The 57671-nt window shown below is 41.7% G+C and carries 50 protein-coding genes, 1 tRNA gene and 2 pseudogenes; 28 read left to right on the top strand and 25 right to left on the bottom strand.

Translation table 11 applies throughout. From position 1 onward, the window contains the following. Positions 1-78: 78 nt before the first annotated feature. The 5 genes from ccmA (at position 79) to ccmE (ending at position 3501) form a co-directional block, all read left to right on the top strand. Positions 79-708: a heme ABC exporter ATP-binding protein CcmA gene (gene ccmA, locus DFP82_RS12460; protein WP_110924044.1), complete on the top strand. Its 630-nt coding sequence runs from the start codon at positions 79-81 to the stop codon at positions 706-708. Between the two features lie 150 nt (positions 709-858). Beyond that, positions 859-1515, top strand: a complete 657-nt coding sequence (locus DFP82_RS12455; protein ID WP_110924123.1) for a heme exporter protein CcmB — start codon at positions 859-861, stop codon at positions 1513-1515. 214 nt (positions 1516-1729) lie between these two features. Continuing rightward, complete coding sequence (gene ccmC, locus DFP82_RS12450; protein ID WP_110924043.1) at positions 1730-2518, top strand: heme ABC transporter permease CcmC; 789 nt, start codon at positions 1730-1732, stop codon at positions 2516-2518. A 16-nt stretch (positions 2519-2534) separates the two neighbouring features. Next, complete coding sequence (gene ccmD / locus DFP82_RS12445; protein WP_110924042.1) at positions 2535-2756, top strand: heme exporter protein CcmD; 222 nt, start codon at positions 2535-2537, stop codon at positions 2754-2756. A 244-nt stretch (positions 2757-3000) separates the two neighbouring features. Next, positions 3001-3501 (top strand): cytochrome c maturation protein CcmE, encoded by a 501-nt coding sequence (gene ccmE, locus DFP82_RS12440; RefSeq protein ID WP_110924041.1) that lies wholly within the window; start codon positions 3001-3003, stop codon positions 3499-3501. Between the two features lie 240 nt (positions 3502-3741). On the opposite strand, the gene DFP82_RS12435 is transcribed toward ccmE, so the two are convergent. From DFP82_RS12435 to DFP82_RS12405, 7 genes are all read right to left on the bottom strand, one after another. Then, on the bottom strand, positions 3742-4590 hold the full coding sequence (locus DFP82_RS12435) for an aldo/keto reductase (RefSeq protein ID WP_110924040.1): 849 nt from the start codon (positions 4588-4590) through the stop codon (positions 3742-3744). Positions 4591-4987: 397 nt separating this feature from the next. Next, complete coding sequence (locus tag DFP82_RS12430; protein ID WP_110924039.1) at positions 4988-5944, bottom strand: MetQ/NlpA family ABC transporter substrate-binding protein; 957 nt, start codon at positions 5942-5944, stop codon at positions 4988-4990. Positions 5945-6173: 229 nt separating this feature from the next. After that, a complete protein-coding gene (locus DFP82_RS12425) occupies positions 6174-6860 on the bottom strand; it encodes a methionine ABC transporter permease (RefSeq protein ID WP_110924038.1) in 687 nt (228 codons plus the stop codon). A gap of 18 nt (positions 6861-6878) precedes the next feature. Then, positions 6879-7649: a methionine ABC transporter ATP-binding protein gene (locus DFP82_RS12420; RefSeq protein WP_181416320.1), complete on the bottom strand. Its 771-nt coding sequence runs from the start codon at positions 7647-7649 to the stop codon at positions 6879-6881. 256 nt (positions 7650-7905) lie between these two features. Then, positions 7906-9993, bottom strand: a complete 2088-nt coding sequence (locus DFP82_RS12415) for a sensor histidine kinase (protein ID WP_110924037.1) — start codon at positions 9991-9993, stop codon at positions 7906-7908. A gap of 106 nt (positions 9994-10099) precedes the next feature. Continuing rightward, positions 10100-10822, bottom strand: a complete 723-nt coding sequence (locus DFP82_RS12410) for a response regulator transcription factor (RefSeq protein WP_110924036.1) — start codon at positions 10820-10822, stop codon at positions 10100-10102. A 278-nt stretch (positions 10823-11100) separates the two neighbouring features. Then, entirely contained in the window at positions 11101-12375 is a 1275-nt protein-coding gene (locus tag DFP82_RS12405; protein ID WP_110924121.1) for an efflux RND transporter periplasmic adaptor subunit, read from the bottom strand. 691 nt (positions 12376-13066) lie between these two features. On the opposite strand from DFP82_RS12405, the gene pilG reads away from it, so the two are divergent. The 9 genes and pseudogenes from pilG (at position 13067) to DFP82_RS12360 (ending at position 26335) form a co-directional block, all read left to right on the top strand. Then, positions 13067-13444: a twitching motility response regulator PilG gene (pilG, locus tag DFP82_RS12400; RefSeq protein ID WP_110924035.1), complete on the top strand. Its 378-nt coding sequence runs from the start codon at positions 13067-13069 to the stop codon at positions 13442-13444. A gap of 281 nt (positions 13445-13725) precedes the next feature. After that, the gene (locus DFP82_RS12395) at positions 13726-14088 is read left to right on the top strand and encodes a response regulator (RefSeq protein ID WP_110924034.1); all 363 of its coding nucleotides are present in this window, start codon (positions 13726-13728) and stop codon (positions 14086-14088) included. Positions 14089-14091: 3 nt separating this feature from the next. Further along, complete coding sequence (locus DFP82_RS12390) at positions 14092-14622, top strand: chemotaxis protein CheW (RefSeq protein ID WP_110924033.1); 531 nt, start codon at positions 14092-14094, stop codon at positions 14620-14622. A gap of 525 nt (positions 14623-15147) precedes the next feature. After that, a pseudogene (locus tag DFP82_RS12385) lies at positions 15148-16194 on the top strand (methyl-accepting chemotaxis protein); the annotation flags it as partial. Between the two features lie 117 nt (positions 16195-16311). Then, a complete protein-coding gene (locus DFP82_RS12380) occupies positions 16312-17286 on the top strand; it encodes a CheR family methyltransferase (RefSeq protein WP_110924031.1) in 975 nt (324 codons plus the stop codon). A gap of 30 nt (positions 17287-17316) precedes the next feature. Then, positions 17317-24168, top strand: a complete 6852-nt coding sequence (locus tag DFP82_RS12375) for an Hpt domain-containing protein (protein WP_110924030.1) — start codon at positions 17317-17319, stop codon at positions 24166-24168. Then, positions 24158-25162 (top strand): chemotaxis protein CheB, encoded by a 1005-nt coding sequence (locus tag DFP82_RS12370; protein WP_110924029.1) that lies wholly within the window; start codon positions 24158-24160, stop codon positions 25160-25162. The genes DFP82_RS12375 and DFP82_RS12370 overlap by 11 nt, the downstream gene beginning before the upstream one ends. A 17-nt stretch (positions 25163-25179) precedes the next feature. Next, a complete protein-coding gene (locus tag DFP82_RS12365; RefSeq protein ID WP_110924028.1) occupies positions 25180-25677 on the top strand; it encodes a hypothetical protein in 498 nt (165 codons plus the stop codon). A gap of 139 nt (positions 25678-25816) precedes the next feature. Continuing rightward, positions 25817-26335, top strand: coding sequence for a cytochrome b (locus DFP82_RS12360; RefSeq protein ID WP_110924027.1), 519 nt, complete (start codon positions 25817-25819; stop codon positions 26333-26335). A 258-nt stretch (positions 26336-26593) separates the two neighbouring features. Here the strand turns inward: DFP82_RS12360 and minE are convergent, their stop codons facing one another. The 5 genes from minE to DFP82_RS12335 form a co-directional block, all read right to left on the bottom strand. Next, the gene (minE, locus tag DFP82_RS12355; RefSeq protein ID WP_110924026.1) at positions 26594-26887 is read right to left on the bottom strand and encodes a cell division topological specificity factor MinE; all 294 of its coding nucleotides are present in this window, start codon (positions 26885-26887) and stop codon (positions 26594-26596) included. A 2-nt stretch (positions 26888-26889) separates the two neighbouring features. Next, the gene (gene minD, locus DFP82_RS12350) at positions 26890-27702 is read right to left on the bottom strand and encodes a septum site-determining protein MinD (RefSeq protein ID WP_110924025.1); all 813 of its coding nucleotides are present in this window, start codon (positions 27700-27702) and stop codon (positions 26890-26892) included. A gap of 332 nt (positions 27703-28034) precedes the next feature. Beyond that, the gene (minC, locus tag DFP82_RS12345) at positions 28035-28865 is read right to left on the bottom strand and encodes a septum site-determining protein MinC (RefSeq protein ID WP_110924024.1); all 831 of its coding nucleotides are present in this window, start codon (positions 28863-28865) and stop codon (positions 28035-28037) included. Between the two features lie 146 nt (positions 28866-29011). Further along, positions 29012-30106 (bottom strand): hypothetical protein, encoded by a 1095-nt coding sequence (locus DFP82_RS12340; RefSeq protein WP_110924023.1) that lies wholly within the window; start codon positions 30104-30106, stop codon positions 29012-29014. A gap of 443 nt (positions 30107-30549) precedes the next feature. Continuing rightward, positions 30550-31512, bottom strand: a complete 963-nt coding sequence (locus DFP82_RS12335; protein WP_110924022.1) for an acyltransferase — start codon at positions 31510-31512, stop codon at positions 30550-30552. Between the two features lie 603 nt (positions 31513-32115). Between DFP82_RS12335 and DFP82_RS12330 the strand changes: the two genes are divergently transcribed. The 7 genes from DFP82_RS12330 to DFP82_RS12300 all read left to right on the top strand — a co-directional run bounded on the left by DFP82_RS12330 (position 32116) and on the right by DFP82_RS12300 (position 41135). Then, a complete protein-coding gene (locus DFP82_RS12330) occupies positions 32116-32772 on the top strand; it encodes a YiaD family glycine zipper/OmpA-like lipoprotein (protein ID WP_110924021.1) in 657 nt (218 codons plus the stop codon). Positions 32773-33195: 423 nt separating this feature from the next. Further along, positions 33196-34656: an imelysin family protein gene (locus tag DFP82_RS12325; protein ID WP_110924020.1), complete on the top strand. Its 1461-nt coding sequence runs from the start codon at positions 33196-33198 to the stop codon at positions 34654-34656. A 442-nt stretch (positions 34657-35098) separates the two neighbouring features. Next, entirely contained in the window at positions 35099-36772 is a 1674-nt protein-coding gene (locus DFP82_RS12320; protein WP_245905719.1) for a di-heme oxidoreductase family protein, read from the top strand. Positions 36773-36888: 116 nt separating this feature from the next. Beyond that, positions 36889-38040: an imelysin family protein gene (locus DFP82_RS12315; protein ID WP_110924019.1), complete on the top strand. Its 1152-nt coding sequence runs from the start codon at positions 36889-36891 to the stop codon at positions 38038-38040. 3 nt (positions 38041-38043) lie between these two features. Further along, complete coding sequence (locus DFP82_RS12310) at positions 38044-39732, top strand: DUF1513 domain-containing protein (RefSeq protein WP_110924018.1); 1689 nt, start codon at positions 38044-38046, stop codon at positions 39730-39732. Between the two features lie 25 nt (positions 39733-39757). Continuing rightward, positions 39758-40420: a M48 family metallopeptidase gene (locus tag DFP82_RS12305; RefSeq protein ID WP_110924017.1), complete on the top strand. Its 663-nt coding sequence runs from the start codon at positions 39758-39760 to the stop codon at positions 40418-40420. A gap of 112 nt (positions 40421-40532) precedes the next feature. Next, positions 40533-41135 carry a methyltransferase domain-containing protein gene (locus tag DFP82_RS12300; protein WP_110924016.1) on the top strand — a complete coding sequence of 201 codons (603 nt, stop codon included), beginning with the start codon at positions 40533-40535 and terminating at the stop codon, positions 41133-41135. On the opposite strand, the gene DFP82_RS12295 is transcribed toward DFP82_RS12300, so the two are convergent. Together DFP82_RS12295 and DFP82_RS12290 are read right to left on the bottom strand one after the other, a co-directional pair. Continuing rightward, positions 41109-41819: an HD domain-containing protein gene (locus DFP82_RS12295; protein WP_245905718.1), complete on the bottom strand. Its 711-nt coding sequence runs from the start codon at positions 41817-41819 to the stop codon at positions 41109-41111. The genes DFP82_RS12300 and DFP82_RS12295 overlap by 27 nt on opposite strands. Before the next feature lie 17 nt (positions 41820-41836). Continuing rightward, entirely contained in the window at positions 41837-42745 is a 909-nt protein-coding gene (locus tag DFP82_RS12290; RefSeq protein WP_110924015.1) for a hydrogen peroxide-inducible genes activator, read from the bottom strand. A 316-nt stretch (positions 42746-43061) separates the two neighbouring features. On the opposite strand from DFP82_RS12290, the gene ahpC reads away from it, so the two are divergent. Continuing rightward, entirely contained in the window at positions 43062-43628 is a 567-nt protein-coding gene (gene ahpC / locus DFP82_RS12285) for an alkyl hydroperoxide reductase subunit C (protein WP_110924014.1), read from the top strand. A gap of 163 nt (positions 43629-43791) precedes the next feature. Here ahpC and DFP82_RS12280 read toward each other — a convergent pair whose 3' ends face one another. Continuing rightward, positions 43792-44040: an HP1242/YdcH family protein gene (locus DFP82_RS12280; RefSeq protein ID WP_110924013.1), complete on the bottom strand. Its 249-nt coding sequence runs from the start codon at positions 44038-44040 to the stop codon at positions 43792-43794. Positions 44041-44519: 479 nt separating this feature from the next. Between DFP82_RS12280 and ahpF the strand changes: the two genes are divergently transcribed. After that, on the top strand, positions 44520-46097 hold the full coding sequence (gene ahpF / locus DFP82_RS12275) for an alkyl hydroperoxide reductase subunit F (RefSeq protein WP_110924012.1): 1578 nt from the start codon (positions 44520-44522) through the stop codon (positions 46095-46097). Between the two features lie 83 nt (positions 46098-46180). Here ahpF and DFP82_RS12270 read toward each other — a convergent pair whose 3' ends face one another. From DFP82_RS12270 to DFP82_RS12245, 6 genes are all read right to left on the bottom strand, one after another. After that, entirely contained in the window at positions 46181-47041 is an 861-nt protein-coding gene (locus tag DFP82_RS12270; protein ID WP_110924011.1) for a bile acid:sodium symporter family protein, read from the bottom strand. A 140-nt stretch (positions 47042-47181) separates the two neighbouring features. Beyond that, entirely contained in the window at positions 47182-47937 is a 756-nt protein-coding gene (locus DFP82_RS12265; RefSeq protein ID WP_110924010.1) for a glutathione S-transferase family protein, read from the bottom strand. Positions 47938-48139: 202 nt separating this feature from the next. Next, on the bottom strand, positions 48140-48472 hold the full coding sequence (locus DFP82_RS12260) for a protein tyrosine phosphatase family protein (RefSeq protein ID WP_110924009.1): 333 nt from the start codon (positions 48470-48472) through the stop codon (positions 48140-48142). A 155-nt stretch (positions 48473-48627) separates the two neighbouring features. After that, positions 48628-48954 (bottom strand): protein tyrosine phosphatase family protein, encoded by a 327-nt coding sequence (locus DFP82_RS12255; protein WP_110924008.1) that lies wholly within the window; start codon positions 48952-48954, stop codon positions 48628-48630. Positions 48955-49116: 162 nt separating this feature from the next. After that, positions 49117-50826 (bottom strand): SulP family inorganic anion transporter, encoded by a 1710-nt coding sequence (locus tag DFP82_RS12250; RefSeq protein WP_110924007.1) that lies wholly within the window; start codon positions 50824-50826, stop codon positions 49117-49119. A 72-nt stretch (positions 50827-50898) separates the two neighbouring features. Beyond that, entirely contained in the window at positions 50899-51270 is a 372-nt protein-coding gene (locus DFP82_RS12245) for an ArsR/SmtB family transcription factor (RefSeq protein WP_425450612.1), read from the bottom strand. Positions 51271-51538: 268 nt separating this feature from the next. Here DFP82_RS12245 and DFP82_RS12240 point away from each other — a divergent pair, with 268 nt between their 5' ends. The 3 genes from DFP82_RS12240 to DFP82_RS12230 all read left to right on the top strand — a co-directional run bounded on the left by DFP82_RS12240 (position 51539) and on the right by DFP82_RS12230 (position 53725). Continuing rightward, positions 51539-52411 carry an MBL fold metallo-hydrolase gene (locus tag DFP82_RS12240; RefSeq protein ID WP_110924006.1) on the top strand — a complete coding sequence of 291 codons (873 nt, stop codon included), beginning with the start codon at positions 51539-51541 and terminating at the stop codon, positions 52409-52411. 157 nt (positions 52412-52568) lie between these two features. Next, positions 52569-53189 carry a class I SAM-dependent methyltransferase gene (locus DFP82_RS12235; protein WP_110924005.1) on the top strand — a complete coding sequence of 207 codons (621 nt, stop codon included), beginning with the start codon at positions 52569-52571 and terminating at the stop codon, positions 53187-53189. A 98-nt stretch (positions 53190-53287) separates the two neighbouring features. Beyond that, complete coding sequence (locus DFP82_RS12230) at positions 53288-53725, top strand: thioredoxin domain-containing protein (protein ID WP_110924004.1); 438 nt, start codon at positions 53288-53290, stop codon at positions 53723-53725. A gap of 172 nt (positions 53726-53897) precedes the next feature. Here DFP82_RS12230 and DFP82_RS12225 read toward each other — a convergent pair whose 3' ends face one another. The 4 genes from DFP82_RS12225 to DFP82_RS12210 all read right to left on the bottom strand — a co-directional run bounded on the left by DFP82_RS12225 (position 53898) and on the right by DFP82_RS12210 (position 56392). Next, entirely contained in the window at positions 53898-54299 is a 402-nt protein-coding gene (locus DFP82_RS12225) for a hypothetical protein (protein WP_110924003.1), read from the bottom strand. Between the two features lie 147 nt (positions 54300-54446). Then, a complete protein-coding gene (locus tag DFP82_RS12220; protein ID WP_110924002.1) occupies positions 54447-54806 on the bottom strand; it encodes a SirB2 family protein in 360 nt (119 codons plus the stop codon). Positions 54807-54895: 89 nt separating this feature from the next. After that, entirely contained in the window at positions 54896-55219 is a 324-nt protein-coding gene (locus tag DFP82_RS12215; protein WP_110924001.1) for a BolA family protein, read from the bottom strand. A gap of 360 nt (positions 55220-55579) precedes the next feature. Beyond that, entirely contained in the window at positions 55580-56392 is an 813-nt protein-coding gene (locus DFP82_RS12210; protein ID WP_110924000.1) for a M48 family metallopeptidase, read from the bottom strand. An 848-nt stretch (positions 56393-57240) separates the two neighbouring features. Between DFP82_RS12210 and DFP82_RS12205 the strand changes: the two genes are divergently transcribed. Both DFP82_RS12205 and DFP82_RS14955 read left to right on the top strand, forming a co-directional pair. Next, positions 57241-57315: transfer RNA gene (locus tag DFP82_RS12205), tRNA-Gly, on the top strand. Positions 57316-57513: 198 nt separating this feature from the next. Beyond that, positions 57514-57671: pseudogene (locus DFP82_RS14955) on the top strand (Na+/H+ antiporter NhaC); the annotation flags it as partial.

The following is a 57671-nucleotide window of genomic DNA, read 5'->3' as shown; positions in this document are numbered from 1 at the left end:
ATAAAGTATTATGCCATGAACATCATATTTGTTTGTGGTGAATATTGATTACTGTTTGATAAATAATGAGAGGTTTTGATGACAGCTTTGGATACGCCTTTACTGGTGCTTGACGGTTTGACAGTCCAGCGCGGTGAAATACCTTTATGTGAAGAAGTCTCTCTCAATTTATCTGCAGGTAGCATTTGTCATTTAATTGGTGCAAATGGTACGGGTAAAACGACATTATTGATGCAGCTGGCTGGATTACTGCCAGTGATGACTGGTGAGGTTGTTTACCAAGGGGCTGTAAGTCTGCCTATTCAACCTCTATATGTTTCGCACCAATTGGGTATTCATCCAAATCTCACCGTCGCGCAAAATCTAACATTTCTACTGAATTTATATGGTATCACACCAAGTGTCACTGATATCGATGATGCGCTCGCTTGGGTAGGATTACAAGGGTTTGAGACCGTTAGCTCAAGTCATTTATCTGCTGGGCAGACACGCCGTATTACCCTCGCAAGATTATATCTACTGACCCCTGATATCACACCTCTGTGGTTACTTGATGAGCCTTTTACTGCGCTTGATGTCGATATGGTGGTACGAATGGAAGACAGATTAAGTGACTTTGCCAATGCTGGTGGCTCAATATTAATGACCAGTCATCAGGCCGTTGGTGTTGCCAATCAAGTGCTCGATTTGTCAAATTATATGGTATGAATGCAATAGCTATAATAAGTGTGATAGCTTCAATAAGTGCGGTAACTATAAGTAGCATAGGTAAAAGGACGGATAATGACAGACAGCCCCGTACAAACAACAGATAAAGGCTCGAACGTTATCGTATCGGCTGTGCGCGGCATCAGTTTTATGCAGTTGTGGCGTCGTGAATGGCAAGTGAAGCAGCAAGGAGCAGTGCAGTGGTTGTATCCTTTAGTACTGTTTCTAGTCATTATTACGTTATTTCCGCTAGCAGTAGGTAGCGAGCCTGCGCTATTGCAGCGCCTCGGTGTGTCTGCCGTATGGATTGCCGCGCTATTATCACTAGTAATGGGCGTTGATGGACTATTTAAGCCGGCACTTGATAATGGTACGCTCGCACAGTTGGTCGTTGCCAACGCTTCATTGCCATTGTGGGTATTGATACGTTTGGTGATTCATTGGATTTTTAGTAGTGGTATTGTGGCAGCGCTCAGCTTGCTTGCCGTACCATTGTTTCAGCTCAGTTGGTTTGAGGCGTGGATACTAATGGCCTCTATTGTGACGGGTAGTCCCATGCTGTTGATGCTGTCAGCAGTTGCCAGCAGTTTAACGCTATCATTGAAAAATGGCGCGGTGCTTGTGCCATTAATCGCTTTGCCTATGCAGTTGCCGGTATTGATTTTTGCGACTGGTGCCGTTGATTTATTCGCTTCTGGTCTAAATGGCTTGCCTATTTTAGCGTTGTTATTGGCAGGCAGTATTATTTCGGTTTTGATTATGCCATGGGTAATTGCGATGACCTTAAAAATGGCGTGGCTTAATTAAAAGCCAAGTAGGATGCATCAACAGTCCTCATAAAAAACCTTTATATTAACAGTCTGTTGAAAACGGGTAATTTTGCTATAATAGCCAACTTAATACGCAAACAATCACTTGTAGATTCTATCCAGTGTTTAACGCCAGCAGGTTCATAGATAATAGCGCCCATAGTGTGCTGTGTCCGTTATGACCAAAGAGCTGCGCAAATAGGTTTATCCCCATGCCCAACCTGAATAACGTCTCATCTCCTAGCCTGTGGCAGCGCATTTGGCAAGGCTTTTTGACCACTGTGGGTACCAAGGAGTTTTTCCGTATCTTTGGACCTTGGGTTAAGTGGTTGGCCATATTAGCCAGTATCTGCCTGCTTATAGGTAGTGTTTGGGGGCTTGCTTTTGCACCACCTGACTATTTGCAGGGCAATAGCTACCGCATTATCTTTATCCACGTACCAGCTGCTGGTCTTGCGATTTCTATTTATTTTGCACTCGCTATACTAGGGGCAATTTATTTGGTCTGGAAGATTAAGACGGCCAGTTTGGTGGCTCAGGCGATTGCTCCCATAGGCTTCTTGCTCTGTATTATTAGCTTGATTACAGGCTCCATTTGGGCAAAACCCACTTGGGGCACTTATTGGGTCTGGGATGCACGTTTGACGTCTATGCTGATTTTGGCATTTTTATATGCTGGTGTTATGGCATTGTTCGCAGCCTTTGAGCATACTGCCAATCGAGGCAAAGCGGCAGCTATTTTATCGATTGTTGGTGCCGTGAACTTACCGATTATCAAGTACTCAGTACAGTGGTGGAATACGTTGCATCAAGGTTCGACTTTTAGTTTGACCTCAGCGCCAAAGATGTCGGCAGATATGTGGATGCCATTGCTATTGATGGTAATTGGTAGCTATTTACTGGTGGCAACGTTAGCAATTTATCGTACCAATACTTTGATATTGTATCGTGACCAAGGCAAAGCATGGGTGAAAGAATACATCCGTGGTCAACATAAATAACGGCTAGGAAACGATTATGCAGCCCTATTTTTATAGCGTATCTGAGTTCATCGCCATGGGTAAGCATGGTGTTTTTGTTTGGTCATGTTGGGCCATCACGGTTGGCGCGATGCTGATTTTTATTGCTTATAGTCGCCGCCAGAGACAAGCTCTTATCAAGCAGCTGACAATTCAGCAAGCACGTCAGGCACAGCGTACGACTAAAGCAACACCATCTGCGACCAAGCACTCTCGTTAAAAAAACATTTCGATATCATGACTTTAGTGCATAGATGGTCAGTGAGCCATTCATCAATGGGTAACATCATACCTCACTATAAGGCCTATTGATTTGTCCGAAAAATGCTACCATATAGCCGTTAGAAGAGTACGATTAGAAAGACATTTTTAGAAAGTTTTTCTAATGGTAGTTCCTTCAAATTTTTCTGTTTTATAGATTGATTATGGTTTGTAAAACAGCGACTCATCAATGAGGTAGTGGTATGAATGCAGTTCGTCGCAAAAAACTGATGTGGGTTATGTTTACGCTTGCAGGAGCCGCAATAGCCGTAGTACTGGTGCTGTATGCTATTGGGCAACAGACGGACTACTACTTTGACGCTACTGCCATCGCCAAAGGTGAAGCGCCACAAAATAAGCGCATTCGTGCAGGTGGTATGGTGGTCGCAGGTAGCGTACAGCGTGCAGCAGATAATCCACTGAATGTTGAGTTTGCGATTACTGATTTTGAGTCAACCGTTCCAGTGACTTATCAAGGTATTTTGCCAGATTTATTCGCTGAAAACTCAGGTGTGGTTGCCACTGGTAAAATGCAAGGCGATACCTTTGTGGCTGGTGAAGTATTGGCAAAGCATGATGAAAATTATATGCCTCCAGAAGTGGCCAAATCAATGAAAGAGAACAATCGTAGCGGTGCCGTACCATCTTCTGAGCAATACAATCCTGCTGAAAAGATTCATGAGACTAATACGCTGCAGCAGTAATACAGTTATTCCACTATAAAAGTATTACTGCGTTAACCTCGCTTGAAGTATTTGATATACATCTACGCTCGGTTGCCTTGTACTACTTTTAAATTGAATCGGCTATATTTGAACAAATTTAATCAAAAAAAAGAGCCGCTAAAATCAATTAGCGGCTCTTTTTTTATACGGGTTTTAGAGTATATCCTGATTAAGTATTTGCTCGTTTAAATTTAGAATACGCTCTAATATGACGAAATATTAGTCATCCCATACAGGGCTATAGTCAGGATGTTCGATTTTGCGACCATCGCTACTAGCTAAGTTGCCAATTTTTTCTAATTCTTCAGCACTTAATTGCACATTGAGTGCATCTAAGTTGCCTTGTAAATGGTCAGGGTTTGCAGTCTTCGGAATGGCGACACGATACTTATCTGACAAAATCCAAGCCAATGATATCTGTGCTGGTGTCACATTATGCTTATCTGCAATTTCTTTGATGGTATCGTTATCAAACACATCACCACGCGCGAGCGGTGAGTAAGCTTCTAATAAAATATGGTGATTGTTCAAAAAAGTCTGCAATGTGTTTTGCTTGATGAACGGATGAAACTCAACCTGATTGACCACAATTGGTACGTCAGCATACTTTTTAGCTTCAATAATGTTAGCGATATTAAAGTTAGATACACCGATGTGACGCGTTAAGCCTTGTTTCTGTAGTTCACACAATGCAGGAATGGTTTCAGACAGTGGTACACGATCATCAGGCCAGTGTAACAGCAGTAAATCGACGTAATCAGTATCCAAATCTTCTAAAGAGCGCTTAGCCGCTGCGATTAGTTTTTCTGGTTGAAACTTCATATCGTCAGGAAATATCTTCGTGGTCAAAAAGAACTTATCGCGAGCCACACCAGATTGTTTGATACCTTGTCCAACTTCTTTTTCATTGCCGTAAGCCTGAGCAGTATCAATATGCTCGTAACCCATCTCTAACGCTTGTTTGACGACGTCGATGCAATCTTGTCCGGTTGATTGCCATGTGCCAAGACCGAGTACAGGAATGTTTGCTTGTCCAGCGGTACGAATTTTATAATTTTTAACGCTCATATTATTATCCTTATAGTTTATTATTTAATTTATCAGTAATAGTTATATTTAATTTTGCCTAGTAACAATTAAGCTTATCTACTATAAGAAAAATTTGTGTGAAGTGAAAGAGCGAGTGACGGTTTCCTACAAAGGACTAACAGGTTGTAACGTCATTTTCACTATATAAGTTATTCCGCTATAAAAGTATTACTGCGTTAATCTTGTTTAATCTCCCACTTCTAGTACTTTCACTGGGCTTCGTTATATCCAAATTATGTTGGATAGACTACGAGTAATTGTTTGCCGTTCATAAAACTGAGATCAAAAAAAGCCCATCATTCGTGAATAATGGGCTTTTACTACTTAAGCTCAAAAATGGTTTATTTAGAGCAACCATTTTTGAGTGTTAGTCTACTTACTGAGCAGCTGCTTCAGCTTCAGCAGGTGCAGCGGCGTCAGTGTGCGCACCATGATCAGCGCCCCAGATTTTTGGATATTTATAACCTGGGAAAGTGTCATGAGCGTACTTTTTGAAAGCTTCTGAGTTATAAGCGTTGGTTACGTCTTCAACCCATTTTTTGCCAGTATCAGCAGACTTAATCGCTGACCAGTTGACATAAGAGAAGCTTGGCTCTTGGAATAGAGCTTCAGTTAGCTCGATACCCGCATCCGTTGCATAGTTACCGTTAATAACGGCAAAGTCAACTTCATCACGGGCGCGTGGCAACTGAGCTGCTTCTAATTCAATGATATCGATATCGTATTTACTGTTATCAGCGATATCAGCTTTTGATGCAGTCAATGGATCGATGTTGTCTTTTAGGGTAATCCAACCAAGATCATTCATCATAACCAAGGCACGTGCAAAGTTGCTTGGATCGTTTGGTGCAGAGACGCTCATGCCTTTGAAAGCAGCGTCAAGCGTGTTCTTTTTACCTGAGTAAATACCAAGCGGAGCTGTTGGTACTTGGAATGCTTCTACTAGATCAAGATTGTTTTCTTTTTTGAAATTATCAAGGTAAGGCTTGTGCTGGAAAATATTGATATCCAAATCACCTTCAGCCAATGCAAGGTTAGGGCGCACATAGTCAGTAAAGGCAATCAGTTCAACTTCATAACCTTGAGCTTCAAGTGAGCCTTTTACTTGGTTACGTACCATATCGGCAAAGTCACCTTCAGTAGTACCGATAATGATTTTTGTATGCTCAGGATCGATATCACTAGCGGCAGTTTCTGCAGTTGATCCCTCAGTTACAGGCTCTTGTGTCGCTTCTGGTGCTGATGAATTGCTACAGCCAACTAACACTAGACCTGATACACCAACAGCGGCAAATGCAGTCGCCAATTGACGGCTGATATCTGTTAATTTCATGGAACTTCCTTAATAAGAGGTATGGGATAAAGGGTTAAATAATGACCATTAAAAAAGCAACATTATCAATAGTAATGCTGCTGAGTTAACGGCTGTTAATTTAGTAACAAAATTAAAGGGTCTCAGTAACAAAGTCAAGCGTTTTGCTTAGTATGAATCGGCATCAAGCCTTGGGTATTCTTCATATAAGCATTGTCTTACTTGGTTTTATTTTTTATTGGAACCGTTTCTAGCGTTTATCCAAGCGAGTGGCCAACCAGTTACCAGAGGCCTGAATCGAGATGACCATTATCGACAATACGATAACGATAAAAATCATCACCTCAGTTTGATAACGATAATAGCCATAACGAATGGCCAAATCACCCAGACCGCCACCACCAATCATACCTGCAGCTGCTGAATAAGAGAGCAGGCTAATACAAAGTATAGTCACGGACAATACCAGTCCTGATCGTGCTTCATTGAGCAAAACCTTGATGATGGTCAGAGGACGTGCGCCCATCGATTCAGTGGCTTCAATAATACCGCGTGGCACTTCACGTAAGTTTTGCTCGACCAAACGGGCAAAGTAAAACGAACCCGCGATAGCGAGTACTAATGATGCGGCAATAGGGCCAATACCAGTACCTACAATGGCCTTAGTAAAAGGACTCATGGCAATCATTAGAATCACAAAAGGGAAAGCGCGCATAAAGTTGGTGATACCACCAAGCACGCCATACAGCGTCTTATTTTGCAAAAACTGTCGATCACTGGACAAAAATAAGAATATGCCAAACAGTCCGCCAATGACAATGGCGACTGTTGTAGAAATACCAAGCATAATAAAGGTGTCGATAAAGGCACTGATAATTTCTTTGCGCAGCACCAATAACTTATCTATCGAGGCGGATAATTCACTACCAGTTAACATGTTTTTTCTCCTGCCTCATTAGTCTTCGTGCACTAAGCCTTGGCCAATAGGGGTGGTTGCCTGAATCAGACCGTCTTTGACATCTGCAACTTCTAATAATTGTCCTTGATGTAGCAATGCGGCGCGATCACAGAGTCTACGAATGACACTCATCTCATGAGTCACAATGACAATGGTGACTCCAAGTTGCTCATTGATATCACGTAAGCATGTCAGCAAACTACGGGTCGTCGCAGGATCTAGCGCACTGGTTGGCTCATCGGCCAACAGTACTTTCGGACTGGGTGCGATTGCGCGGGCAATACCAACACGCTGCTTTTGTCCACCTGATAGCTGGGCAGGGTAGTGACCGGCACGGTCGGTTAGGTCAACGATTGCTAGACAATCCATAACCCGCTTATGAATGTCACGGCTTGGATAACCAGAGATTTTTAAGTTAAATGCCACGTTATCAAAAACAGTTTGATTAGACATCAGGTTAAACTGCTGAAAAATCATACCAATATTATGACGTGCGATACGCAATTCACTAGCAGATAACGTCGTTAAGTCAGTACCATCGATGATGACTTGACCAGCATCTGGGCGTTCCAGCATATTAATCAGACGCAATAAGGTTGATTTACCGGCACCTGAATATCCCATTAGGCCGAATATTTCGCCTTGTTGGATAGTGAGAGATGTCGGCTCAACGGCAGTAAACCAATGCGGTTTGCCGTTTTTGTCCTTGATTGATCGGTCGCTTAAGAAGCTTTTGGTCACATCGTTTAAGACAATCATGTCATTCATGGAGGGCTCAAAATTCAATAATATTTTAATAGTCATGAACGTGTTGTTTCGCTTCCACTACTGTGTAAGAAGCCAATTAAAAAACAACCGTTAACAACCCTATAATAAAGGGCGCTAATATAGCATATTATCAAGCACTTTGGATATGCACATCCGTGACACGCTTATGACTAATAGCTATTAGGCGTAAGAACTTTGAGGAAACGAGAGGATAGTGAAGTCGTGATAGGAAATGTGCATTTGATAGCACGATTAACTAATCATGCTGGTGGTAATGTGGATCATGCTCGACTGGTATGATGACTAAAAACCGAGTATGGCCATTCAGGGTATCAGTGAGAATACGGCCTTGGTGGGCAGTGACAATTTGCGACACTAGAGACAAGCCTAGTCCAGAACCTTTGTTTTTTTGCTGTAAACGTACAAATGGACTGAATACTTCTTCACGTTTGTCTTCAGGAATACCTGTACCTTCGTCAATCACTGCTAGTACTGCATATTTCGGTAATGGGCGTACAGGTTCCGCTTTGGCTTTCTTTATATGCTTGGCAAATAGGCTTTCTTTGCGTGGTGAACTCTGAGTTTCAACAGTATTTTGATCATTATCTTTAGAGTCATTCTGCATACCGGTTTTGGTATTATTTTTCGCGATGCCAGAATCAATGGATGCCTTATTCGTTTTTTGACCGTCTTTTGCATGAATACTTGTATCGCTATCAGTAGACACCTCAGTATCGGGGACGATTCTCCAAATAACTTTTTTGATTCTGTCGGTCAAATCATTGGTAAAGCTATAATAGTCGGCAATCAATGAAGATTCGCTACTGATCTCAACTGTATCGCTGAGATTTGTTAGATTTTTAGTAATATCAGCATCAGTCTGTTTATCGTTAGCATTGTCTTCTATAAGAGTAATACTAGCTTCTAGGTTTTCGTCATCAGTATCTGGCGTAATGCTTGTACCGTTTTTATAGATAGGCGGTGCTGGTAATATATCTTTGGTATCTGTTATTTCAGACTTGCTCTTATCGATAGTATTCAACGAATCATCTAAATCTGAAGCGTTGTGAGTACCATTTTCGCTGACATCGATGGGTGCATCATAAGATTCGAAATCGGAGCTACCATAATCAGCAAAGCTGTTGCATAACACGGTTTGTAGCAGATAATCAGGAACGTTATCAGCTTCATCGATCGTTTGAACACCGTACAGTAGTACTGTCACTGGCGGTTTGCCATGTAACATTGCATTGGTTAGTAAGTTGCGGATTAAATGAGTCAACATCGATGACTGGCCATCAATGACGATGTGCTCACCAATTAGAGTGGCTTCAGGATAATGCTGGCGTTCTTGATTGACTAAGTCGTATAAATCTAAATGCTCAACTTGTTGCAGGGCATGACCAGCATCTAAACGGCTGACTAGTAATATACTCTCTACTAAATCATTGAGTCCCGATAAGTCGCGATTGATTGCATGAGCACGCTTATCAAATTTTGCTTTAGTATCGGTTGGTAACGAACCAGTCAGCATGTCCATCATTTCGATTTGCAGGCGAATACGCGTAATGGGCGTACGTAGCTCATGAGAGGCATGTGCCAATAGTAAATTATTAGCATCGATAAGATGTTCGATTTTCTGTGCAGCTTGGTTGAATCCGCGTGCCAATGAAGCAATCTCATCATTACCGCGAGCATTCACTCGTACCGTAAAGTCGCCATCACCCAATTGAGTCATCTGTTGGCTCATCTGATTGATACGCCAAGTAATAGTTCGAGCAATCCACCATAGAACACCAGCCATAATGAATAGCAGCAATAGCGTGCCTGTGAATAAATTCAGGGCAGCAGAGAGTACGGGTTTTTTGGGTGGTAAGCGTGATTCATATAACAGTGTATAGCCAGTAGTGCTATAGACCTGAGCTTGCTTGGTAGGAGACGTTTCTGCAAATGAAGGGAAAACACGAGATAATAAAGAAGGCGGTTCTGGCAGCTCTAGCGGTAGGTCACTGTTGTCTGTTTGCATGAGCAACCGACCTTGGCTGTCATACAAGCCCATCTTAGCTTGTAAAGACTCATCAAAGATATCGAAGCTTTTTTTGACCACTGCCAACATAAACCGAGACTGTAGGCGATTGTCTCGGCTAATGGAAGTATTTAGTTCGTGCAGGAACGGGTCTATCTGTCCCAAAATTTGTGTGGCGAGTACTTCTGAGCGAATACCTGCATCTTTATCATGCACAAGTTGCGTCAACAGCACCATAGCCACTGCAAATAAGATAAGTGCCATCATGACACTGGCAAACAACTTGGCAAATACGGAACGAAAACCCAACTGCTGCATTAAACCATCTCTATTATTAGACGCTTATATCGATACATCCTGTTGACTCTATACAACTGAATCAACAGGATGATTGTTTTCTCGATCCGTCAGCTGTTTTCTATGATCAAACCTGATCAGTGGCAAATTGATAACCAACACCGCGTACCGTGATGATACGTTTTGGCTGGCGTGGATTGTCTTCAATTAGGGCTCTCAGGCGTGAGATATGAACGTCAATGGCACGATCGATGTTGTCTGAGCTATCATCGTTTGGCATAGCTTGCCAAAGCTGCTCACGATTCAGTACTTTACCAGAATGTGTGGCAAAATAATGCAACAATTGGAACTGATGCGTCGTCAAACGTACAGCTTCATCATCGATAGTGACTTCATGGCTATCAGGGAATACGCTTAAACGGCCAAAGGTCAAACTGTCTGACTGGCTATCTGCTTGATTCGGTTGCTCGTGACGACGAATGACAGCACGAATACGTGCTAGCAGTTCACGCGGTTCAAAAGGCTTAGAGATATAGTCATCAGCACCCATCTCAAGACCTAACACGCGATCGGTTGTATCACCTTTCGCTGTCAGCATGATGATTGGCACTTTGTTGGTCATGTTGTTTTTGTTGCCGCGAATTTTTTGACATACCTGCATACCATCCATATCAGGTAGCATCAAATCAAGAACAACCAAGTCAATATCACGCTCTTTGGTGTCTAATAATTCAAGACCTTCTTGACCAAGACCTGCATGATGCACATCATAATAGTTCATGGTTAAATAATCGCTGATCAATTCAGCTAAATCAGGATCATCTTCAATCAATAAAATTTGCTTACTCATGGGTTATCCTCTAGTTGTTGTTATGGTTTATCAAAAGTTTCATATGCTCTGATATTTAAATCATGACAAATACGTCAATGATTTTAATTTCTAAGGCATTCAAACTATCAAGCCTCTAAGATTTCAAAGTTTCTTTCATGGTTAGCTAGTATCTAGCCAATAATTATTAGCGATTTATAATACTATCTATAGTACCGCTATATTGCCTAATTAGGCTGTTACAAAACAAGAGAGGCTTTGTTAATATTTCTACACAATGTAACTGTCGGTATGAATGACTACGAAACATTGACCTTTTTACCGTCAGAATCAAGCGGCAAATCAGCCAAACAAATCAGACTGTCATTGCTAATACCTGCAATCAAATATTGTTCTGTCGAGGGGTTGTACTCGACTACCTCAATAGGATATCGCTTTAAATGCTGATCTTGTCCGATAATCCAGACATTAGCCGTCAGTGGCTTGAGTGGTTTATACGGTGGCGATTGCAACTCTGTCAAGTCGACATCGTGTAGCGCGCGCTTTGGCACAATAGTACCCACGTCTATCTGACCATAATTGACTCGCCCGGTTACTTGCATATTTGGTAATAACTGCTTACGACTGACCTCATTGTCAATAACATCAACATTGACCATAAGTCTTTTCGGTTGACTGGTCGCAGTCAGCTTACTGATTTGTCCCGTAAATTTTTCTAAGATATTTTCAGCAGTAAAATTGACAGTCTGACCTACCGACAGTTGGGGTTCAGCTTGAATAGGTAGCATAGCAGTAAAGTGTAATTTAGTCTCATCACTAAATTTCAGGAGTGGCATTCGAGCTTCTAGCTTTTGACCCGCTTTTGCATACAGGTTTTCTACACGTCCTGAAAAGCTTGCACGGATAGTAATCAGTTTATATTGAGGCTTTGAGTTCTCTATACCCTTACTACTATTAACCTCATCATCATCATCATCACCATCACTTGAGCTAGTTATAGCTGCATTTGTCGTTAATGGCTCTGTGCCATCAGATAAAGCCTTCTTAATGGTTGTATCATTATTTACTGCAGGTTGATTGGGTTTAGCGTTTGCGCTGGTATCTTGAGCATTAGTCTGTTTGGCAACATCAGTACCACTTTGCACCTCAGTGTCTTGATCAGGCTTACCGGAATCTGCCGCTGTATCGTCTGATGTATTAGATGAGTTGACCGTTTTACTTTCTGTTTCCAATCGTCTGACAATGAGTAGTGGTGTGCCTTTTTCTACCCATTGGCCTTTAGTAACCAAGATCTCTTCTACATTGATAGGATGTACTGTCACAAATTGGGTCTGCTTAATAGGTTCAATATTGCCTTGTAGGCCAAGACTAGGCTGGTAACGTGAAGGTTTTATACTCAATATATGATCAGGTGTAATGGTCACACTATCATCGGTAATGACAACGGGAGTATCTACTGCCGGATTGTTTTCAGTGGCCGCTGGATCATCGGTAGGCGCTGGCGGCTGACAGGCAGCAATGAGTAAAGCACTCAATAAATAGCTGCTGTTTTTTAAAATTTTGGAAACTGTCATCGCGTTCACCATAGTAGTTATCATTTTATTATATATTGAATTACAGTGCGGTGAAACGGCTGCTAAACACTTACTTCATTTTATAAATATGCGATGACCAGACCTAATAATGTTAAAAATAACAAATATAGCTAGCAAAAAAATGCTCTACATTACTGGTCAGTTTGTATATTGACTCGATTATGACTAGAAAAGGATCGATAATTGTGCTAAAAACGAATCTGATAAAGCATATTGATACATTTATAGAACAAAGGAAGATTATTCAGCAATATTTCCATCGTTTCTATATAATGTAGAAATATCATAAAGTTGTCGACTATTTTGATTTGAACTATCTCTATTTAGATAACAATTCAAACGGTTAGTGAGGAAGTGCTTTACATGATACAAAAAGAGCCCTACTTTAATTAGTGATAATGAAAGTTGTATGGTTCACCTAAAAAGCTTATTTTCTGGCTCATTTTTTTAAGTTTATTAATAAAAAAGTGCGTATAGTAACTCATGTTGACAGCATGTTTGATAGGCCGATACTGACAGATAGTAGGTTCGCTGTCATAACACATGGTAATACAAATTTAGCTGTTCGTATCAATCCGATAATAAGTGATATGACACGTTGAAATAACAGTTGAAATTTTGTATTGATCGATAGAATTACGAACAAATAGTCGTTTATAGGACAGTGATAATGGAAAATGATTTTAATGGTTTGAAAGTAATGGTTATTGATGATTCAAAAACCATTCGCCGTACCGCAGAAACCTTACTTCAAAAAGCGGGCTGCGAAGTCGTAACTGCTATTGACGGCTTTGATGCTTTAGCAAAGATTGTTGATAACAACCCAGATATTATCTTTGTCGATATTATGATGCCACGTTTAGATGGTTATCAGACTTGTGCTCTGATAAAAAACAACCCTGACTATGCTAACAAACCAGTCATTATGCTGTCTTCGAAAGATGGCTTATTTGATAAAGCGCGTGGTCGTATTGTTGGTTCTGATGAGTATCTGACAAAGCCGTTTAGTAAAGACGAGCTGTTTGAGGCAATCAACCAGTACCGCTAATATGGCAAATGTCATTGCTAGTACTAAAGTATGTACATCTGCAAATATAAAGTTTCGTTTAGGCTTATTGTTGGTATGATTTATGCATGTTTTTGTAGGTTGGGTTACAAAGTCAAAATACTTAACATGAGTGACAATTAATAATAATTGCTCAATATTTCACAACAACTGCTAAAAAAATAATTTTGCCACTTATTTCTGGCAAATGATTTTTACTCAGGTTGTCTCAATAATATAACAACATATCCTCCTGGATATTTTCGAAAATAAAGGAAATTCCCATGACTACCGTTTTAGTCATTGACGACTCGCCATCTGAGATGGCGAAATTTCGCGATATGCTTGCTAGACATAACTTTCAAGTATTAGAGGCGACAAATGGTGAGCAAGGCTGTCAAATGGCAGTTGATCACTTACCAGATGTCATCTTGATGGATGTAGTGATGCCTGAGATGAATGGCTTCCAAGCCACTCGAAAAATTACTCGTGGTAAAACGACTGCTCATATCCCTGTGATTATGATCAGTACTAAAAATCAAGAAACAGATAGAGTTTGGGGAAAGCGTCAAGGCGCTAAAGAGTATATCGCCAAACCAGTTGATGAAAATAGCTTGGTTAATATCATTCGCAAAGTAATGGAGTAGCTTGTGGCTTCCAAAGGGTTTATTGAGCTTCTGCGTTTAGCAGATCTGGCACGTGCGCGCAAAAGTGGTCGCCGCGGTGGACAAGAGTATGATTGGCAAGGCGTGGTGTTTGAGATTGGTGGACAGCGTTTGGTTGCGCCGATGGGTCAGGTATCAGAAGTATTAGCCATGCCAGAGTATACCAGCTTGCCTTTAGTAAAACCTTGGATGCTGGGCATCGCTAATATTCGTGGACGTCTACTACCAATAACTGATTTGTCTCGGTTTCTACAGGTTCCTAGTGGCTTAACGCAAATGAGCCAACGTAAAGTCATTGTCATTGATCATGACAATCTCTTTTCAGGACTGGTAGTAGACCAAGTTATTGGTATCGAACAATTTACACATGACCAGTACCGTGCAGAGGCAATTGAATCTAGTTCGCCTTTTGCACCTTATAATCATGGTAAGTTCTTTAAAAATGAACAAGATTGGTATGTCTTTATGCCCAGTTTACTCGCACAAGACTTACAATATACCGATGCTGCAATATAGCTATCGATAACAGATATTTGACTGTTAAGGCTATGATCAAGTAATAGCGCACGACACAGTTAGATATCAGCATTCACACAGGCTTTGTTAATCACTGTTGTTTTATAACAATAAGATTGTCAAAGTCAGTCACGATAAGACTTTGATGATTGTTTTAAAGGAATACGCACGATGAGTGATGTTATAAATAAACCTGTAGCTGGTACACCCAATGCAACAGCGGGTGGTGCAAACGCTAATAGTGAGTGGAAACTATTATTAGTGCTTTTTGTTTCGATAAGTGTGGCTTGTCTGATTTGGTTGGTAAACTCCTTATCATCAGTGAGTCAGTATTTTTCTGACTTTACTCAGTCAGTTGTTTTGCCTGTCGTCGTGTTCGTGATAGGGGTGTTAGGGATAATTTTTGCTCTGTACCAATTACTTAAACATCGTGGTGGCTCGGAAAGATTACTTATCGAAAAAGAAACATTACGTCGTCGCCAAGAAGCAGAAGCAGAGTCTGAGCGCGCGCGTCAAATCCAAGAAGAAAACGAGCGTAACCAGGTTGCTATTCTGCGTTTACTTGATGAGTTGGGTGATTTGGCGGAAGGTGATTTGACGGTCAATGCAACCGTATCAGAAGATTTTACTGGCGCAATTGCTGACTCAGTAAACTTTGCAATTGACCAACTTCGTCAGTTAGTACTGGTTATTAACAACACTGCTGATCGTGTCTCGCAATCTTCAGATCAAACGCAGATGAATGCAGTTGAGCTTGCTGAGGCATCTGAACATCAAGCGCAAGAAATTGCTGGTGTGTCAGCGGCCATTAATGAGATGACAATCTCGATTGACCAAGTTTCAAATAACGCTTCAGAATCTGCGACCGTTGCTCAGCGCTCAGTTGCCATTGCTTATAATGGGGCAGAAGTTGTACAGCGCTCTATTGAAGGTATGAACGTTATTCGTGACCAGATTCAAGAGACGTCAAAACGTATCAAACGTCTTGGTGAATCTTCACAAGAGATTGGTGACATCGTTAGTCTGATTAATGATATTGCTGACCAAACCAACGTTTTGGCATTGAACGCTGCTATTCAGGCATCGATGGCTGGTGAAGCAGGTCGAGGCTTTGCGGTTGTTGCTGATGAGGTACAGCGTCTTGCTGAGCGTTCAGCCAATGCAACCAAACAGATTGAAACACTGGTGAAAACGATTCAGGCAGATACCAACGAAGCCGTTGTGTCGATGGAGTCGACGACCTCTGAAGTTGTACGCGGTGCGCGGTTAGCAAAAGATGCTGGTGAAGCACTAGAAGAAGTCCAGAGCGTTTCTAACACGTTGGCTGATTTGATTCAAAACATCTCAAATGCTGCAATACAGCAGGCTGAGTCTGCTGGGCATATATCTCATACCATGAATATCATTCAAGATATTACTTCACAAACCTCCTCTGGTACGATGGCAACTGCACGATCTATTGGTGAGCTGAGTGAAATGGCTGCAGCACTACAAGAATCAGTAACCGGCTTTAAAGTACTAAGTGATGATGAGTTATTGGATAACGAGCAAGCATTATCAGAAAATGTATGATGATAAGTTTGAACATTATAAGTTGAGCCTTAGAGGCTTTACAGTATTTTTATTAATATGTTAATTATATTGCTATGCAGATAATAATGGTTTGCAGCAGCAATTATAGCGGGTGACATGAATAAATTTATTCAGCTAGACAGCCATGCTAACAAGCACATTAAGCCAATACTAGTTGAGGCCTCTTCGCAGAACAATAGCTTTGATGTGCAGCAATGGCGACGATACATAGAACAAGAAATAGGTTTTGTTCTACCCGATGTTCAATTGCAGTGGTTGATTAATGCGATTGAACATACTGCATCGTCGTATGGGTTGACCCCTAAAAATTTATGGCATCGGTTGCCAAAAAACAACGAGATGCGTCAACAGCTATTAGATAACGTACTGATTCACGAAAGTCGTTTTTTTCGTTATATACCTTCTATTAATTTTGTCACAGAGTGTGCAGCGCAACATCAGCGACTCCGGTTAGCTGCTACCAATACTGATAATAGTGCTGAACGTAATTTTGATGAGTTATTTCGCATTTGGAGTGTTGGCTGTGCAAGTGGACAAGAAGTTTGGTCCTTAGCGATGAGCTTAATATCAAAGCAATTAAAAAATTATACGATATTGGGTACAGACATTAGCCATCGAGCTATCAAAAGAGCACAGTTAGGACATTATGATCAGCGGCAGAAATCTTTAATTCCAGACATCTGCCAGCAATTTATACAGCCATTGTGTGCTAATAGTGCAATTAGAAAACCAAGTTTTTGCGATTCAACAATAACGAAAGAAATGATCGCAAGTAATCAAGCACATTGGCAAATAGCACCGAGCTTGAAACAGTATGTTAGCTTTGCTTTACATAATATTATTGAACAAAAGCCACCCACTTCGCATCTCCAAAATGTCATTATTTGCCAAAATATGTTGCTGTACTTTCGTAAGTTTGATCAACGCGATATTTTAGCAAGGCTATCAGAGCAGTGTGCATTAGGTGGTTATATTATATTGGCTCCAGGTGAGGCGTTGTTTTGGCGTCCTTCGAATATGCGCCGTATTGCGCACCCACAGGTTAATGTGTGGCAAAAAATAAATGCCTAAATTAGTGCTTAGACGAGTTAGGATAACCCTATGAAAAACCAGCCCAATGACATCGTGACGCTCGAGTGGTTATTGCCACTTTTGAATCAGCAACTATTACAGATAGCTGATGGCTGGCAATTAGGTGATGAAAGCACTGATTACGAGCAGATGGTGCAGAACTACCATCAAGTGGGCGGCGCGCTGACGATGATTCGCTTGCCTCTGCTAGCAGATCTTGCCAATAAACTGAGTTTATTGGTAGAAGCAAGTGGTCACGATAGTATTTCTATCAATAACAGCCATATCGGTCAGTTTGCTCATAGATTGTTAGAACGTGAGCTGAATCAATATGTGCGTACCACTAGCCACAACACGACGCTGATTAATAATGCTGCTAATGACCTTGCCCAAGCACTATCAGAACTAGGCATAGCGACAGAGTCCCTAGAAATGCTTGCAGCTAGCCAGAATGAAGGCTTAGGCAGTCATACTACCGATGACAATATCATTGATAATATTAAAGTGGTATTTCCAGAAAGTAGAATGACCACAAATCTAGAAAATCATCATTACCAACAGTTATTATTGGTTTGGCGACAGCAAGTACAAGCGTTATTGGTGGCCAATACCAATGAATCTTCTTTATTAAAAGTATTAGGCAGAGTTAGTCAATATTTATGGCAAACCTCTCAGCATGAAGATGAGCAACGTCTTTGGTATCTAACAGACTTATGGCTCAACGATCTTGTAAATAATGAGACACCACTACCTGAAAACTATGCTCCACTGTTGGGTCAGTTGGATCAAGTGATAGAATTTTATGTGGAGCAAACCGAACTCTCGTCGAACGCTATTAGAAGCTTGATTATCAGAGTATATATCGAATTAAGCAATCTTACACAAAATAGCAAAAGCACTCAGTCCATACTAAATAATTTGCCGCACAGTGCGGTTACTGTATCGCGTTTTTTACCGCGAATACTCAATGAGCTTGAAACACTTATTTTTAATCTGGATAATCCAGACACAATTTTATACCCTCTACAAAAAATACAGCGTCAACTCGAGAGTCGAGGTTGGATATATTATGTCGAACAAGTAGAGTCTATTCTGGTAAATCTAGAGCACGCACTATCATCCGAAACAGGGTTTGCACAAGAGCAATGGCAAATTGAGCGTCAGCTTCAAGAGCTATATAATGCGCTCTATAATACCGAACAGACTATATCTCTAAAGATCGGAGATGCCGCCTCTTTTATCACTATACCTGATGATATCGATACACAAGCTGAAAATAATCAGGTTGTGAATGCTACCGATGGTAACTTGCGTGAGCTTCGCATTGCAGTAGAAGATGTCAAGCAAAGCTTTCATGAATATGTACAACGTCAAGATATTCATTTGCTGCCTAAGGCTACTGATTTTTCTGAGATTGGTGATGCTTTTGTTGATATGGGTTTGCCAGAAATTCGTGAAACCATCAATGCGCTATCCAACGTGTTTACACAGTTGGTAGATCATAAAATTGCAACGCTTAGTTGGGACGTCACTCAGGCATTGGCTGAGGGATTGACATCTATTGAGCTACTACTAGACTATCTTGCGCAGCAGGTTTTTGATCAAAAGTTATTGACTCAGGCATATGAGTACACTCTTAAAGCCACAGGTCTGCTTAATGACTATATTGCCGCACCAAGTACCGTCAAAGAGACTTTTCTTACTCGAAAGCAAGCCGCAACTAATGTAATTCGTTACGATGATAATGGTGAGTTGGCTCCTACTAATGCTCAGTCTATTCATGCTGAATCTTTGACTGATACCAGTGTTGATGATGTTCTTTTGCAAGAGAAAGGTGGTGTTGAGAGTAATAGTCTAGAGAGTGAGTTATTAACGAAAGCTCGCACGCAAGTTCAGCCCGATAACTTCGAAATGGATGCGGATATTCGTGACATCTTCATTGAAGAGGCGATTGAAGTCATCGCTGATTTAGATGACTTTCTACCTATTTGGGAGCAGGATGCACAAGATTTAACACCACTAACTGAAGTGCGTAGGGGTTTCCATACTTTAAAAGGCTCAGGCCGTATGGTAGGTGCTTTTAGTATCAGTGAGATGGCTTGGTCAATCGAAAACTTGCTCAATCGTCTTTTGGATAAGACACTGCCTGTCACTGATAATGTTGTAGATCTAGTCATTGAAACAGCAAAAAAATTGCCTGCATTGGTTACAGATTTTGAAGCACAGAAATCCCCAAGTTTTGACCCTGCTGTTACTGTTCTACAGAGTCATAATTTAATGGCGCAGCAACCTATGAATGCTGGGTTAAGCATGTCTGAGCCTGTTGAAGCCGAGTTGTTAGTTACTCCCGATACGATTTGTGACTCTCAAACGACAGATGATAAAGATGAAAGCAGACATATAGCTGCTTTATTATCTGATATCGAGATTCCTGCAGTACTCGTACCATTCATGCAAGCTCCAGATCAGCTCGCAGCTGATGCTAACGATGCAGACCCTGATATTAAAGAGATATTTATAGAAGAAGCCAATGAAGTGCTGGCTGAAATTGTACCTCTATATGAAAATTGGCGTCTATCACAAAGTGACTTAAGCGGGTTGACAGATATTCGTCGCGGTTTCCATACCTTAAAAGGCTCAGGCCGCATGGTAGGTGCCAATTATACTGCTGAGTTGGCTTGGGCAATAGAAAACATGCTCAATCGAATCTTAGATAATAGTATTGCCATTTCAGAAGATATGAGTCAGCTTATTGCAGATGTGTTAGCTGCTTATCCTTCAATGCTAATCGTGTTTGAAAATGACAGTCAAGATTACCCAGCGACGTTACCACTTTGGATTGCTTGCGCCAATGCTTATAGTAAGCAGCATGGTGATGAGTTCAGCTATTCCGCTTTACATCAGAATGACATGGTATCTAATGGGTCCGATCTTGAAAGTACTCAAGCATCACTGTTGTCGTCTGAGCTAGGCGAGGCCAATCTTGTCCATGATAATAGCAACAAAGAAATGGATGCTACGCTGCAAACGATTAACTCTGTTAATGAAATGATAGCAGAAGCATCTATTATCATCGTGCCTCAAAGCGATGAAGAGAAAGAGTTTTTTGAGATTTTTATCGACGAAGCAGAAGAGTTATTACAGGAAATAGATCAATTCGTTGATGAGCATCAAGATGAGCCTCATATTGAAGTCACGGATGATATTGTACGTGCATTTCATACTCTGAGAGGTGCTTCTGGCTCTAGTGCTCTTGCGGCTATTAGTGAAGTAAGTGCGACCATAGAGCATAGTTTAGAGTTGTTACAGCAAAAAGATAAAGCCATGAATGCTCAGCATTTAGAGGCATTAGCAAAGTCATCTACGCTCATGGATGGTTATTTGAACAGTTACAAGCAAAATGTTCAACCAAAAAACATATTAATAGAAGACGTACAAAGCCAACAAGATCTAGCCTCATTACAGGCGATGCTTGGTAAACAACATGTCGCTAGTGATACTGAGTTGATGTCTGATAATAAACCGACGATAGAGCAATTATTAGATGATAATATTGATGAATTGTTAGATGCTCAGTGGGAGTTAGATGATGCGCTGAACCAAGCTGAAACAGCCAATATTCAGAAATATATAGATCAGCAAGTCTCACAAATAAAATATTTAACCAATAAAGCACAACCATTTCCCAAGTTCATCTCAATTCTTGATGAGTTGGGTAACACTTATAGCTATCTAAACGATAATCCTGAAAAAGCAAGAGATAAAGACATTCAAGCTATTTTGCATACTGGTCATGCTCAGTTGGTTGGTTTGTTTGATGCACTAGCGGGTAGTACCTCATTGAAGGTAGATCAGAAAGTTCTAGCTAATCTACAAAGTATCTACCACACGGATAGCGGCAGTGAAGATGAGGATGTTTTCGCGGTTCGAGCCATCTCGTCATCTGATCTAGAACTCGAGTCTATCGATACTGATGCTGAGCTATTAGAAATATTTTTAGAAGAAGCGCAAGAGCTAGACGCTGCGTTAGATGAGAGCTTTAACAAATGGCGAGCAGATATTAGCAACGTCAATGCTCTAAAAGTTTTGCAACGGCATCTGCACACTATTAAAGGTGGGGCACGGATGGCGGGCATTCGCAGTATTGGTGATCTGACCCACGAAGCTGAAAGTGTTTATGAAGCATTTGTAGAAAACAGACGAGTACCGACAGCTCAATGGCTCGACATTATGCAAATGGTGCAGGACACAATGTCATTGCAAGTCATGCATATCGTGAGCTATAAAAAATCATTTTTTGCATCAGAGCTTATTGAGCAGTTACAACAGCTTCTAAAAGCACGAGTCTTGCCAGAAATGGTAGAGTTAATCATACCTGTACCAAAAAATCATTTTGAACCTGAGGCGCAAAGTAAGGTTGTCAGCAGTACGCATAGTAAAGATGATGTACTAGATATCTCAAGCTTAGATAGAATGATTAAACAGTCATGGGCTAATGGTTTACCAGACCCTGATATATTAGCGGTATTTTTAGAAGAAGCAGAAGCCCTTACCAATCGCAATAAGTATCTGCAATTATTTTTAGAAAACACGGACAATAGAACAGCATTACAAGCGTTACAGCGTGACTTGCATACTATCAAAGGTGGTGCACGAATGGTCACTGCTACTGGTATTGCAGATTTGTCTCATGAGATGGAGTCTGTCTATCAAGACTTTATAGACAACCGCCGCCCTGCCACCAAAAAAGTATTGGAATTACTAGTTGCCAGCCATGATTGGCTAGCTGATGCGGTGTCTATTCTTAGACATCATGTCAATCCGCCAACGCCTGCGTTACTCATTGAGGCATTACAGCAATTTAGCAAAAATCCTGATAGTTTAAAGCAAGTACCTAAAGAGTCTCTACAGTCTCAACGTGAAGCAATCTTGATCGCTAAAGAAAATCGAGATTCACAATATTTGGCAAAAGATATTAGTGAAATGCCATCTATGATCCTCAGTACAAGCGAAGAGGATCAGAGTGCCAGCAACAATGAAATGATTCGTATCTCAGGTGGTTTGATTGAGCATATGATTAACTTGTCTGGTGAGTCAGCCATTAACCGTGCTCGTATCGATATGGGCATGAGTAGCTTGACTAACAGCATTGAAGATATGGGCATTACGGTGCAGCGATTGGCTGATCAGTTACGCCGAATGGAAATCGAACTTGAAGCACAAATTTTATCTCAAATAGATGATGAGTTGATTCAAAACGAAGACTTTGATCCTCTTGAGATGGATCAGTATTCTTCCTTAAATCAATTATCAAAATCTTTGACAGAATCAGCATCGGATTTAATTGATATTAATCATACGTTATTAGAAAAGACACGTGATAGCGAAAGCCTACTATTGCAATTATCACGGACACAAACTGAACTACAAGACGGTCTTATGAACTCGCGTATGGTGCCATTTACGCATCTGACACCACGTCTTGAACGTATTGTACGCCAAACTGCGAATGAGCTTAATAAATCTGTTGAGCTAACGATTATTAATGCTGATGATGAGATGGATAGAACCATCCTTGAGCGTATGACTTCACCACTTGAGCATATGCTACGTAATGCTGTCGATCATGGTATCGAAAATACCTCGACACGTCTCAGAGCAGGTAAGGAACGTAGTGGGCATATTACTCTCGAAGTCAGTCGAGAAGGCGGTGAAATTGTCATTCAGTTAACGGATGATGGTCGCGGAATCGACGTAGAAGCCGTTCGTAATAAAGCTATTTCTCAAGGGCTCATTGATGCTGGTGATACCAGTCTAACCGACCTTGATATCATGCAATACATCTTTAATGCTGGATTAAGTACCAGCAAACAAGTCACGCAGATTTCTGGACGCGGCGTAGGCATGGATGTAGTGATTAGTGAGATCCGTCAGTTAGGCGGTTCTGTGTCAGTTGTCTCAGAGCTGGGTAAAGGGTCTCGTTTTACGATGCGCCTACCGCTTACGGTTGCTGTATCTGATGCTTTGGTTGTGCGTGCAGCGGATCGTTATTATGCGATACCACTGGTACAGATTGAGCGCGTGGTTCGCGTTAATCCAGAAAAACTGTACGACTACTACCAATCTGGTGATTCAACGTTAAATTTTGAAGATGTTGACTATCGGGTACGCTACTTGAATGAGATTTTGTCGGGCAATAAGCTGAACGAGTTGGTTGTCAATACCAATACAAGTTTACCACTCATTATTATTAAGAACCGTACTGGACAGAATATCGCGTTGCAAGTTGATCAGATTGCAGGATCACGTATTGAGGTAGTCGTAAAACCTTTAGGGCAACAACTATCACATCTATCAGGTATCTCAGCTGCTACTATTATGGGTGATGGCTCGGTGATGTTAATTTTGGATCTGATCGCTTTAATGCGAAATGCACAGATGACTCAAAATATACCGCAACCTATCGACTTTAAACGAAGCGGTTTAGAGGCTAAGTCTACTATCTTAGTAGTCGATGACTCAGTCACCGTACGCAAAGTAACGTCACGCTTCTTAGAACGTCAAGGATTCAATGTAGCGCTTGCGAAAGATGGTGTTGATGCGATTGAGATATTACAAGATATGATACCAGACATGATATTGTTAGATATTGAGATGCCACGCATGGATGGTTTCGAGGTGGCTACCCAAGTCAGATATAGCAAGCGCTTACAGCATATTCCAATTATTATGATTACTTCGCGTACTGGTGAAAAGCATCGCGAGCGTGCACTAGAGATTGGTGTGAATGATTACATGGGTAAGCCTTTCCAAGAACAAGTACTGCTCAATAAAATCCAGCACATACTGGGTCAGAGGGTCAGTCTAACTCATGAAGGATAATACAGGTGTTTTGGCACTGAGGAATAAAAAAAAGAATGATATTAAGGTGATGGTCGTGGCAGAAGACCATCATCAGCGTATGGCATTTTCGGATACTGTCCGCAGCTGTGGTTTTACTCTAGTTGGGTGTATGTCACGGGCGCAGTTGCAAGCAAAAACTGTACTCTCTGATGTGGTCATTGATATCTGGCTGATAGATAGTGACTACGATGATAATATTGTGACTGCAACGACCGTCTCTAAACCTGCTGCAGTACTGGTGGGCTTTAGTCAGGCACCTTATCTCAATGAAGCCACGCAGTATGCAAAATGGCAGCGTAAGCTAAAACGTAAGCTTGCACAAATGCTTGAACTACCTATGCTAATAGATGCGCCAGTTCATAAGCATGATAGTACTGATACCGATTGGCATTATGTGGTTTTTTTGGGTGCCTCTATGGGTGGTCCAAGTGCGATCAAAGAATTTTTAGACAATTTGTCAGCCTCGCTGCCAGTTTGTATCTTATTGGCACATCATTTTAATGTAACCATGATAGATACCTTACCACGCATTCTAAATCGTCATAACGATTGGCAATGTCAGGTCATTACTTCTTCGCAGCGTTTGCGAGCCGGTCAGTGTCTCATAGCACCTATTGATAAACAGATTGTCTGTGACTCGACAGGTCGAGTCATACTGTTAGAGCAAGCTTGGGAAGGTGAGTATAAACCTGCCATCGGTCAAATCCTGAAGAACACCAGTGACGTTTATGGTAGTGATCTTATTAACATCATATTTTCAGGTATGGGTAATGATGGGTCTCAATATCTTGATCTCATTCAAGATAATAATAGTCAACTTTGGGTGCAAGACCCTAGTATGAGTGCTTGTCCTAGTCAGCCTCAGGCCATTATCGATTCAGGATATTGTGGTTTTATTGGTAGTCCGACAGATTTGGCACAAAAACTGACAGACTATATTGGCGAAAGGGCAGTCAAAACCTCTTCACCCTAACTTATTGTGAGTGATGTATGAAACAAATTTTGAAACATTCGTTTGAAGCTGTGAGCTTGTTGACCACTACCAACGGGATGCTCGACGTTACTATTGTTCCTGCATTCAACCAGCCTGATTGGTTGATTCCAAGTAGTCTGATTTTGAGTGTGGATGAGCATGATCAACATACATCAATTTATGATTGGCAGGATCAAGAAGTTTCTGTGTTTCATTTGCTACCACAAGATAAGGCAGTAGATAAAATAATCGTACTAGAAGGTAATACCTCAGAGCATCGCTTAGCGTTGCAAACGGCAGGTGAGCTACACCAATTACAAGTACGTATTTCAGATGTCAAAGATATAGAAGTACCTGAAAATTTCGATAAAACAAACATCAACGAAACAGCAGTACCCTTTAATGAAAACGTTATGCTATCCTACCTTTTTCAGACCGTTATGATTGAGGACAAAGTCTATTTAGTACCAGACTTAGACAAAATTGCTCATCAGTTGGTTGATGTAAGCAGCTAGATTCGCTTCTATTTTTTATTCATTTACTATGAATTGAATGTTTAAATCATCTCAATGGCTTTTGAATGCTAAATGAGTAGCTGTTTTTATCTATATTGCTGATGACAGATAACTAGTAATGAAGGTGATAGGGTAGCTCATGAGTAATACGAATTCAAAGTGGTCAGTCAGTAGTCGAATTTTTCACTGGATCAGTGCAGTTTTATTATTGATTACGTGGATAATGATGCTGTTAAATAATAATCTTGATAGTAATATTTATATTGGGCTGCACAAAGCTTTTGGCGTTAGTTTATTGTTTTGGATGATAGCACGAGTGATTAATCGTGTATTTACTAAAGCACCACCACCTATATCGATGCCAAAATGGCAGTTATTGTTGTCTCACTTATCGCATTTTGGACTATATGCTTTGCTGATAGCAATGCCAACGGTTGGTTTGCTAATGACGGTCTATGGTGGTCGACCTGTTGATATTTTTGGCTTGTTCCAAATCCCTGTATTTGTCACGCCAGACAGAACTTTGGCTCGCTTTTATAATAATCTGCATACGGACATTATCTGGCAAGCTATTATTGCCTTTACGGCTGTTCATATTAGCGCGGCTTTGTATCATCAGTTTGTCAAAAAAGACAATCTGATAGCACGTATGAAATAGTCCGTTGTAAAATAGCTGTGTGTTAAAAAAAATTCTGTGTGTTATTAAAAGTAATGTCATGACTTAAACCAAAAAAAGCCCTCAGTAATAATACTAAGGGCTTTTTTGAAATCCAGCATAAAAGCATCAATTGAAACTCTCTGCTGTTATATATCGATTCAATTTAAAAGTAGTACAAGGCAACCGAGTGTAGATGTATGCTTAATACTTCAAGCGAGGTTAACGCAGTAATACTTTCATAGTGGAATGACGATAACTTTACTTTTTGTGCTCAGGCAAGCTGATATTCATCTCTAGTACGTCTAGGCTATCTTCAGAACGATGATTGATATTGACATCATCAATCTGCACGCCATTGACATACTTATTGACCACTTCTAAAATTTCACGCTTCATCTTTTCGATACGATCAGCAGTGAGACGGTTATTTAAGCGATTTTCACTTGCAACAATAACCTTGAGGCGTTCAGTCGCCAAATTAGCGCTACCTGCTGTGCCATTGCTGTCATCAGTACCAAATAGGCTACTCCAAAATCCTTTTTTCTTAGTCATCATTAACCCCCAAACCAGCGCTGTAATAAACTTTTCTTCTTCACGTCAAGATGACGGAGTGGACGCTCTTCACCCAAGAAACGGGCGACAATATCATCATAACACTGACCAGCAACCGAGTCGGTATAATGGATGACAGGCTCGCCATGGTTAGATGCTTCAAGCACAGCATGGCTCTCAGGAACAACACCAAGCAAAGGCACTTTTAGAATATCATTAGAAATTGTATCGATATCCATCATCTCATTAGCCGCTGCACGTTCAGGGTTATAACGAGTAATAATCAAGTGCTCACGTACAGAGCCTTGGTTTTCTTCAACCTTTTTGGTCTGACTTTGCAAAATACCAATAATACGATCCGAGTCACGTACTGAAGAAATCTCAGGGTTGGTGACGATGATCGCTTCATCAGCATGATACATAGCCAACTGAGCACCGCGTTCAATACCAGCAGGTGAATCGCAAATAATATAGTCGAACTGTTTAGACAGCTCAGCCATGATCTCTGCAACACCTTCATCTGTCAGCGCGTCTTTGTCACGCGTTTGACTGGCAGGTAGGATGAACAAGTTTTCAAGCTGTTTGTCTTTAACCAACGCTTGCGATAAACGTGCATTGCCGTTAATAACGTCAACAAAGTCATAAACAATTCGGTTCTCACAACCCATGATCAAGTCTAGATTACGTAGACCTACATCAAAATCGATAACGACTGTTTTATAGCCACGCAATGCTAAACCAGCGGCAAAAGAGGCACTTGTTGTGGTTTTGCCCACACCGCCTTTACCTGAAGTGATTACAACTATCTTCGCCACAATGGCACACTCCTATGAATCAATGGGATATCTTTATATAAATAGCGCAATTATATATTACATTTATAGCATATATACGCTACCTGCGAAGCTAGCCTAGCATAAATAAACAAAAATTTATAGCGAGTCTGCACTAAAGCAGGGAAACTGCTCATATATAGGCTACAAGGCAATACTACCTAAAATTTGTTAACCAATAATGCCTATGATGAATAATAAAATAAACGCTTACGAAAGATACAAATAGTGGCATAGCCAGTGATTCATCATAGAACAGTTTTGTTAAATAAACTTACTATAGTATTTGAGAGTTTATTTAAAAGCCATTCGAATTAGGTATCACTTATCACCGTAAATACTAAACCTTCACCTTCTACAAATCTTACTTGTACGGCTTTATCAACGACATGTGGTGGTAAGTTATCTCGTAAGCAATAAGTACCTGCAACCGAGACCAATGAAGGATTGAAAACCTGACAAAAAATGCGAGCATCTTTGTCACCAGTAGCACCTGCAACCAAACGTCCTTGAGCGCGGCCATAGACATGTAGGCTGTTGTCCGTAATCGCTTCAGCACCGCTATTGACACTGTTGGTCAAAATCAAGTCGCCACCGACGTGATTGAGACTTTGTCCTGAGCGTAGCATTTGGTCATAGATTAGGCTAGTGATATGATCATCACTTGCTAATGACTCTGCTGATGTATCAGATATGGTTGTCTCAGTAAGTGGTTCGTTGACAGCAGTCGCAGGGTCATTACTGGTTGACTCTGTTCTACCGTCTTCTGGAGCTGTACTCACTTGAGCAGTGGGCTTTTTAGTGGGTACGATACGCTCGATACGTTTGCCATCGGCAGGGAAAATCGCCAACCGTTGCGCACGCGCTTGAGAATCCATCATACCCGTGACTACGCCGATGGGCTGTAGACCACATGACCACAACAGTTCCACTAATGCTGACAAATCTTGCTCGACTTCACTATCAATAAGAATGGGAATGTTGCTAGATTTGTTGCTAAAAGTCTCATTAAGCTGTGATTCAATAGCGCTCAAATCATTTGTATTGAACTGCAAACGTGAAAAGGTCAGCATCTTGCCATAAAATGCCAGTGCTGGCGTTGGTGCGGCGTTCGAGGTCTGGTTGTCACTATCTAAAACTGTCATATATAAATCCTCAAAAATTCATTCTATCGCTGTGTTCACGGTGCTGTTTTTATTATGGAGCCATACTGTTTTGTGCTGTGACTTTAGTCTATGTTATGGCTCTGCCATACTATTTTATCATCGAAGCATATTATTAGCAGTAGGGCTTATAGGTTAAGCATGTCTTGGTGTTTCCACTGTTGCACTTTTACCTGCGCTTCAAACTCAGTCAAACTGTCTTCAATGATACTCGAAATCAAAGTATCTAGCGCTGTATTATCCGTATTTATTTGTGCAACGCCACGGGCAATCGCGACCATTAATGAATCGAGAAGCTTAGGATCAAGGAGACGTTGATTCAGTGCGTAAACGACGTTTTCACCTATATTATGCCCAACATGTTGCAACTGTGATTCAATCAAACTGCCAGCGATAGGAATCATGCGTAGATAACGACGTAGCTCAGGCGTATTGGCCAAGCCTTCTTCAATGGCATTGCCAACCTCAGCGGCTAAGATACTGCCGCCACCTGATGCTGCCGTCAATTCTTGCAATTTGGGTGTTAGCTCTGTACGTAATAGATAAAGTAACACCGCTTCGATTTCATCACGATTTCGCGAAATCGTCGATTCGATAAATGATTTGTGAGCTTCAGGGTCGGTCAGTTCTTGCCGAAAGTTTTGGATGGTTGTCAATATGACACGGTCCGATAACTCTTCTAGCAGTAAGTCGATATAGAACTTGATACGATTAATCCACGGCTGCGGCAGCACTTGGTAGCCAAGCTGGTATAAGCGTCGTCCGATGACCACTGCTCGAAACAAACGTAAAGCGCGTAGTTGCGGAAAGCAACCTAATACTTCATACCAGTGTACAAAGGGAAAAAAGAACCAGCGGTAGTAGGCTCTTTCTTTAATAGCAATCATCCAACGCAGGAATAGCTCAACGATTAAGAATATCGTAAAGAACCCACCAGCAGTACGCAAAGGATCATGCAAGGTATTTTGATACCAACTGAGAGCCTCACCAATGGTCAGCCATCCTGCGATATGAGCACTAAAATTACTCATTAAAATAGCATCAATACTAATCAATAAGAGATCAATGCTGATGATGATCATCATTACGATGTCGTAAGTCAGCTTTAGGCGATTTGGCTTGGGGCGATTTGGTCGTGACGGCTTATTATCCGACTGATTAGGGGATTGGTCCGGTAATGACGCTGAGTCTAGCGGCGGGCTAGTAGTAGGAGAGGCGGGCACAGTCAAACCTTATAAATGATAAATGGCATAAAAAGTAAGTAGCTTAGCGAGGGCGTGTCATCAACTAGATTGTGAAGCTTAAAATGAGAAAAATTGTAGATAAACAAGGAAGAAATTGCCGTTAATATGAACATATTAGCAAAATTGCTGACGATGTTTAGCAAAATTTAGCCATTTTAAGGCCACTAAATATATTAATGTGCTAATTGATGATACGCCCTAATATAGCGTTATAAAAATCGCTACTATTTAGAAAGTCATACGCTCATGACTGTCCACATTATCAATGAATAGGGCTAAAAAACAACCCATCTTTCATTATAATTAAGCATTACTATTGACGAGTTATCATTTCAGGTCAGTGTTTGAAAAAATAGTGATTAATCTTGATACTGATATGTGCTGAATAAGGTTGCCGTTTGGCTTTTATTTTTCTAATGGTTTTAGGTATCTTTGATTTTGGGATTGGTGTCGAAATCAGCTAGCATATTGGTAATGAGTTGGTCTTTTTCGTGCCATATCTGCTCAACCCAATCAAACATCTGCGCCTTTACCGTCTCATCATTTTCGTAACCACCGTTTTGGATACCAGCAAATAATGAATCAGGTATCTCGATGTATCTGACATCGACCCCCAAGCGTTTGATATTGCCTTTCCACAGATCGCTATAGGTCGGTACACCATCGGGATAAACAATCGTCATATCGAGCATGCCATCAATATCTTCACCCAGTGCGTTAATTGCTAATGATAGGCCACCCGCTCGCGGTTTTAATAGGTGGGTATAAGGTGACTGCTGCTTAGCCTGTTTGGCCTTGGTGAAACGCGTGCCTTCCAAGTAATTTAATAAGGTAAAAGGCTTATCTTTTAATAATGCACAGGCGCGTTTGGCCTCTTCGATGTCCTTACCTTTTAATGCAGGGTTTTTCGCGACGGCTTCTTTGGAATGTCGGCGCATCATTGGAAAATCTAAAAAGTAAAAAGCTTGACCAACAATGGGGATATAGATTAACTCAAACTTGGTAAAGAACCGTGTCAGCGGCAGGCGTTTTTCGCTAATGTACTGCACGATACTGGTATCGACCCAAGACTGATGGTTGCTGACCAGTAGATATTTGCCATTGATATGAACATCATCGGGTAAGTTAATACGCCAATCTTTACGCGGCAGCATGTTGTCGATTAAAGCATTATTACTACTGATCCAATGAGTGGCGATTTTTATCACGGTTTTATCCGCAATAGGAGCACCAGTGATAATCTTGCCAACGCCCATCAACCATAGAGGAATACTACCGCCAAAGCTATTGGCTGCGATAACGCCAGTTGCCGTCGCAAGTGAGATTGCTTTTGCTAATTTAGGCGTGCGTTTGTGTATTTTTTTAATAGTGGAGGTCAGTCGCATGCTAATCCTTTTAGGTCAGTCTTATTGGTCTATAAGTTATTCAGTGCTTTACTAGGGCGTGTCATCAATTAGCACATAAATATATTTAGTGGCCTTAAAATGGCTAAATTTTGCTAAACATCGTCAGTAATTTTGCCAATATGTTCATATTAGTGGCAATTTCTTCCTTGTTTATCTACCATTTTTCTCATTTTAAGCCTCACAATCTAATTGATGACATACCCTAGTGCCTATTTCGTCAGATATGCTTAAAAAGGTAAATAAAGTTAAAAATTTCGACGAATATGGGTGTTTATTTAGCAAGGTTATTTATATTTTTGGCTCTGAGTATTGCTGCAGCATAATTTTAGCAGAAACAAATCATAGTGTACGAATACAAACGTGACTTGTGATAACACCTTATAGTCAGTAGCAAAAGGTCTCATGTTGATGGCTAAGATCATGAAAATTTAGTCTTCACTTCTCGTACACAGTTGTGACAAAATATTACACATAGTTAGACTGTAATTGCCATAATGTTGGAGAGTGCATGTAACTACATAGCGTCAATTAATAGACAATATTTATAAAAAGCACAATTTTTTAAACTTAAGAGGAAATATTATGCGTAATACATTAATGATTGCAGCAGTAGCATCAGGTTTAGTTCTTAGCGGTTGTGTTACTGATCCAACTACTGGGCAACAAAGTTTGAATAAAACAACGCTTGGAGGTTTAGCTGGTGCACTTGGTGGTGCCGCTATCTCTAAAGCGACTGGTGGCGATGAGACTGGTCGTGATGCTGCTATTGGTGCAGCTTTGGGTGCTGGCGTTGGTTACTATATGGATCGTCAAGCCAAGCAGCTTGAGCAGCAAATGGCTGGTACTGGTGTAACTGTTGAACAAAACCCAACGACTGGTAACATCGATCTAGTAATGCCAGGTAGCATCACATTCTCTTTTGACAATTCAACACTAAGCTCATCTTTCAAGCCAACGCTTGATAAGCTTGCTACTACCATGAACCAGTATAATCAAAACACGATTACTATTGCAGGTCACACTGATAGCCAAGGTTCAGACTCTTACAACATGGGTCTATCACGTGATCGTGCTTACTCAGTTGCTAACTATCTAACGGCTCGCGGTGTTGCTTCTAACCGTGTTAATGTTGTTGCTTATGGTGAATCACGTCCAGTAGCAGATAACAGCACTGACTATGGTCGTCAACAAAACCGCCGTGTTGAGTTAACTGTTAATGCGCCACAGAGCGTAAACTAATTAGTAGTTCTATATAACGATTGTTTATATAATCATTATAAGTGCTAAGATTATTCATAAAAAAGATCAGCGATAAGCTGGTCTTTTTTTATGGATTGAATTTGATAATTTTATTTGTTTTTCAGACTATGAAACATCGATAGCATGAAACTGACATAGTAGATCGGCGCTTAAATAATGCTTTTAATGCGATTGCTTTTACAGTTCAAGATCTAGTGAAAGGCCAGTTCAAAATTAAATATTGATAATGATTATCAATACTACTATAATTTGTAAAGTTTTCTTAATGTTTTAATACTATATGTTTTAGTTGTGCATAATAAAAAATCTATGCATGGATAAACTAGCTTGCCGTAACATGCACTAATATCATTGATGAACTTTCATCAAAACCAATTTTTTTGCTATATTCTGAGGATATGTATGACGATTACTACCGTAATGAGCCGCAAGACTTTACCAACTACTTTAGCTGCTGCGCTTGCAGGGTTGTTATTGGTGTCAGGTTGTACCAAGCAAACCGAAGAAAATACTGATACTAGTGCGGATACTCAAACAGAAGTACAAAACGCAGAAGCTACTGACAATACGGATCTATCAGCTGCTGATAAAGCGCACAATGACAGACTGATCAGCAGTTATGCAAATATGGCACACGCTGCGTACAAAGACTCGCTAGATACGGCTAAATTGTTGCAAACAGCAGTAGAAGCATACGTAGCAACACCAACTCAAGAAAACCTTGATGCGGCAAAAGCTGCTTATAAAGCCGCTCGCCAACCGTACTCACAAACTGAAATTTTCCGTTTTGACGAAGGTTTTGTGACCGCAAATGACAAACGTGCTATTGGTAGCATCGATGGTTGGGAAGGGCAAATGAACGCTTGGCCACTTGACGAAGCATTGATTGATTATGTCAGTGACAGCTATGAAGGCGAGTACAACAGTCAAGATAATATCATCAATAGCGATACTATTACGGTTGGTAGCATCAATCAAGATACCACTACAATTACGCCTGAGCTGTTAGCAGAGATGAATGAGATTGGTGGCAGTGAAGCCAATGTGACGACTGGCTACCATGCCATCGAATTCATGCTATGGGGTCAAGATACCAATGGAGTTAACGAAGGTGCCGGTAATCGCCCTGTGACTGATTATGCAACAGAAGCAGGTCAATGTACCAGTGGTGATACTGTCAATGATGATGCTAGTATATGTGAGCGTCGCGGCGAATTTTTGACATCTGCTACGCAGTTGCTAGTAGACGATTTAACCGCGATGGAAGCCGAGTGGCAGCCTGAGAGCGAAAATACCTTGCGTAGCGATCTAATGGCACGTAAATATGACAATGGTCTGCGCCAGATTATGTATCAAATGGGCAGTCTAGCATTGGGCGAGCTTGCCTCTGAGCGTATGCAGGTTGCTTTCGTTACTGGCTCTACCGAAGATGAGCATGAGTGCTTCAGTGACTTAACACATCTAAGCTATGCCAATAATGCTCGCGGCATTCAAAATGTCTTTAACGGTAACTACAAGACAGTCGCTGGTAAAACGGTTGGCGGTTATGGCCTAAAAGACTACCTCGTTGATACTGATAACAAAGCGGCTGCTGATCAATTGGTTACAGATTTTGCTAAAGTAGAAGCTGCCTTTAACGTGATTGTTGAAAAAGGCGAAAAAGAAGGTATTAAAATCGATCAAATGATTGCTACTGCAGGTCAAGTAAGCAAGCAAGGTATTTCTGCTGAAGAACAAAACGTTCGCCGTGGATGGGTTGAGGCTGGTATCACTAGTTTACAAGAGCTGACCGTTGGTATCGAAAATGCTGCAAAAGCAGTTGGCATCGATAACTTAGACGCTGATGCAGGTTCGCAATTTTAAGTTGAGAGCTATACATTCTCAGTATGCCAAAAGCCCAACTGTATTTGTTTATAATGCCTGATAAGTCGCTATAAGCTAGGGCATGTCCTCAATTCAATCGATGGTAATCTAAATGGGTTAAAAATGGCTAAATCTTGCCAAACGGCGTCAAATAGCTGACTAGTATCTCGATATTATCTGCGCTATTTTCCTTGTTTGACTGCAATTTATCTCATTTTTATCACCATTTTTAAAATGAGGACACGCCCTAATGAGAATTATTTTCCTAGCAAAATAATTTAGGTATAATACGCACGTTGTCGACCAAGTTGGCAACGTGTTTTTTTGCCGTATTAAAATAGCTTGAGAGGTCGGTGTCTAGCTGTGCCTTATCGACTAAAAGTGAAGAACTTTATAGCCCGCGATTTTAATGGTTCTATGCTAGAACTAAGGTACTTTTTTTATGAACACCGCAAATTCTATGAACACCGAAAACGTCTCAAAAGTCAAAAAACCTGCCTCATTTCACTCCTCTTTTATCAATAAAAATGTACCGTCAAAACTGACAATTGGTATCTTCTGTGCGCTGTCTCTCAGTGCTTGTCAGCCGAATGACAGTACGTCTGATGGTTCTGATACTAATGAGCAAGCTGCAGTAGAAAATAGTGAAAACCAAGCGGTAGCTCCTGAGCGTATCGAAACGATAGAAACGCTCGCTGGTGTGCCAATGCAGCAGTTAGCAAGTTTTGATCCACAAGAGATCAAACAGGGCGGTGACACTGGTATCAGTATCAGTAGTGCGGAGAGTTACTCGAAGCCTTCATCAAACCTGACGGCATCACGTAAAGGCTCGTTCTTTATTGGTAATGCATTCTTTAAGCAGCCGTGGGTCATCGCACCTGCTAGTACCGATAGCCGTGATGGTCTGGGCGCACTATTTAATGTTGCCGCTTGTCAGTCTTGTCATGTAAAAGACGGGCGTGGTCATGCACCTATGAACGCCGATGATGATGCCGATAGCTTGCTTATTCGTCTGGCGATGCCTGCGACGACTGATGAGCAACGTCAACAGCTAAAAGACTCTTTAATCGAAAAAGTAGTGCATCCCATGTATGGTGGTCAGCTTCAGGATCGCGGTATCCAAGGTGTGCCTGCTGAAGCTAGGATATCGGTACAGTGGACAGATAAGCCAGTTACTTTTGCTGATGGCTACGTCGAAACGTTACGTGCACCTACTTTTAACCTAACCCAACCTGGTTACGGTAAATTAGATGATGAATTGATGGTATCACCGCGTGTGGCTTTACCTATGATTGGGCTTGGGCTACTGGAGCAGATTCCAGATGATGCTATCAAAAATCAAGCTATGAAGTCAAAAGGTAATATTAGCGGAAAATTCAACTGGGTAATGGATCCACAAACGGGTAAAAATGCACTCGGACGCTTTGGTTGGAAAGCGGGACAAACCAAGCTGATTACCCAAAACCAAAGTGCCTTTAATGAAGACATGGGGCTGACGTCAAATATCCGCCCTAATGAGTCTTGTATGCCGATGCAAACCGCTTGTCTGAATGCGACGACAGGTGCTGATGAGCAAGGTAACGGTAAACCACCTGTTGAAGTTAATGATGACGTGGCAAAGTTTGTAGAATTCTATACTCGTAACCTAGCGGTTCCAAATCGCCGTGATGCGGATGATGAATTGGTCTTGGCTGGCAAAAAACGCTTCTATGACATTGGCTGCCAGAGCTGTCATACACCAAGATATCAGTTGCCAAAAACCGACGATGATCGTCTTGAGCAGCATGGACAAGTGATTTATCCTTATACCGATTTACTGATACATGATATGGGTGATGATCTTGCCGACCGTACGATTGCTGGCAAGCTACCACCAAAAGAGGCGCAAGTTGAATTTTTGGCCAATTCTTACGAATGGCGTACACCTGCATTATGGGGTGTAGGTCTTGCGCAGATTGTAGATCCACAAGCGACATTCTTGCATGATGGTCGTGCTCGCACCTTGATGGAAGCCGTTCTATGGCATGGTGGAGAGTCTGAAAAACAACAGAAAGAAGTACTCAAACTTGATAAACAAGGGCGTGCTGAATTGAATGCGTTCTTAAAGTCATTATAAAAGCGCGGTTGTTTATTTACATTTAATACCTAAATAGGGCAGATATTAATAAAATAGTCTGTCCTATTACAGATACAACGATTGAAATAATTACTCATATAAATACCGAGAAACCTATGAAAATAAACCATGCTTTGGCAATGGCATTATCTGCGTTAAGCGCTGGATTGCTAATCAGCTGTGTTAAACCTGCTGATGACAATAAAGCACCAGAGACGGGCAGCCAAGAAGTTGCGCAAGACAGCGCTGCTGCTAGCAGTCCAGCAGAAGAGAATGGTGATATTACTGCTAAAATTAATGCAGTAGACATCAGTACCGATACTGAAACCGCTTATCTGACCCATGTGGCTGATGACATTGTCATTCCAGCGTATGCTGATGTGGCCAAGCAAAGTGACCTACTGCATGATTTGGCAGAAACGCATTGCCAGTCAGGACCAGTCAGTGGTGAGGAACTACAAGCGCTGCGCGATCAATGGCTCGTTTTAGCACAAGCATGGGCAAGCGCTGAGATGATTAACTTTGGTCCTGCGACTGCCAGCATGAGTAATCTATATATCAATTACTATCCTGACGAACGTGGCTTGGTACATAGTGGCGTTGCAGATCTCATCACTGCTAATCCGCAGCTGACCGCTGAGCAACTCGCTAACGAAAGTGCGATTGTCCAAGGTGTCCCAGGACTAGAAGAAGCACTATATGCGAATGACAGTTTAGACGCTGGCCAATGTGCTTATGTCATCAGTGCAAGCAGTGCGTTGAGCACACGCCTAAAAGAGATTGAGAAAAACTGGCAGCAGAATTCAACGCAGTTATTGGCAATCGATAAAGTAGCTGACAGCGACCAAGGACTGAACCAATGGTTCAACTCTTTGCTATCGTTGGTCGAAACCATGAAATCTAACGCTATCGATCAACCACTGGGTCTAACTGGTAAAGCGAAAGGCCATCTACCTGCTGCTACTGCCGCACAAAGTCGCGCGATTATCAATGCGAAGTTAGCGACATTGAATAAAGTGCTGACTGATCCAGTATTGACCGAAATACTAAACAGTAATAACGACAGCGAAGTGGGTAATAATTTATCAACCGAACTGGCTGAAACCACCACGCTACTGGCGCAAATGCCAGAAGACTTAGCGACGGCAGATAAAGACTCGCAGCAAGCGTTGTATGATCATCTAACGACGATAACACGCCTGATTAAACGTCAATTGATTCCAACACTCGGTATTCGTGTCGGATTTAATAGCACAGATGGTGATTAAGCGATGCAGACACAGGGTGATACAGTAAAAGATGCTACCGAAATAGACGCTACCGAAATAGATGCTACTGAAACAAACGGTATCAAGCGTTTAAGTCTATTAGATAGATGCTTTAAGCAGGAAGTGCTGAAAACGTCGGCACTGACAGTGCTTAGTACGGCAGCGTTGGTTGGAATGCACCATCGCTACCGTAAGCAGCGTTATTCATCTGCGCGTTTGCAAGACTATGTGATCGGGCTAGGTACGCAGTTTCAGTCACTGTCGTTACAGGTATCATCACAGCTACCATTACTGACGTCACCCCAGTCAGCCGCTACGCAACAATTATCAAGGCTACAGTACGCCTATCAGCAGACTACCAATACTTGGCATCAGGCTTATCAAAGCTACCCATCGAGCATGGATTATGATGGCGATAGTTGTGTTGATAGCCATGTTGATAGTCGTATTAATAGTGCTGATGTGATTCCAGATTTTTCTACAGTTCATACCACCACCATGCTGGCACGTCCCGTATGTTGGGTGAGTGGTGTCGCATCAATGCCACAGTCAGCCGCTTTAACGAGCGATGAGGAACGCGTCGATGGCTATGGGGTCGTCGGTATCGATGCAGATCGCCAAATTGTCTGGCAAACGACCATGCCAGAGCGTGTGCATGATATTGTCGTTCAGCCAGCGTTGTCTGACTCTCATAGCCAAGCAACTCGTGATGTCGTCGTCATGGGTCGCCGTCCCAGTGAAAAAATTTGGGTGTTGGATACGGCAACTGGTCGAGTAAAGTATGCTATCGAAGCATCCATGAATCGTCATTTTTATGGTCATGCTTGCTACAGTTTGGACGGCACGTTGCTGTATGTCACCGAAAACAATACGGTTGATTTAGCGGGTAAAGTTGGTATTTATGATATCAACCAAGGCTATCAAAAAATTGCAGAGTTTGACTCACATGGCATCGGTCCACATGAGCTAATTATGCATCCAGATGGTGAGACGCTCGTTATCGCGAATGGTGGGATTAAAACTGAGCAAGCCTCTCGTGAAGAGCTAAACTTAGATACCATGCGACCATCGCTGGTGTATCTGAACCGTCATGATGGGGCATTGCTTGAACAGGTCATTCCTGAGCATAATCAGATGAGCGTCCGCCATTTAGCCATGCATGACGATGGTACGGTGATGATTGGCATCCAGTTCCAAGGTGAGAGGCATATTAATGTGCCATTAGTGCTCACACATAAGCGCGGTGATACTGATTTTGAGCCGCTTACGATGCCGAATAATCAATGGCAACGCTTTCATCAGTATATCGCCAGTGTGGCGGTCGATAGTGAGCGCAATCTATTATGCGTAACGACACCTATTGGTGGATGTGCGGCTATTTATGATTTAACCACTCGCGCGCTGATTGATACAGTAAGTTTGCCAGATTGTGCAGGGGCATCGGTATCATCTCGTAATAGTTATAACGAGTCTAACGGGCACAATGCGCTGTTATCAGAAAATCAATTACTAGGTTTTATCGTTAGCGATGGGCAAGGGCAACTGACAACTTTGAATGTGGCTCCATCAGCTCAAGCGGCAAACCAAGCAGATGAACAATTAGATGAGAGAGTGGCGTTAGCTGATCGAATTATTCAAGACAGTCAGCGACACAAAATGTCTTTTGATAACCACTTGCAGGCATTGTTGTGATAAGTGAGAGAGGCAATAGATAACGATGGCGACACAAGATACGACATCGATATCAATACTCGCCAAGCAACAACTTGCACAAGCAGGCATTGAGCTACAGGTTACTAAAAAACGTGTCAAAAATATTAATTTTCGTCTAAAGCCTTATCTGTTGATGGTATCTGTGCCAGTATCTATGAGTGCTGCACAGATTGTACAGGCTGTTGCTCAGCGCCTATCGTGGGCAGTGGCTAATCATGCACAAGTATTGGAACAGTATAAGCGCAAACAGCACACCTTAACCGAGTCCTCAACTACCAATAGCCCGCTATTATTATGGGACATAGCTCAGCCCTTTACACTCAGCCCCGATGACACAATCGCCTATTATCGGCAACAGCTCTCCGACGTTATCCCTTCTTTGTTTGACAAGTGGCAACCCATCGTTGGTGCCCGTGCCAATGAGGTACGTCTAAAAAAAATGCATACACGCTGGGGCAGCTGCAATACGCGTGTGCGTCGGGTATGGTTATCTGTCTATCTTCCCGCTTATCCCATTGAATGTACCGAATATGTCATCGTTCACGAGCTGTGCCATTTGCATCATGCCAATCATAGTTTTGCATTTTGGCAGACAGTAGCGACAGCGATGCCGGATTATCAGCATTGGCATAATATGCTGGCAGGTAAAACCGGACAGCTAGATTAAAGATATACGTCAGAAAATAAATAAGGCTGATATGATAGATGAGAACGGTGCGTTTTGTGCCGTTGTAATTGTTTGTGTTTCAATGATTAAACCAGATAGATAAGGATGTCATATGGAAAGTGTCAATCAGGCTGATTTTTGGCAACAGCGTTATGAGCAAGACAGTATCGGTTGGGACATGGGAGAGGTATCACCACCGCTCAAAGCTTATATTGATCAGTTATCTGAATCCGCGAAAGATCAGGCTATTTTAGTACCGGGTGCGGGCAATGCATACGAGGTAGGTTATCTACATGAGCAAGGTTTTACCAATGTTACCTTGGTTGATTTTGCACCTGCCCCGATTCAAGCATTTGCTGAGCGTTATCCTGACTTTCCGACTGAGCATTTAATTTGCGCAGATTTCTTTGGTTTATCACCTGAGCAACATCAGTTTGATTGGGTGCTTGAGCAAACGTTTTTTTGTGCGATAAATCCAGCACGCCGAGATGAGTATGTCGAGCAAATGGCTGCGTTGCTAAAACCTAAAGGTAAGCTGATCGGCTTGCTGTTTGATAGAGATTTTGGGCGACAAGAACCACCATTCGGTGGCACGAAAGAAGAATACCAACAGCGTTTTGAGAGCGTTTTTGATATAGAAATAATGGAGCCAAGTTATAACTCGCATTCTGCACGGCAGGGTAGTGAGCTATTCGTTAAGCTGCGAGTGAAGTAGCGAATTAATCTCGCGCTTGATATTATCCCGAGCTTGCGCTTCTAACTGATCATAGTAGTATTCAGTCAGATAGAGCTTGGGATGTGCTAACAATCCTTTTAAGACGGCCATTCGTCCGGCGCAGTAATCTGCCATCGGAACATGAAGATACTCTTGGCGTACTGCTTTGGCGTATTTCTCATACATCAGCCACGAGGCACCCAAAATACTTAAATCCATATCTAATAAATACGCTGCATCGCTATAGCTGTTTTTCTCTTTAGCTATATCTGACCATTCATCAAACTCGTCAATTTCATGGATAGCAGTCATCATAATTAGGGCATATATATGTTGGCATTGGTCAGCGTCTAAATAATGCCCTAACACCTCTACTGCAAATTCTGCACTTTTTAGCTCATTGTCCGAGCGTGTTGACTCATATATCACATCATGATAATACATTGCCAATGCGATAATGTTTGGCTCATTAAGATGGCGCTTAATTTGTTCGAACTGTCCAAATAACTGCTGAATATGGTGCAGGGTATGATAAGCGCGTTGTTCTTCGTTATAACGCACAGCGATATCTTGCCAGAGTGCTTGTGCTTCTTTTGGCGTGACATGACTATTAATAGCAGATAGATGAACATAGAAACGATTGCCTAGCTCAGTGTTCATTTGCGACAACTCGTTCATATTCATCTTTTATAACCTACCATTTATGCTTTATTGGCCGCATCTTCAAAAGCTTGCTTGAATACTTTGCCAAGCAGATTGACATCATCGACACGAGCGTAATTCAGACGGGTGACAAAGGCAATATGGCGATGAGGGCCTTGCTCAGCTAATGGTACCGCAACGGCATTTTGGTTTTGTAGATGAAGTTGATCTAATGCCATCTCTGGTACTAACGTTGTGCCCATATTGGCAAGCGCCATTTGAATAAGTGTGTTCAAGCTGGCATCTGAAAAGCTTGATTTCATCTGTGCACGATCAAAATGACAGACAGAAAGCGTCTGATCGGTTAAGCAGTGCCCTTCGCCCAGCAGCATGAGATTGGCAGTTGCTAGCTCATCTGCATTGATGGTTTCAAGCTTGGCATGCACGTCTTCTTTTGGGAATACAGCAAAAAAGTCTTCGCTCCAAAACTCAAAGCTATGTAGTCCATCTACCGCATAAGGCAGTGCAATAATAGCAGTATCGATATGACCGTAACGTACTTGCTCTAGCAAGCGCTCTGTCTGTTGCTCAACGATGGTCATGCGAAACTCTGGATGGTGAGCTCGCAGGGCAGGCAATACTTTCGGTAGCAAGTATGGCGCAATCGTTGGAATGATGCCGACGGTCATCGGATATGCAAGCGGCGATTGATGGCTGTGGGCACGTGTGGTCAAATCACTAACTTCAGAAAATACTCGCTGCGCCCGCGTTAGAATGTCCTCGCCAATAGGAGTAATCAATACTTGCTTATTGTTACGCTCAAAAATCTGTGTATCCAACTGCTTTTCTAACTCGGCAATACCCAAGCTCAGCGCAGACTGAGAGATGTTACAGTCTTCCGCTGCACGTTTAAAATGACGGTGTTTGGCCACTGCTAAGGCAAACTCGAGCTGACGTAAAGTAATCATAAAACCTCTCTATTAATGGGCTTTTAACAGGGTGCACTGTGGTGACTTATTTGGTGTATCCGTTCGATATCTGACCTTGGTGTCACCTTAATGTAATCTATGTGTTATATAGTCAATGACGTATCACGCACTGATGATAAAAAATAGAGATAATAGTTTAACAAGTTTAATAAAACAAAACATCACATTAAAAACTTTTAACTGGATTAACGATAGAATTCGCGTATAGTTTGTCAGGTAGCCCAAAGTACTAAAGGCTTAACAGAAACATCCATACCAAAAAATTCCAATTAACTTAACTATAAAGGAGCCAATCATGGCGTCTATCATCAATCAAGAAATCCCAGAATTTTCAGCAGATGCGTACGTAAACGGTGAGTTCAAAACCATCACTTCAGAAGACGTAAAAGGCAACTGGGCTATTTTCTTATTCTACCCAGCCGATTTTACTTTTGTTTGCCCAACTGAACTTGAAGACATGGCAGCTCATTATGACGAGCTAAAAGGCCTAGGCGTAGAAGTATACTCAGTATCAACTGACACTCATTTCACGCATAAAGCATGGCATGATTCTTCAGATGCAATCGGTAAAGTACAGTATCCAATGATCGGCGATCCTACTGGTAAAATCACCCGTGGCTTCAACGTTATGATCGAAGAAGCTGGTCTAGCTGAACGTGGTACGTTCTTAGTAGATCCAGATGGCTTGATTCAAGTTGCTGAAATCCATGCTGGCGGTATCGGCCGTAGTGCAAAAGACATGTTACGTAAAGTGAAAGCAGCACAGTACGTTCGTGAAAACGACGGCGAAGTTTGCCCAGCAGCTTGGGAAGCTGGTCAAGAAACGCTAAAACCAAGTCTTGATCTTGTTGGTAAAATCTAAGTAATGGCTCAATCAGTCAAATGATTTAGATATTTGCAGTGTTAGATATAGAGCTATTGGCTATATCAATGCTATAAACAAAGACCCCATCAGCATAAGTTGATGGGGTCTTTTTATGTCGTTTACTAATCAGTATTTTTACTGTTCAATCACAAATGATGTATTAAGCATGAGATTGTAATTTGTTTTTATCGATTATTTTATAAATCTCATCTTTTAGTTGCAGCTTTCGCCGCTTCATTTGTTCTATTTCTTCATCACGGCTAGCATGCTTTACCAAATCTTTTTCCAGATGATTAATCTGTTGATCAAGCTGAGTGTGTTCATCAAAAATATTGGCAAAATGGCTGTCTTTTTGCCTAAGTTCAGTAATAACATCTCGGTTGTCTTGCAAAGTATCAGTCTTTCTCATGTGTTCATCCTTGTTATGAAGCGCAAGCTAACAATAAGCATCCGCGCATTGTCGTTATGATTTTGAGACTTGATTTTTATTAAGCCAAAACGTTCACTCAATATTGATAAGGCTTAATACCAGCAGAGAGGCCTCATGATAAACCTATGAAAAAGCCAATCTGTTACGAGACAAATAAGAATTTTTCTTATCGGCCTTACTTGATTGTAGCGAAAAAACAACCTCTATACTATGATAATTAATCTGCATATGGATTAATATTTAATTTTAAATAATGATTTATGATTGGTTTTATAAAACATAAGGTTTGAGTTTCTCAGCTTGCCCAAATCCTCCAAACCTATGATAATAGAGACATCAAAGGGCATAAGCTTATTGCCTATAATATTTTAGACAACATTATTAATACTAAATAATCCATATTTGAACGCGCAACACAACAGTTGCCGTTACATATCCAGTAATGAAGAGGAACAAACATGATAGATCAAGGTTTATTAGACGCGATTAAGAGCTACAGTGAAAACATGACTCGTCCTATTACTTTTGTATTGGGTAGCGGCGAGCATAGTAAGCGTGCAGAGTTGATTGATTTTTTGACTAAAATCGCTGGTACGACGGATAAAATCAATTTTGATGCGACAGCGAACGATGACAGTCTACCAAGCCCAATCAGTTTTAAAGTAGTCAGTCATATCGATGGCTCACTGACAGATACAGGTATCGTCTTTAGCGGTATCCCAGGCGGTCATGAATTTACCTCGCTTATTTTGGCTATCTTACAAGCGGGTGGTCATACGCTAAAATTGGATGAAGGTATCCAGAAGTTAATCAAGCGTTTTAATAAGCCCTTACAGTTCCAAACCTATGTATCGCTGTCGTGCCATAGCTGCCCAGAAGTGGTCCAAGCGTTAAACCAATTTGCGCTACTGAACGACGATATCAGCAATGAGATGATCGATGGTGCATTGTTCCAAGAACAGGTAGAAGCGAACAACATCCAAGGTGTACCAGCGGTATTTTTAAACGGTAAGCCGTTTGCTAACGGACTAATCGACACTGCTAAATTGATCGGAAAATTGCAAGAGCAGTTCCCTGATTTATTGTCAGAAGTAGAAGACGATGCTGATCAACTAGAGCAGCAAGACGTGACCATCATTGGTGCAGGTCCTGCAGGAGTGGCAGCTGCGATTTACACCGCTCGTAAAGGCCTAAAAGTAACTATGGTTGCTGATCGTATCGGTGGTCAGGTCAAAGACACGCAAGACATCGAAAACTTGATTTCAGTACCATTAACGAACGGTACGGACTTATCAAACAACTTTGTTAAGCATCTGCACGAATACAACATCACGCTAAAAGAACACGTGAGCGTGAAAGAAATCAGTGAAACTGAAGATGAGAACTACCGTATCCATCTGAATACTGGTGAGATGTTTGAGACTCGTAGTATTATCCTAGCGACAGGTGCTCAATGGCGTAAGCTTGGCGTACCGGGCGAAGATGAGAACATCGGTAAAGGCGTGGCGTTCTGTGCTCACTGTGATGGACCTTTCTTCAAAGGTAAAGATGTATCGGTCGTTGGCGGTGGTAACTCTGGTATTGAAGCCGCGATTGATTTATCAGGTATCGTAAAACATGTCACGGTATTTGAGTTTGCTGATGATTTAAAAGCGGATCAGGTGTTAATCAATAAAGCCAAAGAAAAAGCCAATATTGACATCATTACCAGCGCGGCGACCAAAGAGATCAAAGCCACAGACGGTAAAGTTAGCTCTATTGTGTATGAAGACCGTAATTCGGGTGACACCAAAGAATTAGATTTGGCAGCAGTGTTTGTACAAATTGGCCTAGTACCGAATACTGGATTTATCAAAGGTTTTGTTGATTTAAATCGTTTTGGTGAGATTGAGATTGATGAGCGTTGCCGTACGGATCGCAAAGGTATCTTTGCTTGTGGTGATGTCACGACTGTTCCTTTTAAACAGATCAACATTGCGATGGGTGAGGGTAGTAAAGCAGCATTATCAGCATTTGAATATTTAGTCATGCAATAAGCTGTTCAGATCCAAACCGTAAAGTGCTAATGTTAGTGTAAGAAGCCACCTCTTTTGAGGTGGTTTTTTTATGTTTACTAAAATCAGTTCTTATTCCGAATCAACGCAATAACTGGTAGCGCAATCACATACATCAGCACACCATATACCGCCGCAGGTAAAGCGATGGCAGGCAAGCCAACAGCTGTTCCCATAATGATAGGTGCTAAAGTAATCGCAGTCGTACTGTTCTGAATGCTCGTCTCTATTGAGATGGTTTTGGTATCAAACCAGCTCAGCTTTAATAATTTAGAGGTCAAAATACTAAATATAAATAAAGCCATAATAATAAGAACAAGCTCAAGCCCCATTGATGTCAACTGTGACTTTAGCAGCTCCCAGTTAGAAGCGATGGCAGCGAAGACTATTAACACAAAGAAGATACTGGCCAAGCCATTTAGAATACTGCTTCTACGTACCATAAAATCGGTGAACTTATAGCGAGCTAGCATACCGAGGGTAACCGGTAACGTCGTTAAGAGAAACATGACAGCGCCAATCTTTAACGCGCTAATAGAGCCCGTTTGGTCTTGCATAAAGTGGTTAAACGCTAAGGTGATTAAAATAGGCAAGGTAATGACAGATAGTAGGCTGACCACGCCAGTGAGGGCGACTGACAGTGCGACATTACCTTTGGCATAGTAGGTGAGCATGTTGCTCGTGACGCCGCCGGGGCAAAAGCTAATCAGCATAATACCAAAAGCAATTTCTGGTGGTGGTGCCATTACTAGGATGACTGCCAAAGCAATCAAAGGCACGAAAATAACTTGATTGACGAGGCCTACAAAAAAAGCTTTGGGGTAATTGACGATAACCTTAAAGTCACTGGGTTTTAGCCCTGTTCCTAAGGTAAACATAATGTAGGCGAGAGCCAGTGGGAGTAAAGCCAGAGCAGTACCGCTCATAAAACATTCCTTGTTGAATTAAAAGCCATATTAAAATGGCTTTTTAAATAGATCACATTCCTTGTGTCTCTATCATCTTAAGTGTTATTAAAAATTTAGTAAACCTTTCACCCAAAGTTTGATGTGGGTTGGATTCAGTTTTACTCCGCCAATGCGCCAACCAATGAGACTATCTGGCCCGCTTCGTCTTCTTCAATGATACGAGTTTCTGTAAGCGCAGCATTTCGCCAAGTTTGTATATGAGGGTTGTTTAGCATTGCATCACAGTACTGCTTGGTCATCGGTTGTAACTTTATGCCTGAGGCATCCGCATAAGTTTGCAAGCGTAGAATCACAGGGGCAAAAAACGCATCGGCAGCCGTAAATTGACCAAACAGATAGCTGTCTGTTGAGCGAGATTTTAAACAATCCGCAAAGATATCTTCTATACGGGCGATATCACTCAAACATTCACCACTTGGCTGTATGTTCGCAGTGGCTCTGATATTCATCGGCATTTCACTACGAATACCCATCAGTCCTGAATGCATTTCAGCAACGATACTCTGGCAATAGACGCTATTTATTCTGTGGCTATTATCATCAGTAGTGTCAGCGTCAGATTTGCTCAACCCCGTCCAAATATCTATATCTGTCAGGTAATCATTGGCATGAATGGCAATCGCTAAAGTATCCCATACCGTCACCTTATCATCACCTTGACCATATACTAAAACGGGCACCTTTCCCGTTGGCGCGTGCTCGTCAAGAATTTTTTTAGATGACGGATGAAGCAACTCAATCAGCTGTTCATCGAAATCAATGTCGAATGCCTTTAGCAATAACCAAGCACGCAATGACCATGACGAATAGTTTTTATTACCGATAATGAGTAGAGGTTCTTGTGAATGTTTCATAATGATGTCCTATCAAGTTTCACAAATAGAGTTTGATTATGTGCTGAGTGTTAAATGTTCATCAGTACGATATTCTATTAGTATGCACGTAATAGCAAGTTCATTATTAGCGATAGCTCTAACAGAAAACGCCCATCCAAATGTTGGACGGGCGCAATTATTAATGGTCTGTGACGATTGTCATAATTCATCAATCAACGAATTAGTCGTCTAACAAATCCATTTGCTTGGCTGCTTCATAGATACCGTTTGAGCGGTTACCGGTACGGCAGAATATCAGCATTGGCTGTTCAGCTTGATTAAAAAAGTCAGCAAACGTTTCGACGTGAGTTTGATTTAGCTCGTTACCAGCAAAAGAAATCTCTTTATAAGCAAGTCCTGCTTCTTTCGCAGCGGCTTCAATATCAGCGCTGGTCGGTTGATTTGGTTCTTCACCATCTGGACGGTTGTTAATGATGGTTTTGAAGCCGTTTTCGGCAATCATCGGTACTTGATCAGGGGTGATTTGTCCAGTAAAGCTAACTTGATGGCTCATGGGAGCTCCTTGTTATTTTTTATATGAGAGAGTGACGTGTTTGGTCTTTAATGACTGTACTAAGCCTAAGCTGAATGCGCAAAATTCTAAAGATGAGCTATGTAAACATCGTAACAGTCTTTATAAATGCATCAGTTTTTATAAATTTAATAATTTTATAGCAGACCTTGCATTAAGGCACTTTGATAAAGCAGTTTAGCGCGTGCACCAGTACCACAGAACATAAGTATAGGTTTGGGCATAGAGTGATAAAAATCAGCAAACTGTTCGACAGTCAGCATGCTTAAGCGCTCATCATCAAATGGTAGGTGATGATAGGTCAAATTTGCGTTTGCAGTTGCACTGGCAAAGTCACAGCTATTCGGCTGCGTTTCTGTCTCAGCATCAGGACGAATATTGAGCACAGAGCGGTAGCCAAGTTCAGCAATTTTGAGACATTGGCTTGGATAGATTTGCTTATAAATAGTGATGTTATCGGTCATAAGTCGCTTCGGTTACGGATATAAAAAGGCATTTGAAGATAGAGGTATGGCTAGATGCCGTTTCTCTATAGTATGTTTGATGACTAGCATAACACAGCTTTTATCATAGCTATATCTTGCCACAGACAATAATGGTCATTGATTTAGTCTATAAGCGTTGGTTCATATATCCTTTAGCGCATCTACTGCATCCATTGTACTTAAATAAACGTGTCCTGAGAGGTCGGTGATCACAGGGGTATTTTCAATGATATCCATGACAGGCCCTTTAATAAAGCTAAAATTTAAGTGTTTATCTTGAATCAGCAGCTCTTTATTTAAGCTGATGAGCATCTCTTGTCCAGTCAAATCAATGTGATTTACGGCTGACATAATAAGAACAATCTCGTACGCTTGCGGGTATCGTTGGGTGGCATGTATCACTCGGCGATGAACGGATTCACTATTACCAAAAAATAAGCTTTCATCGATACGTAGCATCAACAAGTGACTAAACGTCAGCACGTCATGACGATTGATATTGCGAAAGTGTCCCGTGCCGGCGAGCTGTCCGACGATTGCCACATGCGGTTTGCTCGATTGCCAAATCAGGCTAGCAAACGACACCATAAGACCAATAACCAAGCCCGTATTTAGCCCAAATATCAGTACTCCTACAAATGCCGCCATAAAGCTGGCCGCATCTAAGCGGTCTCGTTGCCATGCTGACTTCAATGTCGTGATATCAATGAGGCTGATAATAGAGGCCATGATGGTTGCGCCTAGTATCGCATAGGGCAGTGGCGCTAGTGCGTTGCCAAAAGCAATCAAAGCTGCAATCATCACCATCACCGTTACCAAACTGGCAACAGGCGTTTTGGCGCCTGAGTCAGCATTGATAGCAGTACGAGAAAATCCACCAGCGACTGCAAAGCTTTGAAAGAAACCACCAGCAATATTGGCAAACCCGAGTCCAGTCAGCTCGCGGTTGGCATTGAAGCTCTCACCGCGCAGACGGGCATAATTGCTAGCGACTGAGCTGCTTGAGACAAATACAATCAGCGCCATTAGCCCCGCGCTAGGTAATAGGTTGAGGGCGACATCGAAGTTGGGTACATAGGGAAAGGTAAAGGTCGGTAGCCCTTGCGGAATACTACCAATCGTTGCCACACCGTTTGTGGTCCAATGTAAGCTCATACTCATGACAATCGCAATGCCGAGCAGAATAAGCGGAAATAAGCGCTCTGCCCATTTAGCATAGATAGAGGGCAACCAAGATTGCCATACCCATTGACTGCCGTAACGATTGGCAACCAACAGCGCAAAAGCGATCACACCAATGAGTAAGGTGAGCGGATGTAGCTGGCGGGCATACAGTTGCATACTGGACAAATAACCGAATAAGCCATTTCCTGCTATGGGAATAGCCGTTAGGTATTTCAGCTGACTGATAAAGATAAGTACCGCGGCACCACTGATAAAACCAGCAGAAACCCCGCGACTGATAAACTGCATGATCCAGCCAAGCTTTAGCCACCCAGCTAACGATAACATCGCCCCAACCATCAATGATAACAAGCTGGCCATCAATACATACTGTTGAGCGCCTTCTGCTGCATAAGGATGCAGACTACTGGCGGTCATAATCGCAGTGATAGCGACAGGCCCCACTGCTTGAATATTACTCGAGCCTATCCATGCATAGACCATGACGGGTACGATAGCGGCGTATAGGCCATATACAGGTGGCAGACCTGCTAGCACCGCATAACCTAAGCTTTGCGGAATCACGAGCACACCAACGACCAATCCTGCGATGACATCAGTCGGCAGCGCAGATAGCTTGTATTGACGCAACCAAGCGGGAATTAGACGAGTGGCAAGAGAAAGCATAGCAATACGTCATCATGATAAAAAAGTTAGAGTGTGTTGAACGTTATTACAGCCGATTATTAAGCGGATAATCTATCCGTCTGTTTTGGCACAAAAGCGTTGGTAAAGGAGATCTAGAACCGCTAAAGCATCGTCACTGGCAATGCTATAGTAGATTTGCTTGCCTTCACGGCGTGTCGAGACTAGCTCGTCTTTGCGTAGGATGCCCAACTGCTGTGACAAGCTTGGTTGTCCAACACCGACTAAGCTTTCAAGCTCACTGACGCAATACTCTCCTTGAGTCAGCTGACATAGCAGTAACAGTCTATCAGGATGCGAGAGTGACTTTAATAGCTGGCTGGCTTGCATCGAAGCTTGTTTCATTTGCTCAGCAAGATCTTTAGGTGCAGACTCTGTCTCACTAGGTGATATAGGGTCGCTCGGGCTAGTTGTAGCTGTGCTCAATGCTGAAGGTTTCAGAGCGAGCTCCTTATATTAAGTATAAATAGTAGGGTATAGCATTTATAGATAAACGTGATTAATTATCAATGATACATGAGTCTTTATCAAGTTATATTTATTTACATTATATAAATTTATAAAATGTATAATAACTGCTATGTTAGTATGCACAGTCAATTGATATGTCGCTGCAGATACGAGAGCCGAGCGCATATTATACTTAAGAATTTATTAAAAACTAAAATATTCATAGAAATACAAAGAGGCAGCCATGCAAGTCCATTCATTCTTACATAGCGATACAGAAACCTATACTCACGTACTGGCAGATGTCCAGAAGCAAGTATGTGCCATCGTCGATCCCGTATTAGACTTTGATGCCAAGTCAGGACGTACTGGCACTACGAGTGTCGATGAGGTGATTGAGTTTGTCCGTGAGCAGGGTTGGGAGCTGGTCTATATTATAGAAACCCATGCCCATGCTGATCATATCTCAGGAGCTGCACACGTCAAAGAATTGTTAGGTGGTCAGCTCGTCATAGGGCAGCATATCACCGAAGTGCAAAAAACATTCAAGCAAATCTTTAATTTCGATACCAGTTTTCGCACGGATGCCAGTCAGTTTGATATTTTGACAGATGATGGTGAAATATTAGCGCTTGGCGATATTACTATTACGGTCATGTATGTGCCGGGTCACACGCGAGCTGATATGGCGTATGTTGCTGCTGATGACGAAAAAACAGTGGTATTCGTCGGAGATACTTTGTTTGCGCCAGATGTGGGTACGGCTCGCTGCGATTTCCCCGGTGGGGATGCAAAAACCTTGTATCACTCCATCAAAAGGCTGCTAGCACTCCCTGACGATACGATGATGTATCTGTGTCATGACTATCCAAGCAAGGGTCGTAAGCACTGTCCCACCACTACTGTGGCAGCGCAGAAACTGGGGAATATCCATGTGAAAGAGGGTATCAATGAAGCCGAGTTTGTAGAAATGCGTGAGCGCCGTGATGCTACGCTTGATATGCCGCGCCTAATTATTCCTTCGGTACAAGTTAATATTGATGCAGGTCATTTCCCAGAGCCGGAAGACAATGGTATCCGTTATCTGAAAGTACCGATTAATGCGCTCGGTAAATAAAAAACGTGTAATAAGTGAAAGTTGTCATCCCGTGCAGCACGACGCAAGTATCGTATGCTAGATATCTATAATAATGCTAATCTGTAGATGGTCCGCTATATAGAAGCTCGGTATAGCTACCTGCAAGCGCTAAGTTCGGCGATAACTGGAGAGAGCAATGAACCCTTACGAACGTTATGTATTGCCCAAGCTGATCGATGTCGCTTGTAGTGCGGGTAATGTGATGAAAGCGCGGTCTAAAATTGTTCCTCAAGCACTAGGTGAAGTACTCGAAGTTGGAATTGGTAGCGGTTTGAATCTACCGTTTTATGATGCCAAACGAGTCTCTTCTATTGTTGGTATCGACCCAGCGGCTCAGATGCAGACACTCGCACGTAAGCGGGCGAGTGACATTAGCATTCCAGTTGAAGTGATAGCCGTGGATGTTCAAGGCATTCACGCTGATACGGATCGATTTGATACGATTGTGATGACCTTTACCTTATGTAGTATCGACGATCCGGTATCGGCACTTCAAGAAATGGCACGAGTGCTAAAACCTGATGGTCGTTTGTTATTTTGTGAGCATGGATTAGCGCCAGATCTTTCTGTCGAGCGTTGGCAGCATCGATTGACACCTTTTTGGAAACCTATAGCAGGAGGGTGTCATTTAGATCGCGATATTCCAGCACTGATTAGAGCAGGTGGTTTTGCCATCGACGAGTTAAGCGAAGCATACTTGCCAGGTCCACGACCGATGAGCTACGTGTATAGTGGTGTGGCAGCGCAAGTGCTGTAGAGAATGACTATACATCATCATAATAAAGTTGTTTGTATAATCAATCTATCCAAGCCGAACTGTTAAGACAATAGAATAATTAGAATAGGAATCAAATCATGAATGAGCAAAACTTCCATCTAGTCTGCCCACATTGCCACGCGACCAACCGCGTACCAGCAGCCAGATTAAGTGCTGAACCAAAATGTGGTAAATGTGGTCAGCCACTACTGACGGCAAGCCCACACGAGTTGAACGCGCAAACGGTCAGCAAATTTATTCAAAAGAATGAGGTATTGACCATCGTTGATTTTTGGGCAAGTTGGTGCCAACCATGCATTATGATGGCGCCGCAATTCAAAGTGGCGGCCAGTCAGTTGCCGCAAGTAGTTTTTGCAAAGATACAAACGGATAAATACGAGCAAGCAGCAGCCCCTTATAACATCCGTAGTTTGCCGACTATGGTTGCCTTTAGAGGCGGTAAAGAAATCGCGCGGCAGTCGGGCGCACTGCCCAGTGACCAAATCATCCAGTGGGTACGAAGCTTGAGCGCTTAAGCTTCAGATAAGTTTATAGTCGTGATAATTAGTCACAAAAAAGCCAATACGTTGATCGCGTATTGGCTTTTTTAATCATAACAACTGTCTAACACTATGGACACTCGAAGGTATGGAGACCCGAAACTATGGATACTCGAAGCTATCGAATATAGCTCATCTTATTTAAATGCTACTCACCATAAATTTTGATACCGTTGACGAAGCTACAGCGTTGAATACGTGCAGATTGTACTATGGCATCACTCTCGCCATAGAGCCGTGATAACTTGGCATCGCGTGCTTGAGTACTGTTGCTTTTGCCCAGACCAAAGCTGATATTAGGAGAGATACCCCAACGCCCTGCAGAAATCCCAACACCGACACCTGAGGCAGATAAGCTTGACTGCTCGTTACGTGCTGCGTCTACATAGCGATTAACACGAGTATATTCTTGGCTAAGTGCTTGGCAATCATAGCTTTGATAGGTGCTTGGCGGCACATACTGCGGTGTGACATTACCTGTAGAGGCACAGCCTGAGAGCCCCAAAATACCAGCTGTGGCTAGTAACGTCGCTGTAGTAAGAGTTTTCATGGTGGCTCCATTAGGCTGAATTATTGTCTTTGTATATATTCAAGATAGCAAAAATAATGTGATTAAGATATTGAAAGTCCCTCGATTATCCAATATTTTGCCTCTGAGTAGTCTTGCTATATGTACAACTTTAATACGGCAGACGGATTAAAATAAGTTGCCAGGCTTTGTAAAGGCCAGTACTACAATACCAAAATACGCGATACCCGCAATGACAATACCCGCTTTTCTTTGGGCAGGTGTTGCATGATTCTTGAATGCTTTTACACTAGCGCTAATAGCAGTGAAGAGCAAAATTATTTTGGCGAAAGCCCATTGGACAGGGGCATTGACACTCATTAGCTGCATGAGCATCACTGCGCCTGATACGATAATGAGCGCATAGAGAATATGAGACGCTATCTTCACCGCACGTGGCGCTCGTCTGTTAGAACTTAATACCAAATAACTCTGGTATATAAATAGCACAATGATCAGTAATGCCATTAGCATATGTAAGTGTTTCATTGAATATGGTTTTCCTTAAATTTGCATTGGTCAGCTTGTTTATAGCATTCAATTATTATATGAAAACATGTGATCTAAATAACAACATTCTAAGCTTTGTTTTGTCCAGCGCATAATGGACTATCAGGGCTTTGGCCTTGCCACTCGACGGGCGTATAAGCATGAATAGCTAGAGCATGTACTTGACCACCTTGTGAGGTCAGTAGCGCATTAACCAGTCCATATACGAGCTGATGGCGTGCGACCAAGCGTTTGCCTTCAAAAGCATTACTGACAATAGTAAGCTTAAAATGGCTTTCTTTACCATCGAAATAACCAGCATGATTCATTGACTCATTGACCAGTTCTAAATGTTGTGACTGCAGAACTTGTAGCTCCGCATTAAGTGCATTGGCAGTCGGTGTGGTAGTCATAACAATCCTTCCATATGTTTTGCTCAACAGTATTTTGCTTAATAATATTTAGCAATGTGTAGATTATATATTGTGGGCATTATAGCAGACACAATTATCCAGACTGCATGCTCTTGAAATGCGTAGACAAATAAATTGTTCTTACTTACCAAGCATATGGCTAACAAATATAACCATCAGTAATAACGCGATTAATAGCGATACGCTCAATTTCCAAACTCAATAGTCATTGTCACTTCTTACTAAAATTGTCATTTCTTACTAAAAATGAAAAGAGCAGAGCACAATACTTCATGTGCACTCTGCTCTTATAATCTATAAATATTGGCTCAAAACGTGATATCTACCAATAAGTTTTGATTAACGACGGGCTTGCTGATACAGCGGCGTTACTTTAGGCATCAATGCCTGTAATTGAGAAATGCGACTGCTGCTAGATGGGTGAGTGCTCAAGAATTGTGGTGGCTCGCCTTCGCTTGCCTTCTGCATTTTTTGCCATAAGCTAACCGCTGCCTGTGGGTTGTAGCCTGCACGTGCCATCAGCTCAAGACCAATTTGGTCAGCTTCAGACTCTTGAGTACGACTGTGGGGTAGGCTCAAACCTAAATTGCCAGCAGTACCTGCTAACTCAGCCTGTCCTTGTGATAAGCCAAATATGCTAGCAGCCACACCGATACTTGTTTGCGTTGCATATTCACGCGACAGACGCTCACGTGAGTGTTCACGTAGCGCATGTGACATCTCATGTCCCATAATCGCTGCAATCTCATCATCAGTTAGGCTCAAGCGATCGATAATACCTGAATAAAACATAATCTTACCACCAGGTACAACGAAGGCATTTAGTTCGTCAGATTGGATAGTATGCACTTCCCAGTCCCACGCTGCCGCATCTGTACGGTAAGTGCCAACCTGACCGATTAAACGATTAGCAATAATCTTTAGGCGATTAAGCTGAGCTGTATTTTTGTCTAGTACGCCCTTTGATTTGGCTTCTTTCAGTGTATTCGCGTAGCTTTCCGCTGATAACTGAAGGACTTGCTCACTAGAAACTAATAGCAGCTGCTGACGGTTGACACCAACGGCACCCGTGTTGGTCGTGCTAGTACAGCCTGCTAAAGTCAGTGTGGACAGTGACACTGCCATCACGGTAGTGGTCAGTAGCTTTTTCATAAAAAAATCCTCGCTGTAAATGATAAAAGTAGAAGTTGTACAAAGTATATATCTATAAAATAGGTCAAATGATAATTCTTGGCTGATATGTGGACAGCACTTATTACTCTATTTATCTGTCTTAATAGTAAAATTTTACCCAAACTGGCATTGCCCATAAGTATAATAATGTTAATAGCCTAAAACCAATGTAGAAACAGTAACAACACAACGTATGATTGTAAGTAGAGTATCATCAAACATCGCTTGTTCTGCTACTATATCAACTTTGCTATACGTATTATCTCTACTTGGTTGGTTTGTATCGCATACCTTGAGTGTTGACAATTATCGTATGTATTAGGGCGTGTCCTCAATTCAATCGATAGTCATCTAAATGGGTTAAAAATGGCTAAATCTTGCCAAACGGTGTCAAATAGCTGACTAATATCTCGATATTATCTGCGCTATTTTCCTTGTTTGACTGCAATTTAGCTCATTTTTATCACCATTTCTAAAATGAGGACACGCCCTAGAGTGAAATATGTTTTTAATATTTATTTATAGAATAACGTAGCGATGCACTATGAAAATAGCAGTTTGGTTGATGGGCATAGACGCGATTAAACATAGTTCATGATGAAGGTACATAATATTTTCATCACTAGTGAAAATAATGATTACTTCAGTAAATGAGATACTTATTATTAAATCAATTACTTATAGGTAAACTCTCTAGAAATAGAGACTTAAAGTGAAAATATTGGAAATAAATATGAAAAAAGGTGTTGACACACTCAGGAATTTTGATAGAATAGCCAGCCTATCGAGACGGAGTTGTTGTTAACAACACTACAATTCGATAATCAGCGGGAATAGCTCAGTGGTAGAGCATAACCTTGCCAAGGTTGGGGTCGAGAGTTCGAATCTCTTTTCCCGCTCCAAATATGGCTTGAAAAAGCACTAAATCCTCACTTCTTATGATAAGAAGTGAGGATTTTTTTATGGATAAAATTTGGTCGATGAACCAGTAGAAGTATGGAGTGCTAATAAAAAGCCAGCAACCAGTCAAGAGCATGGCTACAGACGAAACCAGTAAACCCTTCAATATCTCAAACCAACCTGCATCATAAGGGCGCATCATGCCTCCAAGAATTCTCACCCATATCTCCCCTCAGCAAGCCTTCATCATATCAGCCATCGTCATCGCCATCATGGGTGTTACCATGATCGGCTTTGGTTGGGTGCCGCATCTCTCCTTGATACTCGCCATCTGTGTCTTACTGGGCATTGGCGCCTT

Source organism: Psychrobacter fozii, assembly GCF_003217155.1.
Lineage (GTDB): Bacteria > Pseudomonadota > Gammaproteobacteria > Pseudomonadales > Moraxellaceae > Psychrobacter > Psychrobacter fozii.
This window is presented reverse-complemented; position numbering and strand designations above follow the sequence as displayed.

Excerpts from the sequence above, each read along its gene's own strand:
- DFP82_RS12365 (WP_110924028.1), top strand. The coding sequence starts at position 25,180 with ATGAAACAAATTTTGAAACATTCGTTTGAAGCTGTGAGCTTGTTGACC.
- DFP82_RS12430 (WP_110924039.1), bottom strand. The coding sequence starts at position 5,944 with ATGAAATTAACAGATATCAGCCGTCAATTGGCGACTGCATTTGCCGCT.
- DFP82_RS12235 (WP_110924005.1), top strand. The coding sequence starts at position 52,569 with ATGAACCCTTACGAACGTTATGTATTGCCCAAGCTGATCGATGTCGCT.
- ahpF (WP_110924012.1), top strand. The coding sequence starts at position 44,520 with ATGATAGATCAAGGTTTATTAGACGCGATTAAGAGCTACAGTGAAAAC.
- DFP82_RS12330 (WP_110924021.1), top strand. The coding sequence starts at position 32,116 with ATGCGTAATACATTAATGATTGCAGCAGTAGCATCAGGTTTAGTTCTT.
- DFP82_RS12215 (WP_110924001.1), bottom strand. The coding sequence starts at position 55,219 with ATGACTACCACACCGACTGCCAATGCACTTAATGCGGAGCTACAAGTT.
- DFP82_RS12455 (WP_110924123.1), top strand. The coding sequence starts at position 859 with ATGCAGTTGTGGCGTCGTGAATGGCAAGTGAAGCAGCAAGGAGCAGTG.
- DFP82_RS12395 (WP_110924034.1), top strand. The coding sequence starts at position 13,726 with ATGACTACCGTTTTAGTCATTGACGACTCGCCATCTGAGATGGCGAAA.
- DFP82_RS12240 (WP_110924006.1), top strand. The coding sequence starts at position 51,539 with ATGCAAGTCCATTCATTCTTACATAGCGATACAGAAACCTATACTCAC.
- DFP82_RS12380 (WP_110924031.1), top strand. The coding sequence starts at position 16,312 with ATGAATAAATTTATTCAGCTAGACAGCCATGCTAACAAGCACATTAAG.
- DFP82_RS12415 (WP_110924037.1), bottom strand. The coding sequence starts at position 9,993 with ATGCAGCAGTTGGGTTTTCGTTCCGTATTTGCCAAGTTGTTTGCCAGT.
- DFP82_RS12420 (WP_181416320.1), bottom strand. The coding sequence starts at position 7,649 with ATGAATGACATGATTGTCTTAAACGATGTGACCAAAAGCTTCTTAAGC.
- DFP82_RS12270 (WP_110924011.1), bottom strand. The coding sequence starts at position 47,041 with ATGAGCGGTACTGCTCTGGCTTTACTCCCACTGGCTCTCGCCTACATT.
- DFP82_RS12280 (WP_110924013.1), bottom strand. The coding sequence starts at position 44,040 with ATGAGAAAGACTGATACTTTGCAAGACAACCGAGATGTTATTACTGAA.
- ccmC (WP_110924043.1), top strand. The coding sequence starts at position 1,730 with ATGCCCAACCTGAATAACGTCTCATCTCCTAGCCTGTGGCAGCGCATT.
- ccmE (WP_110924041.1), top strand. The coding sequence starts at position 3,001 with ATGAATGCAGTTCGTCGCAAAAAACTGATGTGGGTTATGTTTACGCTT.
- DFP82_RS12360 (WP_110924027.1), top strand. The coding sequence starts at position 25,817 with ATGAGTAATACGAATTCAAAGTGGTCAGTCAGTAGTCGAATTTTTCAC.
- ahpC (WP_110924014.1), top strand. The coding sequence starts at position 43,062 with ATGGCGTCTATCATCAATCAAGAAATCCCAGAATTTTCAGCAGATGCG.
- DFP82_RS12435 (WP_110924040.1), bottom strand. The coding sequence starts at position 4,590 with ATGAGCGTTAAAAATTATAAAATTCGTACCGCTGGACAAGCAAACATT.
- DFP82_RS12210 (WP_110924000.1), bottom strand. The coding sequence starts at position 56,392 with ATGAAAAAGCTACTGACCACTACCGTGATGGCAGTGTCACTGTCCACA.
- DFP82_RS12425 (WP_110924038.1), bottom strand. The coding sequence starts at position 6,860 with ATGTTAACTGGTAGTGAATTATCCGCCTCGATAGATAAGTTATTGGTG.
- DFP82_RS12295 (WP_245905718.1), bottom strand. The coding sequence starts at position 41,819 with ATGAATATGAACGAGTTGTCGCAAATGAACACTGAGCTAGGCAATCGT.
- DFP82_RS12290 (WP_110924015.1), bottom strand. The coding sequence starts at position 42,745 with ATGATTACTTTACGTCAGCTCGAGTTTGCCTTAGCAGTGGCCAAACAC.
- DFP82_RS12255 (WP_110924008.1), bottom strand. The coding sequence starts at position 48,954 with ATGACCGATAACATCACTATTTATAAGCAAATCTATCCAAGCCAATGT.
- DFP82_RS12300 (WP_110924016.1), top strand. The coding sequence starts at position 40,533 with ATGGAAAGTGTCAATCAGGCTGATTTTTGGCAACAGCGTTATGAGCAA.
- DFP82_RS12315 (WP_110924019.1), top strand. The coding sequence starts at position 36,889 with ATGAAAATAAACCATGCTTTGGCAATGGCATTATCTGCGTTAAGCGCT.
- DFP82_RS12250 (WP_110924007.1), bottom strand. The coding sequence starts at position 50,826 with ATGCTTTCTCTTGCCACTCGTCTAATTCCCGCTTGGTTGCGTCAATAC.
- ccmD (WP_110924042.1), top strand. The coding sequence starts at position 2,535 with ATGCAGCCCTATTTTTATAGCGTATCTGAGTTCATCGCCATGGGTAAG.
- ccmA (WP_110924044.1), top strand. The coding sequence starts at position 79 with ATGACAGCTTTGGATACGCCTTTACTGGTGCTTGACGGTTTGACAGTC.
- DFP82_RS12335 (WP_110924022.1), bottom strand. The coding sequence starts at position 31,512 with ATGCGACTGACCTCCACTATTAAAAAAATACACAAACGCACGCCTAAA.
- DFP82_RS12375 (WP_110924030.1), top strand. The coding sequence starts at position 17,317 with ATGAAAAACCAGCCCAATGACATCGTGACGCTCGAGTGGTTATTGCCA.
- DFP82_RS12325 (WP_110924020.1), top strand. The coding sequence starts at position 33,196 with ATGACGATTACTACCGTAATGAGCCGCAAGACTTTACCAACTACTTTA.
- DFP82_RS12410 (WP_110924036.1), bottom strand. The coding sequence starts at position 10,822 with ATGAGTAAGCAAATTTTATTGATTGAAGATGATCCTGATTTAGCTGAA.
- DFP82_RS12310 (WP_110924018.1), top strand. The coding sequence starts at position 38,044 with ATGCAGACACAGGGTGATACAGTAAAAGATGCTACCGAAATAGACGCT.
- DFP82_RS12225 (WP_110924003.1), bottom strand. The coding sequence starts at position 54,299 with ATGAAAACTCTTACTACAGCGACGTTACTAGCCACAGCTGGTATTTTG.
- DFP82_RS12370 (WP_110924029.1), top strand. The coding sequence starts at position 24,158 with ATGAAGGATAATACAGGTGTTTTGGCACTGAGGAATAAAAAAAAGAAT.
- DFP82_RS12305 (WP_110924017.1), top strand. The coding sequence starts at position 39,758 with ATGGCGACACAAGATACGACATCGATATCAATACTCGCCAAGCAACAA.
- DFP82_RS12405 (WP_110924121.1), bottom strand. The coding sequence starts at position 12,375 with ATGACAGTTTCCAAAATTTTAAAAAACAGCAGCTATTTATTGAGTGCT.
- DFP82_RS12260 (WP_110924009.1), bottom strand. The coding sequence starts at position 48,472 with ATGAGCCATCAAGTTAGCTTTACTGGACAAATCACCCCTGATCAAGTA.
- DFP82_RS12220 (WP_110924002.1), bottom strand. The coding sequence starts at position 54,806 with ATGAAACACTTACATATGCTAATGGCATTACTGATCATTGTGCTATTT.
- minC (WP_110924024.1), bottom strand. The coding sequence starts at position 28,865 with ATGACAGTTTTAGATAGTGACAACCAGACCTCGAACGCCGCACCAACG.
- DFP82_RS12265 (WP_110924010.1), bottom strand. The coding sequence starts at position 47,937 with ATGAAACATTCACAAGAACCTCTACTCATTATCGGTAATAAAAACTAT.
- pilG (WP_110924035.1), top strand. The coding sequence starts at position 13,067 with ATGGAAAATGATTTTAATGGTTTGAAAGTAATGGTTATTGATGATTCA.
- DFP82_RS12230 (WP_110924004.1), top strand. The coding sequence starts at position 53,288 with ATGAATGAGCAAAACTTCCATCTAGTCTGCCCACATTGCCACGCGACC.
- minE (WP_110924026.1), bottom strand. The coding sequence starts at position 26,887 with ATGACTAAGAAAAAAGGATTTTGGAGTAGCCTATTTGGTACTGATGAC.
- DFP82_RS12320 (WP_245905719.1), top strand. The coding sequence starts at position 35,099 with ATGAACACCGCAAATTCTATGAACACCGAAAACGTCTCAAAAGTCAAA.